63 protein-coding genes (1 of these 63 running past the window's edge) are annotated in these 53,840 nt (G+C 64.8%); 11 read left to right on the forward strand and 52 right to left on the reverse strand.

What is annotated here, in order from left to right:
- Nucleotides 1-1,073, forward strand: the 3' portion of a protein-coding gene (locus AC3WT6_RS16395) for an Lnb N-terminal periplasmic domain-containing protein (protein WP_492654680.1). Its footprint begins 157 nt before the window's first position; the window shows 1,073 of its 1,230 coding nt (coding positions 158-1,230); the start codon falls outside the window, past its left edge; its stop codon occupies nt 1,071-1,073.
- Nucleotides 1,074-1,248: 175 nt separating this feature from the next.
- Here the strand turns inward: AC3WT6_RS16395 and AC3WT6_RS16400 are convergent, their stop codons facing one another.
- On the reverse strand, nt 1,249-2,031 hold the full coding sequence (locus tag AC3WT6_RS16400) for a class II aldolase/adducin family protein (RefSeq protein ID WP_492654681.1): 783 nt from the start codon (nt 2,029-2,031) through the stop codon (nt 1,249-1,251).
- A 74-nt stretch (nt 2,032-2,105) separates the two neighbouring features.
- Here AC3WT6_RS16400 and AC3WT6_RS16405 point away from each other — a divergent pair, with 74 nt between their 5' ends.
- The 3 genes from AC3WT6_RS16405 to AC3WT6_RS16415 all read left to right on the forward strand — a co-directional run bounded on the left by AC3WT6_RS16405 (nt 2,106) and on the right by AC3WT6_RS16415 (nt 4,072).
- Nucleotides 2,106-2,840 (forward strand): DUF2461 domain-containing protein, encoded by a 735-nt coding sequence (locus AC3WT6_RS16405; RefSeq protein WP_492654682.1) that lies wholly within the window; start codon nt 2,106-2,108, stop codon nt 2,838-2,840.
- 266 nt (nt 2,841-3,106) lie between these two features.
- A complete protein-coding gene (locus tag AC3WT6_RS16410) occupies nt 3,107-3,415 on the forward strand; it encodes a hypothetical protein (protein WP_492654683.1) in 309 nt (102 codons plus the stop codon).
- A 99-nt stretch (nt 3,416-3,514) separates the two neighbouring features.
- Nucleotides 3,515-4,072 carry an NADPH-dependent FMN reductase gene (locus AC3WT6_RS16415; RefSeq protein WP_492654684.1) on the forward strand — a complete coding sequence of 186 codons (558 nt, stop codon included), beginning with the start codon at nt 3,515-3,517 and terminating at the stop codon, nt 4,070-4,072.
- A gap of 158 nt (nt 4,073-4,230) precedes the next feature.
- Here AC3WT6_RS16415 and AC3WT6_RS16420 read toward each other — a convergent pair whose 3' ends face one another.
- The 3 genes from AC3WT6_RS16420 to AC3WT6_RS16430 are packed head-to-tail and all read right to left on the reverse strand — an operon-like array spanning nt 4,231 to nt 8,319.
- Nucleotides 4,231-6,129, reverse strand: a complete 1,899-nt coding sequence (locus AC3WT6_RS16420) for an MFS transporter (protein ID WP_492654685.1) — start codon at nt 6,127-6,129, stop codon at nt 4,231-4,233.
- Nucleotides 6,126-7,052 (reverse strand): alpha/beta fold hydrolase, encoded by a 927-nt coding sequence (locus AC3WT6_RS16425; protein ID WP_492654686.1) that lies wholly within the window; start codon nt 7,050-7,052, stop codon nt 6,126-6,128. Before AC3WT6_RS16425 ends, AC3WT6_RS16420 begins: the two co-directional genes overlap by 4 nt.
- Nucleotides 7,015-8,319, reverse strand: coding sequence for an MFS transporter (locus AC3WT6_RS16430; protein ID WP_492654687.1), 1,305 nt, complete (start codon nt 8,317-8,319; stop codon nt 7,015-7,017). Before AC3WT6_RS16430 ends, AC3WT6_RS16425 begins: the two co-directional genes overlap by 38 nt.
- A gap of 165 nt (nt 8,320-8,484) precedes the next feature.
- Between AC3WT6_RS16430 and AC3WT6_RS16435 the strand changes: the two genes are divergently transcribed.
- Nucleotides 8,485-9,756, forward strand: coding sequence for an ATP-binding protein (locus AC3WT6_RS16435; protein WP_492654688.1), 1,272 nt, complete (start codon nt 8,485-8,487; stop codon nt 9,754-9,756).
- Nucleotides 9,757-9,768: 12 nt separating this feature from the next.
- Here the strand turns inward: AC3WT6_RS16435 and AC3WT6_RS16440 are convergent, their stop codons facing one another.
- A complete protein-coding gene (locus AC3WT6_RS16440) occupies nt 9,769-10,467 on the reverse strand; it encodes a BPSL0067 family protein (RefSeq protein ID WP_492654689.1) in 699 nt (232 codons plus the stop codon).
- Between the two features lie 172 nt (nt 10,468-10,639).
- Nucleotides 10,640-11,518: a 16S rRNA (cytidine(1402)-2'-O)-methyltransferase gene (gene rsmI, locus AC3WT6_RS16445; protein ID WP_492654690.1), complete on the reverse strand. Its 879-nt coding sequence runs from the start codon at nt 11,516-11,518 to the stop codon at nt 10,640-10,642.
- Nucleotides 11,519-11,556: 38 nt separating this feature from the next.
- Between rsmI and AC3WT6_RS16450 the strand changes: the two genes are divergently transcribed.
- Genes AC3WT6_RS16450 through AC3WT6_RS16465 form a run of 4 tightly spaced genes read left to right on the forward strand, consistent with a single transcriptional unit; the run spans nt 11,557 to nt 15,689 of the window.
- Entirely contained in the window at nt 11,557-13,329 is a 1,773-nt protein-coding gene (locus tag AC3WT6_RS16450) for a penicillin-binding protein activator (RefSeq protein ID WP_492654691.1), read from the forward strand.
- Entirely contained in the window at nt 13,326-13,709 is a 384-nt protein-coding gene (locus tag AC3WT6_RS16455) for a YraN family protein (protein WP_492654692.1), read from the forward strand. Before AC3WT6_RS16450 ends, AC3WT6_RS16455 begins: the two co-directional genes overlap by 4 nt.
- On the forward strand, nt 13,706-14,299 hold the full coding sequence (locus tag AC3WT6_RS16460; protein ID WP_492654693.1) for a phosphoheptose isomerase: 594 nt from the start codon (nt 13,706-13,708) through the stop codon (nt 14,297-14,299). The genes AC3WT6_RS16455 and AC3WT6_RS16460 overlap by 4 nt, the downstream gene beginning before the upstream one ends.
- The gene (locus AC3WT6_RS16465) at nt 14,274-15,689 is read left to right on the forward strand and encodes an FAD-binding oxidoreductase (protein WP_492654694.1); all 1,416 of its coding nucleotides are present in this window, start codon (nt 14,274-14,276) and stop codon (nt 15,687-15,689) included. The genes AC3WT6_RS16460 and AC3WT6_RS16465 overlap by 26 nt, the downstream gene beginning before the upstream one ends.
- Nucleotides 15,690-15,691: 2 nt before the next feature.
- Here the strand turns inward: AC3WT6_RS16465 and AC3WT6_RS16470 are convergent, their stop codons facing one another.
- The 13 genes from AC3WT6_RS16470 to AC3WT6_RS16530 form a co-directional block, all read right to left on the reverse strand.
- Entirely contained in the window at nt 15,692-16,690 is a 999-nt protein-coding gene (locus AC3WT6_RS16470; protein ID WP_492654695.1) for a CE1 family esterase, read from the reverse strand.
- 103 nt (nt 16,691-16,793) lie between these two features.
- The gene (locus AC3WT6_RS16475; protein ID WP_492654696.1) at nt 16,794-17,228 is read right to left on the reverse strand and encodes a ClpXP protease specificity-enhancing factor; all 435 of its coding nucleotides are present in this window, start codon (nt 17,226-17,228) and stop codon (nt 16,794-16,796) included.
- A gap of 66 nt (nt 17,229-17,294) precedes the next feature.
- Complete coding sequence (locus AC3WT6_RS16480; RefSeq protein WP_492654697.1) at nt 17,295-17,864, reverse strand: glutathione S-transferase family protein; 570 nt, start codon at nt 17,862-17,864, stop codon at nt 17,295-17,297.
- Nucleotides 17,865-17,977: 113 nt separating this feature from the next.
- On the reverse strand, nt 17,978-18,730 hold the full coding sequence (locus AC3WT6_RS16485; protein ID WP_492654698.1) for a cytochrome c1: 753 nt from the start codon (nt 18,728-18,730) through the stop codon (nt 17,978-17,980).
- A complete protein-coding gene (locus AC3WT6_RS16490) occupies nt 18,717-19,979 on the reverse strand; it encodes a cytochrome b (protein ID WP_492654699.1) in 1,263 nt (420 codons plus the stop codon). Before AC3WT6_RS16490 ends, AC3WT6_RS16485 begins: the two co-directional genes overlap by 14 nt.
- 28 nt (nt 19,980-20,007) lie before the next feature.
- On the reverse strand, nt 20,008-20,595 hold the full coding sequence (petA, locus tag AC3WT6_RS16495) for a ubiquinol-cytochrome c reductase iron-sulfur subunit (RefSeq protein WP_492654700.1): 588 nt from the start codon (nt 20,593-20,595) through the stop codon (nt 20,008-20,010).
- Between the two features lie 175 nt (nt 20,596-20,770).
- A complete protein-coding gene (locus AC3WT6_RS16500) occupies nt 20,771-23,410 on the reverse strand; it encodes a DUF1302 domain-containing protein (RefSeq protein WP_492654701.1) in 2,640 nt (879 codons plus the stop codon).
- A 185-nt stretch (nt 23,411-23,595) separates the two neighbouring features.
- On the reverse strand, nt 23,596-26,118 hold the full coding sequence (locus AC3WT6_RS16505) for a DUF1302 domain-containing protein (RefSeq protein ID WP_492654702.1): 2,523 nt from the start codon (nt 26,116-26,118) through the stop codon (nt 23,596-23,598).
- Nucleotides 26,119-26,249: 131 nt separating this feature from the next.
- Nucleotides 26,250-27,221, reverse strand: a complete 972-nt coding sequence (locus AC3WT6_RS16510) for an ABC transporter ATP-binding protein (protein ID WP_492654703.1) — start codon at nt 27,219-27,221, stop codon at nt 26,250-26,252.
- Nucleotides 27,222-27,225: 4 nt separating this feature from the next.
- Nucleotides 27,226-28,074 (reverse strand): ABC transporter permease, encoded by an 849-nt coding sequence (locus AC3WT6_RS16515; protein ID WP_492654704.1) that lies wholly within the window; start codon nt 28,072-28,074, stop codon nt 27,226-27,228.
- Complete coding sequence (gene oppB / locus AC3WT6_RS16520; protein WP_492654705.1) at nt 28,071-28,994, reverse strand: oligopeptide ABC transporter permease OppB; 924 nt, start codon at nt 28,992-28,994, stop codon at nt 28,071-28,073. Before oppB ends, AC3WT6_RS16515 begins: the two co-directional genes overlap by 4 nt.
- Complete coding sequence (locus tag AC3WT6_RS16525) at nt 28,991-30,628, reverse strand: peptide ABC transporter substrate-binding protein (RefSeq protein ID WP_492654706.1); 1,638 nt, start codon at nt 30,626-30,628, stop codon at nt 28,991-28,993. The genes oppB and AC3WT6_RS16525 overlap by 4 nt, the downstream gene beginning before the upstream one ends.
- Before the next feature lie 484 nt (nt 30,629-31,112).
- Nucleotides 31,113-32,420, reverse strand: coding sequence for an aspartyl/asparaginyl beta-hydroxylase domain-containing protein (locus AC3WT6_RS16530; protein WP_492654707.1), 1,308 nt, complete (start codon nt 32,418-32,420; stop codon nt 31,113-31,115).
- A gap of 64 nt (nt 32,421-32,484) precedes the next feature.
- On the opposite strand from AC3WT6_RS16530, the gene AC3WT6_RS16535 reads away from it, so the two are divergent.
- Nucleotides 32,485-33,054 (forward strand): 2OG-Fe(II) oxygenase, encoded by a 570-nt coding sequence (locus AC3WT6_RS16535; RefSeq protein WP_492654708.1) that lies wholly within the window; start codon nt 32,485-32,487, stop codon nt 33,052-33,054.
- A gap of 3 nt (nt 33,055-33,057) precedes the next feature.
- Here the strand turns inward: AC3WT6_RS16535 and AC3WT6_RS16540 are convergent, their stop codons facing one another.
- The 4 genes from AC3WT6_RS16540 to AC3WT6_RS16555 all read right to left on the reverse strand — a co-directional run bounded on the left by AC3WT6_RS16540 (nt 33,058) and on the right by AC3WT6_RS16555 (nt 39,311).
- Entirely contained in the window at nt 33,058-34,872 is a 1,815-nt protein-coding gene (locus AC3WT6_RS16540; RefSeq protein WP_492654709.1) for a tetratricopeptide repeat-containing sulfotransferase family protein, read from the reverse strand.
- 81 nt (nt 34,873-34,953) lie between these two features.
- Nucleotides 34,954-37,860, reverse strand: coding sequence for a TonB-dependent receptor plug domain-containing protein (locus tag AC3WT6_RS16545; protein ID WP_492654710.1), 2,907 nt, complete (start codon nt 37,858-37,860; stop codon nt 34,954-34,956).
- A 480-nt stretch (nt 37,861-38,340) separates the two neighbouring features.
- Nucleotides 38,341-38,862: an integrase core domain-containing protein gene (locus AC3WT6_RS16550; RefSeq protein WP_492654736.1), complete on the reverse strand. Its 522-nt coding sequence runs from the start codon at nt 38,860-38,862 to the stop codon at nt 38,341-38,343.
- A 323-nt stretch (nt 38,863-39,185) separates the two neighbouring features.
- The gene (locus AC3WT6_RS16555) at nt 39,186-39,311 is read right to left on the reverse strand and encodes a hypothetical protein (protein WP_492654711.1); all 126 of its coding nucleotides are present in this window, start codon (nt 39,309-39,311) and stop codon (nt 39,186-39,188) included.
- A gap of 66 nt (nt 39,312-39,377) precedes the next feature.
- On the opposite strand from AC3WT6_RS16555, the gene AC3WT6_RS16560 reads away from it, so the two are divergent.
- Nucleotides 39,378-39,593 (forward strand): transposase, encoded by a 216-nt coding sequence (locus tag AC3WT6_RS16560; RefSeq protein WP_492654712.1) that lies wholly within the window; start codon nt 39,378-39,380, stop codon nt 39,591-39,593.
- A 281-nt stretch (nt 39,594-39,874) separates the two neighbouring features.
- Here the strand turns inward: AC3WT6_RS16560 and rplQ are convergent, their stop codons facing one another.
- From rplQ to AC3WT6_RS16705, 29 genes are all read right to left on the reverse strand, one after another.
- On the reverse strand, nt 39,875-40,258 hold the full coding sequence (gene rplQ / locus AC3WT6_RS16565) for a 50S ribosomal protein L17 (protein ID WP_492654713.1): 384 nt from the start codon (nt 40,256-40,258) through the stop codon (nt 39,875-39,877).
- 23 nt (nt 40,259-40,281) lie between these two features.
- Nucleotides 40,282-41,256 (reverse strand): DNA-directed RNA polymerase subunit alpha, encoded by a 975-nt coding sequence (locus AC3WT6_RS16570; RefSeq protein ID WP_492654714.1) that lies wholly within the window; start codon nt 41,254-41,256, stop codon nt 40,282-40,284.
- 48 nt (nt 41,257-41,304) lie between these two features.
- Nucleotides 41,305-41,925, reverse strand: a complete 621-nt coding sequence (gene rpsD / locus AC3WT6_RS16575; protein WP_492654715.1) for a 30S ribosomal protein S4 — start codon at nt 41,923-41,925, stop codon at nt 41,305-41,307.
- A gap of 23 nt (nt 41,926-41,948) precedes the next feature.
- Nucleotides 41,949-42,356, reverse strand: coding sequence for a 30S ribosomal protein S11 (gene rpsK, locus AC3WT6_RS16580; RefSeq protein WP_492654716.1), 408 nt, complete (start codon nt 42,354-42,356; stop codon nt 41,949-41,951).
- Nucleotides 42,357-42,378: 22 nt separating this feature from the next.
- On the reverse strand, nt 42,379-42,750 hold the full coding sequence (gene rpsM, locus AC3WT6_RS16585; RefSeq protein ID WP_492654717.1) for a 30S ribosomal protein S13: 372 nt from the start codon (nt 42,748-42,750) through the stop codon (nt 42,379-42,381).
- A gap of 165 nt (nt 42,751-42,915) precedes the next feature.
- Nucleotides 42,916-43,029, reverse strand: coding sequence for a 50S ribosomal protein L36 (rpmJ, locus tag AC3WT6_RS16590; protein ID WP_123211036.1), 114 nt, complete (start codon nt 43,027-43,029; stop codon nt 42,916-42,918).
- A 29-nt stretch (nt 43,030-43,058) separates the two neighbouring features.
- Complete coding sequence (gene secY / locus AC3WT6_RS16595) at nt 43,059-44,438, reverse strand: preprotein translocase subunit SecY (RefSeq protein ID WP_492654718.1); 1,380 nt, start codon at nt 44,436-44,438, stop codon at nt 43,059-43,061.
- 50 nt (nt 44,439-44,488) lie between these two features.
- Complete coding sequence (gene rplO, locus AC3WT6_RS16600; RefSeq protein ID WP_492654719.1) at nt 44,489-44,923, reverse strand: 50S ribosomal protein L15; 435 nt, start codon at nt 44,921-44,923, stop codon at nt 44,489-44,491.
- A gap of 7 nt (nt 44,924-44,930) precedes the next feature.
- Nucleotides 44,931-45,125 (reverse strand): 50S ribosomal protein L30, encoded by a 195-nt coding sequence (gene rpmD / locus AC3WT6_RS16605; protein WP_123211039.1) that lies wholly within the window; start codon nt 45,123-45,125, stop codon nt 44,931-44,933.
- 3 nt (nt 45,126-45,128) lie between these two features.
- Entirely contained in the window at nt 45,129-45,653 is a 525-nt protein-coding gene (gene rpsE / locus AC3WT6_RS16610; protein ID WP_492654720.1) for a 30S ribosomal protein S5, read from the reverse strand.
- Between the two features lie 3 nt (nt 45,654-45,656).
- On the reverse strand, nt 45,657-46,010 hold the full coding sequence (gene rplR / locus AC3WT6_RS16615) for a 50S ribosomal protein L18 (protein ID WP_123211041.1): 354 nt from the start codon (nt 46,008-46,010) through the stop codon (nt 45,657-45,659).
- A gap of 23 nt (nt 46,011-46,033) precedes the next feature.
- Nucleotides 46,034-46,564, reverse strand: coding sequence for a 50S ribosomal protein L6 (gene rplF, locus AC3WT6_RS16620; RefSeq protein ID WP_492654721.1), 531 nt, complete (start codon nt 46,562-46,564; stop codon nt 46,034-46,036).
- A gap of 12 nt (nt 46,565-46,576) precedes the next feature.
- On the reverse strand, nt 46,577-46,972 hold the full coding sequence (gene rpsH, locus AC3WT6_RS16625; protein ID WP_492654722.1) for a 30S ribosomal protein S8: 396 nt from the start codon (nt 46,970-46,972) through the stop codon (nt 46,577-46,579).
- Between the two features lie 75 nt (nt 46,973-47,047).
- On the reverse strand, nt 47,048-47,353 hold the full coding sequence (gene rpsN, locus AC3WT6_RS16630; RefSeq protein ID WP_492654723.1) for a 30S ribosomal protein S14: 306 nt from the start codon (nt 47,351-47,353) through the stop codon (nt 47,048-47,050).
- A 16-nt stretch (nt 47,354-47,369) separates the two neighbouring features.
- Entirely contained in the window at nt 47,370-47,909 is a 540-nt protein-coding gene (rplE, locus tag AC3WT6_RS16635; RefSeq protein ID WP_492654724.1) for a 50S ribosomal protein L5, read from the reverse strand.
- 12 nt (nt 47,910-47,921) lie between these two features.
- Nucleotides 47,922-48,230 (reverse strand): 50S ribosomal protein L24, encoded by a 309-nt coding sequence (gene rplX / locus AC3WT6_RS16640; protein WP_492654725.1) that lies wholly within the window; start codon nt 48,228-48,230, stop codon nt 47,922-47,924.
- 13 nt (nt 48,231-48,243) lie between these two features.
- Nucleotides 48,244-48,609: a 50S ribosomal protein L14 gene (gene rplN / locus AC3WT6_RS16645; protein ID WP_492654726.1), complete on the reverse strand. Its 366-nt coding sequence runs from the start codon at nt 48,607-48,609 to the stop codon at nt 48,244-48,246.
- A 14-nt stretch (nt 48,610-48,623) separates the two neighbouring features.
- Nucleotides 48,624-48,899 carry a 30S ribosomal protein S17 gene (rpsQ, locus tag AC3WT6_RS16650; protein ID WP_492654727.1) on the reverse strand — a complete coding sequence of 92 codons (276 nt, stop codon included), beginning with the start codon at nt 48,897-48,899 and terminating at the stop codon, nt 48,624-48,626.
- Nucleotides 48,896-49,105, reverse strand: a complete 210-nt coding sequence (gene rpmC, locus AC3WT6_RS16655) for a 50S ribosomal protein L29 (protein WP_492654728.1) — start codon at nt 49,103-49,105, stop codon at nt 48,896-48,898. Before rpmC ends, rpsQ begins: the two co-directional genes overlap by 4 nt.
- A gap of 10 nt (nt 49,106-49,115) precedes the next feature.
- Nucleotides 49,116-49,529 (reverse strand): 50S ribosomal protein L16, encoded by a 414-nt coding sequence (gene rplP, locus AC3WT6_RS16660; RefSeq protein ID WP_123211049.1) that lies wholly within the window; start codon nt 49,527-49,529, stop codon nt 49,116-49,118.
- An 18-nt stretch (nt 49,530-49,547) separates the two neighbouring features.
- Entirely contained in the window at nt 49,548-50,243 is a 696-nt protein-coding gene (gene rpsC, locus AC3WT6_RS16665) for a 30S ribosomal protein S3 (RefSeq protein ID WP_492654729.1), read from the reverse strand.
- A 9-nt stretch (nt 50,244-50,252) separates the two neighbouring features.
- On the reverse strand, nt 50,253-50,594 hold the full coding sequence (gene rplV, locus AC3WT6_RS16670; RefSeq protein WP_492654730.1) for a 50S ribosomal protein L22: 342 nt from the start codon (nt 50,592-50,594) through the stop codon (nt 50,253-50,255).
- 9 nt (nt 50,595-50,603) lie between these two features.
- Nucleotides 50,604-50,873 (reverse strand): 30S ribosomal protein S19, encoded by a 270-nt coding sequence (gene rpsS, locus AC3WT6_RS16675; protein ID WP_492654731.1) that lies wholly within the window; start codon nt 50,871-50,873, stop codon nt 50,604-50,606.
- Between the two features lie 14 nt (nt 50,874-50,887).
- Nucleotides 50,888-51,715, reverse strand: coding sequence for a 50S ribosomal protein L2 (gene rplB, locus AC3WT6_RS16680; protein ID WP_492654732.1), 828 nt, complete (start codon nt 51,713-51,715; stop codon nt 50,888-50,890).
- A 23-nt stretch (nt 51,716-51,738) separates the two neighbouring features.
- Nucleotides 51,739-52,047: a 50S ribosomal protein L23 gene (rplW, locus tag AC3WT6_RS16685; RefSeq protein WP_492654733.1), complete on the reverse strand. Its 309-nt coding sequence runs from the start codon at nt 52,045-52,047 to the stop codon at nt 51,739-51,741.
- Nucleotides 52,044-52,646, reverse strand: a complete 603-nt coding sequence (rplD, locus tag AC3WT6_RS16690) for a 50S ribosomal protein L4 (protein ID WP_492654734.1) — start codon at nt 52,644-52,646, stop codon at nt 52,044-52,046. The genes rplW and rplD overlap by 4 nt, the downstream gene beginning before the upstream one ends.
- A gap of 16 nt (nt 52,647-52,662) precedes the next feature.
- On the reverse strand, nt 52,663-53,313 hold the full coding sequence (gene rplC, locus AC3WT6_RS16695; RefSeq protein ID WP_492654735.1) for a 50S ribosomal protein L3: 651 nt from the start codon (nt 53,311-53,313) through the stop codon (nt 52,663-52,665).
- A 16-nt stretch (nt 53,314-53,329) separates the two neighbouring features.
- Nucleotides 53,330-53,647, reverse strand: coding sequence for a 30S ribosomal protein S10 (rpsJ, locus tag AC3WT6_RS16700; protein WP_123211057.1), 318 nt, complete (start codon nt 53,645-53,647; stop codon nt 53,330-53,332).
- A 109-nt stretch (nt 53,648-53,756) separates the two neighbouring features.
- A partial coding sequence (locus tag AC3WT6_RS16705; protein ID WP_492654633.1) for an EF-Tu C-terminal domain-related protein occupies nt 53,757-53,840 on the reverse strand: 84 nt, incomplete at its 5' end.

Below are 53,840 nucleotides of genomic sequence, written 5' to 3' on the forward strand. Positions count from 1 at the left end.
CGCTGATGGTCGAGCCCGGCGACGGTGGTGCGACCGCCGTCTACAACTACGGCATCTTCGACTTCTTCCAGAAGAACTTCTTCCTCAACTTCGCGCGCGGCCACATGCTTTACCGGCTGGCGGCGATCCCGGTGCCGAACACCCTCGCCGAATACGCCGCCGAGGGCCGCTGGGTGTATGTGCAGGAGCTGGCCCTGAGCGAGGCGCAGGCGCGCGCCCTGGCCGCCTTCCTGGCCGACAACGCCCTGCCGCAAAACGCCGAGTACCGCTACGACTACTTCCGCGCCAACTGCTCTACGCGGGTGCGCGATGCGCTCGACCAGACTGTCGGCGGCGCCCTCAAGCAGGCCTGGAGCCAGCGGCCCAGCGGCACCAGTTTCCGCAGCGAGGCCACCCGCCTGATGTCGCCGGTGCCGCCGCTGATGCTGGGCATGGACTACCTGCTCGGCCCCGCCGCCGACCGGCCGATCAGTCTCTGGGAGCAGGCCTTCGTGCCCGAGGTGCTGATGCGCGCGGTGCGCGAGGCGCGTGTCGATGGCCGGCCGTTGGTGGCGCGCGAGGGCTACTGGCTGCCGCCCGCCGGCGGCCCGGAGGCGCCGGAGCAGGCCTTCAACTTCACCCTGCCCGCCCTGCTCCTGGGCGCGCTGCTGGCAGCGGCGCTGTTGCTGCTGCACCGTCAGCGCCGGCATCCCGCCGCGCGCGGCGCCTATCTGGTGCTGGCTCTGCTGCCCAGCCTGCTCTCGGGCCTGGGCGGCGTGGTGCTGCTGGCCGCCTGGACGCTCAGCGACCACTGGGCGATGTGGGCCAACCGCAATCTGCTGCTATTCAGCCCGCTGAGCCTGCTGTTGCTGCCCAGCCTCGTCGCCAGCGCCCGCGCGCAATGGCGGCCGGGGCGGATACCGCGCCTGCTGGCGGCGCTGATCGTCTTCGGCGCCCTGCTGAGCCTGCCCCTGCAGCTGCTGCCCGGCGCCCAGCAGCAACTGCCCTGGATCGCCTTCTGGTTGCCGGTGCATGCGGTGCTGGCCTGGAACCTGCGCCTGAGCGGCCGGGCGCCGCCGACGGCTACGCGCTAGCACCGCACAATTCAGATGCGCCCCGAGATTCCCCCCCCCCTGCGTAGCGGGGGAGGGCTAGGGAGTGGGCGTTGGCTCCCTGCGAATCCCTCAACGCAAAGGCGCCCCCATCCCAGCCTTCCCCCGCTACGCAGGGGAAGGAGACCAGCGGCTCACACCCAGCCGCCGCAGCCCCTCAAACCTCCCAACCCGGATTCGCCCGCGCCAGCCGCCGCAGCAGGCCCGGCCAGACCAGCGCCCCACCCAGGCCCTTGGTGACCGCCGTCGCCTGCGCCTGGATGCCGGCGAGGATCGGCGCCGGAATCTGCAACAGCTCGCCGCCGCCCGACTGCGCCCGTACCTGGATCATGCAGGCCGCCTCGAACAGGTACATGGCAAGGAAGGCGTCCGCCACCGTCGGCGCCGCCGTCAGCAGGCCGTGGTTGCGCAGCATGAGAAAGGCCTTGTCGCCGAGATCGCGCACCAGCCGCGGCTTTTCCTCGGCATTGAGCGCCACGCCCTCGTAGTCGTGGTAACCCAGGCTGGCGAGCACGAACAGGCTCTGCTGACTGATCGGCAACAGCCCGCCCTTCTGCGCCGACACCGCGATGCCGTTGAGCGAGTGCACGTGCATTACGCAGTGCGCATCCTCGCGCGCCGCATGCACGGCGCTGTGGATGGTGAAGCCGGCCGGGTTGATGAAGTGCGGCGTCTTCATCACCGGCTTGCCGGCCAGGTCGATCTTCACCAGCGAGCTGGCAGTGATCTCCTCAAACAGAAAGCCGTAGGGGTTGATGAGGAAGTGATGCGGATCTTCGGCGCCCTTCGCCACCGGCACCCGCGCCGAGATATGGGTGAACACCAGATCGTCCCAGCCGAACAGTCGCACCAAGCGGTAGGCGGCGGCCAGATCACAGCGCAGTCGCCATTCCTCGGGGCTGACCTGATCCTTCACCGATGGGGTTTCAATGAGGTTCATCGCGCTCTCCTCGTGGCCTCGTTAGTCGTGCTGGCATTTTGCGCTAGATTGCCAAGGCCGCAGCGGAGAAATGAATGCCGACCACTAATGACGCCCACTTCAGCCCGGCCACCTTCAAGTTTCTGCGCCAGTTGGCGCGGAACAACAGCAAGGACTGGTTCGCTGCCCACAAGGCCGAGTACGAGGCGGCCGTAAAGGCCCCCTGCCTCGCCTTCATCGCCGATCTCGCCGCGCCCCTGGCCAAGATCAGCCCGCAGATGGTGGCCAGCCCCAAGCCTGTGGGCGGCTCGCTGTTCCGCATCTACCGCGACACCCGCTTCAGCAGCGACAAGACCCCGTACAAGACCCACGCCGGCATGAGCTTTTTCCACGCCGCCACCAAGCAGGTGGCGCGCGCCGCCGGCGCCAACGCGGTGATGGGCCGTCTCGACGCCCCGGTGTTTTATCTGCACCTGGAGCCCGGCGCGAGCTTTCTCGGCGGCGGCCTCTGGCACCCGCAGCCCGACACTTTGAAACGCATCCGCGCCAACATCGTCAGCAACCCCGCAAGCTGGAAGAAGGCCACACGCGATCCGAAGTTTTTGAAGCAATTCGCGCTGGGCGGCGACAGCCTGCAACACCCACCCGCCGGCTACCCAGCCGATCACGAGCTGATTGAGGACTTGAAGCGCAAGGATTTTGTGGCGAGCTGCACGCTCAGCGACGAGGAAGTCTGCGCGCCGGGTTTTCTGAAAGAAGCCGTGCGCCGCTATGCGCTGATGGCGCCGATGATCGACTGGCTGTGCACTTCGCTGGACCTGGAGTTCTAGCGCCGCCTTCTCAGAAGCGAGAGCGAGCCCTCCGAGACGAACCAACCCGACCGCTTTACGCATCGGTGCCGGCTGGCTAGTCTTGAATTTGGGAACAGATGGGAGGAGGTAGAGCCTTTCTCATCCGAAAAATATTAGTCGGCCTAACGGGGAGTGCCGATGCAAAAAACACAAGCAGGTCAAGTGGTTGAAACTTCCACTGGTCCGATTAGGCTGACTTTTGCGTCCGCCGCCCGGTCGGCCTAATTGGCGTTGGGGGTCTCCAGATGGAACGCAGGAAACCGGCGATATCCGAAACGGCACTCAAGAATGAAAATTCGCGCCTCAAGCATGTAGTGCGTGAGCAGAAGGCGGAGATGGCGAAGCTTCAGAAGAAGAACGCCAAACTTGAGGTCCAATATGACTCGGCGCGTCTCAGGATCAAGGCCCTTGAGAAGGAGAAAGGTCTCCCACAGGGAAAGCCTCTCTCTGACATCGAGATCGCTAGACGTATCGCCTTCCTCCTCAACAAGGGCGGCTTCGAGTTCGTCGACGGAAAGGCTGTCCAAGTTAGTCCGCCGCGAGGAACGGCGTAAACCCCGCGCTCTCTTCATGATCCAGCCCCCCAACCCTTCGTTGCAGGGGACCTCGCGCATAAAGCCGCGCGCGGCCCCTGAACTCAAACGTTGGGCGCCATGAGGGTCTTGGGCATATCCGGCAGCCTGCGCGCGGCCTCAATCAATTCAGCGCTCCTTCGCGCGGCGGCGCGGTTGGCGCCGCCCGAGGTCGCTCTAACAATCTTTCCGGGCGTGGGCGAGTTGCCCCTCTTCAATCCCGATCTTGAGGCGCGACTGCCCTCGCAGGTAGGCGCTCTGCGCGCCGCTGTCGCGGCATCGGACGCACTGTTGTTCGCAAGTCCCGAATACGCCCATGGTGTCACCGGCTCAATCAAGAACACTCTCGACTGGTTGGTGAGTTTCGAGCCATTTGTGCGCAAGCCCGTGGCAGTAATAAATGCATCCCCGCGAGCGCATCACGCGGACGTAGCTCTTCGAGAAACGCTCAAGACGATGTCCGCGATCATCGTCGAGCCCGCTTCTATCACCATTCCACTTCTCGGCGCCGGCCTCACCGAGGAAGCGATGGCTTACGATCCCCAAATATCCTTCGCGATCAGGAGTTCACTTTTCGCGCTGCATGACGCTGTGGTAAGTGGACAACTCGTCCAGGGGCCGACATCCCCCCTCGCATAGCGGGAGAATGATGCCGAACCGCTTCCATCAAGCAAGCGTAGGGTGGGCACCAAAAGTAGGCGCCTCTAGGCGAAGCGAAGGGTGCCCACGTAGACAGGCGAGCAAAAAAACACGTGGGCTGAAGCCCACCCTACGGCTCTGCGGTTCCGCGTTTGGCTTCAGGCCGAATCGCCGCGCAGCGCGGCGACGCGCTGTTGCAGTTCCGCCGCCTTGAGGGTTTCGCCGGCGATGGGCGCATCAGCGATCAGCTCGATCCTTGCCCGTAGGCGACGCGGCAGGCGCATGCGGCGCAGGCGGGAGTCGCGGCGGCTCCACATGCTTTCCCACAAACCGCGCAGGGCGAAGGGCACCACCGGCACCGGAGTGCGGGCGAGGATGCGCTCGATGCCGGCCTTGAACTCCTGGATGCTGCCGTCCGGTGTCAGCCCACCCTCGGGGAAGATGCCCACCACTTCACCGTTCTTCAGCGCGGCGTCGATGTCCTCGTAGGCCTTTTTGAGCAAAGCCTCGTCTTCCTTGGCCGGTGCGATGGGGATGGCGCGGGCGGTGCGGAAAATGAAGTTGAGCACCGGGATCTTGAAGATCTTGTGGTACATCACGAAGCGCACCGGCCGGCGGATGCTGCCGCCGACGATCAGCGCATCGACGAAGCTGACGTGGTTGCCGGCGACGATCACCGCGCCCTCTTCGGGGATGTGCTGCAAGCCGCGCGCGCGGATGCGATACAGCGTGTTGATGAGCATCCACACCAGGAAGCGCATCAAAAATTCCGGTACCAGGCGGTAGATGAACAGCGCCACCGCCGCGTTCATCAGCGCCGTCACTAGAAGCAGTTGCGGGATGCTCAGGCCGGCCTTGAGAAAGACGATGGCGAGCGCCGCTGCCGCCACCATGAAGGCGGCGTTGAGGATGTTGTTGCCGGCGATGATCCGCGAGCGGTGGCTGGCCTCGCTGCGGGTCTGGATCAGGGCGTAGAGCGGCACGATGTAGAAGCCGCCGAACAGGCCGATCAGCAGCAGATCCCAGAGCACGCGGTGGTTGCCGGCCTCGGCCAGAAACTGTCCGGCGCTCAGCGCACTGGCTGCGGCCACGCCGGGGGCGGCGAAGTAGAGATCAACCCCGAACCAGGTGAGGCCGATGGAGCCCAGCGGTACCAGGCCGATCTCCACCTTGTGGCCGGACAGCCGCTCGCAGAGCAGCGAGCCCAGGCCAATGCCCAGCGAGAACACGGTGAGCAGCAGGGTGACCACCTGCTCGCCGCCGCCCAGCGTGGTCTTGGTGTAGGCCGGCAGTTGCGAGAGGAACATCGCGCCGTAGAACCAGAACCAGGAGATGCCCAGCACCGACAGGAACACGGTCTGGTTGCCGCGCATGAAGCGGATGTTGCGGATGGTTTCGGTGATCGGGTTCCACTGGATCTGCAACTGCGGCGCGGCGGCCGGCGCCAGTGGCACCGCGCGGCTGCTGAAGTAGCCCAGCAACGCCACCGCGATCACCACGCCGCCCACCCAATGCGCGCCACCGGGCTGCGCCACCAGCCAGCCACCGAGCATAGTGCCGAGCAGGATGGCGAGAAAGGTCGCCGCCTCCACCAGCGCGTTGCCGCCCACCAGTTCTTCCTCGCGCAGATGCTGCGGCAGGATCGCGTACTTCACCGGCCCGAACAGCGTGGCCTGCAAGCCGAGCAGGAACAGCACGCCGAGCAGAAAGCCCACGCTCTGCATGGCGAGACCGGCGGCGGCGAGCAGGGCGATGCCCAGCTCCAGCAATTTGATGCCGCGGATCAGCCGCGACTTCTCGTACTTCTCGGCGAGCTGGCCGGCAAAGGCCGAGAACAGGAAGAACGGCAGGATGAACAGGCCGGCGGCGAGGTTGACGTAGAGCGCGCGTTGGCCCTCGCTCAGGCCGGCGATGCCGAAGGTCACCAGGATGATCAGCGCGTTCTTGAACACATTGTCGTTGAACGCGCCCAGCGCCTGGGTGATGAAGAAAGGCGCGAAGCGGCGGGCCTTCAACAGGCCAAACTGGCTGTGCTCGGTACTGGCGGTTTCGCTCATGAGACTCGCTGGCTGTCGTGGAATTGCAGGAAGGCGTCGAGCACCGCCTGCGGCGCCTCGACCTGGGGATAGTGGCCGATGCCGGGCAGGCTCACCACGTCGGGATCGGCGATCAGCTCGCGGTAGCGCGCCACCATGTGCGCGCCGGAAACCGGATCGACCGGGCCGTTGACGAGGCGCATCGGCACCGCGGTCCGCTGCATCGCCGACAGCCAGCGCTCGCGGTGCTGGCGACGGTCGAGGATGTAGCGGATCAGCTCGTGCATGATGCGGCCGCCGTCGTTGTAGGCGACCAGTTGCCAGAAGGCGGCCAGCTCGGCCTCGCTGGGCTTGGTATCGGGGCCGAACACGGCAGAAAAACTCTTGCGGAAGCCGCGCTCGTTGAACAGGCGGCTGACCAGCGGCCCCAGTGGCGACAACAGCAGCTTCTGGATGGGCCGGGGGCGATGGGTTTCCGGGAACAGGCCGCCGTTGAGGAAGACGATGGAGCGCAACTTCAGTACGCCTCCCCCTGCTTGCGGGGGAGGGAGCAAAGCGGCTTCGTGCCGAGCCAGCAGCTCCTGCGCCACCGAAACTCCGTAGTCGTGCGCCAGCACATGCACTTCGCTCACGCCCAGCCGCGCGCACAGCGCTACGTGCAGGTCGGCCTGGTCGTGGATGGAATAGCCCCAGCCGCGTGGCTTGGCGGAAAAACCGAAGCCGATCATGTCCGGCGCGATCAGGCGGAAGCGCTCGGCGAGCGGTGCCCAGAGGTCGTGCCAATCCCAGGAGGCGCTGGGAAAGCCGTGGATCAGCAGCAGCGCCGGCTTCGCCGACTCACCACTGTCGCGGTAGTAGATGCGCTGGCCGCGGTAGTCGAAGTCAGCGCCGGCGGCGCGCCAGGCCTCAGGCGACGGCGGCGGGAGTTTCGGGTTTGCGCTCATTGCCCAGCTCCAGCAGGTTGACCGCGAACAGTTTGCCGGAACGCGCCCAGACGCCGGCGACGATGGACAAGGTCATGCCGGCGCCGAACACCACGCTCGGCACCGCGCCCATCAGCCGCGCCGCCAGGCCGCTCTCGAAGGCGCCGATCTCGTTGGAGCAGGACAGGAACACGCTGTTGACCGACTGCACCCGGCCGCGCAGATGGTCGGGCGGCATCACCTGCAGGATGGTGGAGCGGATCACCACGCTCACCGAGTCGAAGGCGCCGGTGAGGAACAGCGCGAACATCGACAGCCAGAAGCTCTTCGACAGCGCGAACACCAGGGTCGCCAGGCCGAAGCCAGCGATCACCCACAGGAGGTTGCGCCAGGCGCGACGGGTGGGCGGGAACCAGGCGCAGAGCAGCAGGGTGAGCACCGCGCCGACGCTGGAAGCGGCGCGCATCAGGCCGACCTCGGTGGCGCCGACGTGCAGCACGTCCTCGGCGAACACCGGCAGGATCGCCACCACGCCGCCGAACAGCACGCTGAACAGGTCGAGAGTGATGGCGTAGAGGATGATCGGCGTGTTGCGGACGAAAGCCAGGCCTTCCTTCAGCGAAGCCCAGAGGTCGTCGCCGCCCTCGCTCGCTGCCGGCACGCCACGCTTGCGGATGCCGGCGACCAGAGCGGCGGACGCCGCCAGCAGGGCCATCACCACCAGCAGCGTGCCTTCCAGACCAAAGGCGGCGTAGAGCAGGCCGCCGCTGACCGGGCCGAGGATGGCGCCCACCTGCCAGCCGGCCGAGGACCAGGTGGCGCCGTTGCCGTAGATCTCGCGCGGCACCAGAAAGGCCTTCAACGAGCTGGCCGAGGGCGAGAAGATGCCGCGTGCGAAGCCGATGAGCACGATGGCGCCGTAGATCGCCAACAGCCAGGGCGTCTGCGCCAGCGCGGCGCGGCTGGCATCCAGCGAGAGCGCCAGCAGCCAGGCCGAGGCGACAAAGATCGCCAGCAGCGCGCCGAGGATCAGATTGCGCTTCTCGCGGCGGTCGGCGAGATGGCCGCCGACCAGGGCCAGGGCGATGAAGGGAACGGCCTCGGCGAGCCCTAAAAAGCCCAGCGTCAGCGGATCGCGGGTGAGCACGTACAGCTCGTAGCCCAAGGCCACTTCCTGCGCCAGCAGCGCCAGCGTCAGCAGAAAGCTGCCGGCGACCAGGCGGCGGAACTCGGGGTAGCGCAGGGCGGCGTAGGGATCGTGCGAACTTGCGGCGGCGGGCGCGGCCATGGCGGCGGAGACGGAGATGGATGCGGGTGGCGGCGCAAATGGGGCCGAGCGCAAGCACCTTGCCGCAGCCGGTCGGCGCGGGCAAGCCGCCCACCGCGCTGGCGGCGACGGCGCACATGCAGTCAAATCGCCGACAGACAGACCAGATACTCACGGCCCAAGCAAATGACCACAACCGAAGTCCCGGCGCCGTCCAAGCTGCTGCTGGTCGCCACCCAGCACTGGCCGTTCTCAGCCCGGCTGGCGAACGCCTTCGCCGCCGCCGGCTGGCAGGTGGAGGCGGTCGCTCCGCGCGGCCATGTGCTGGGCGCCAGTGCGGCCGTGCGACGCCTGCACCCCTACAGCCTGCTCAATCCACTGGCGGCGCTGATTGCCGCCATCGAGCAGGGCGCGCCGGACTACATCATCCCCTGCGATGACAGCGCGGTGGTGCGCCTGCACCGGGTGACGCAGCAGCGGCCGGCGCTAGGCACGCTGATCGCGCACTCGCTGGGCAATCCGGACGCCTGCCTGCAGGCCACCCGCCGCGAGGCGCTGATGGAGGCGGCGCGGGCCGAGCAGGTGCGTATTCCGGAGACCGCGGAAATCCGCAGCCTGGCCGACCTTCAGGCCTGGCAGCGGCGGCAGCCGGGCTGGCCGCTGGTGCTCAAGGCCGACGGCACCTTCGGCGGCACCGGCGTCGCGATCATCCGCAATGCGCAAGAGCTGGAGCCGGCCTACCGCGCGGTATCGGCCAGGCCCAGCGCGCTGCGCATCCTCAAGCGCCTGCTGGTGAATCACGATCACTTCCTGCTCGACCAGCTGCGCGACCGTCAGAGCCAGGGCCTGATCGCCCAGCAGTACATCGCCGGCCGCCCGGCCAACCGCGCGGTCGCCTGCTGGCGGGGCGAGGTGCTGGCCGGCGGCAGCGTCGAGGCGCTGGCGACACTCAATGCCACCGGCGCGGCGACGCTGATCCAGCCGGTCGAGCATGCGGAGATGGAGCAGGCGGCAAGCCGCCTGGTGCGGCGCCTGGGCCTCTCTGGCTTCTGCGGCTTCGACTTCATGCTGGAGGCCGGCAGCGGCCGGGCCTATCTGATCGAGGTGAATCCGCGTGCGACGCCGGTGAGCGCGCTGGCGCTGGGGCCGGGCTGCGATCTGGTGGCGGCGCTCAGCCGCCAGCTGCTGGGACGAGCCATTGCCGACCGGCCCGCGCTCACCAGCCGCGGCCAGATAGCGATGTTCCCCGGCACCTGGCTGAAGAATCCCGACGATCCGGCGCTGGCGAGCGCGCACCACGACGTGCCCTGGGAGCAGCCGGCGCTGGTGCAGGCCTGCATCGACTTCGACTACGCCGGCACGCCGTTCTGGCAGCGCTGGGCGCAGCGGCGGAGTCGGGGCGATACCGTGCCAGAACTGCGGGCGCCGGACGGGCGCGTGTACCGCCGCTCGCGCTGAGCGCGGGCCTGGCTACCAGCGCACCGTCGAATAGGTGCTGGCGTTGTTGGCGGCGCGGCGGTCGCGCGGGTTGTGCCAGGGGATGAAGCGCTCCTGGGCGCGCTGCTGGTGCACGAACTGGTCGAGCACGTAGATGCCCTGCTCGGTGGCACGCAGGAAGATCGCCGCGTGCTTGTTGCCGCGCCGGCGGGTCTGCGGATAGCGGCCATTGACGAAGGTGGCGATGGCGGTGCCGGGCTGGATGTCCTTGGCGTGCGGCTTGAGCTTGCGGCCTTCCTGCCACTGGCGGGTGCTGGGGGCGTCGAGCAGACCCTTGATCAGCTCCACGCACTCGGTGCGGCCGGCGCTGTTGGCGAAGCTGGGGTAGGCCACCTCCACACCCTCGGTAGGCAACAGTCCCTCGTAGACCCGCTCCGGCGAGAGGCCGGAATGGCCGTCGAGGCTGCGGTCGGCGAGTTCGGTGGCGACCACCGGCGCGCTGGCGGCGGCCGCCGGCAGCGCCTTGTGGGCGAGCGCCTGACGGGCCTTGGCCGGCCGCTGCGCGCGCGACTTGGTTTTGCTTTTTGCGGGCTTGGACGAAACTTTCTTTACCGACACCTGGGCCGAGCTGGCGTGCGCGCCTGCGGCACCGGTGGCTGCTGGGGCAGCCAGTGCAAAGCTGGTCAAACTAAGGCCGAGAAAGAGGCTCCCGACCAGGGAGAAAACTCGCATCTTTGATCTCCAAAGCCGCGCTGAGGTCAGACACCGGCTCGATTTCGCAAGAATGGTGCCGGACCTTAATGGCTACACGGATTCCGGGTCAAGGATTTATCAGGAATAAGCTGATTTTATGAGCTAGTAGAAACTGCCATCCACAGACCGCATCCGCCCAGAGCTGCGACCCTCAGTCGGCCGCTTCCGGCGCCTCGCCGCCCAGCTGCAAAGCCAATTCATACAAGGCCTTGCGCTTGGCACCGGTGAGTTCGGCGGCGAGCCGCGCGGCGCGCGAGGGCGGCAGTTCCTTGAGCAGCAGCCGCAGCGTCTGCTCGGCGGAAACCGCGCTCGCCGCCTCGCCCGCCGGCGCACCCGCCACCACCAGCACGAATTCGCCGCGCTGGTGGTTGTCGTCGGCCTTGAGCCAGGCCGCCAGCTCGCCGGCCGGCATCCGCACGCTCTGCTCGAAGCGCTTGGTCAGCTCGCGCGCCAGGCAGACCAGCCGCCCGGCGCCCAGCTCGCTGGCCAGGTCCTCGGCGCATTCGACGATGCGGTGCGGCGCCTCGTAGAACACCAGGGTGGCGGTCTCGGCCGCCAGCGAGCGCAGGCGCTCGCGGCGGGCGGCGGGCTTGGCCGGCAGAAAGCCGGCGAAGCGGAATTCGTCGGTGGGCAGACCGGCCACCGACAGCGCCGCGATCAAGGCGCTGGGGCCGGGGATGGCGCGCAGCTCGCCGCCGGCCTCGCGCACCGCTTTCACCAGCGCATAGCCGGGGTCGGAAACCAGCGGCGTGCCGGCATCACTGACCAGGGCCAGGGTCTTGCCGGCGGCGAGGTCGGCGACCACCCGGGCGGCGATGCGGTCCTCGTTGTGCTCGTGCAAGGCCAGCAGCGACTGGTGGATGCCGAACTGCGCCAGCAACTGGCCGCTGGTGCGAGTGTCTTCGGCGCAGATGCCATCGACCCGCGCCAGCACCGAACGCGCCCTGGGCGAGAGATCGCCGAGGTTGCCGATCGGCGTCGCCACCACGTACAGGCAGCCGGGCAGCAGCGGTTCTTCGACGGTGGTCACGGGCGGGGAGGTCTTAAGGGGCGTGCGATACTTTAGCGATGAACACCGCGTTCCACCGCGCCGCTCTGCTGGCCCTGCTCCTGCACGCCTCCCTGCCCGCCCTGGCCGAGAGCCCGGCCGCCGCCGCCCAGGCCGCGGCGGCGCGCGGCGAGTACCGCGAGGCCAGCCGGCTCTACCAGGATGCCGCCCGCCAGGCCCAGGGCGGCCTGGGCGTGGACTACAGCCTCGCCGCCGCCGAAGCCCTGATGGCGGCCGGCGAACCGGCCGGCGTCGATCCCCTGCTGCAGAAGCTGCCGCCGGCCTCGCTGGACAACCGCCAGTTCCAGCGCGCCGGTCTGCTGCGCGCCCGCGCCCGGCTGCTGCTCGGCGACGCCAACGGCGCCCTGCAGGCGCTGCCGGCCAGCTTCGATACACCGCTCGCGGCCGAGGGCCTGGCGCTGCGTGCGCAGGCGCAGTTCGCGCTCGGCGACGCGGTTGGCGGCACCGCCAGCCGGGTCGCCCGCGAGCCGCTGCTGAACCCCGAGGCGCGCGAGGCCAATCAGCAGGCGCTGTGGGCCGAGCTCAGCCGCGCGACGCTGCCGGAAGGCGAGGTCGCCAGTGGCAATCCCCTGGTCAGCGGCTGGATCGAGCTGGCCCAGCTGGCCCGCGGCGGCGCGCCCCTGCTGGCGCTGGAAGCCTGGCAGGCCAGCCACCCCGGCCATCCCGGCCAGAACCAGCTGCCGGCGCTGTTTCTGCCCGACACGCCTGCCACCGCGCCTGCGGCTGGCGGCGCTCGCCACTACGCGCTGCTGCTGCCGCTCAGCGGCCCTCTGGCCGGCGCCGCACAGACGCTGCGCGCCGGTGCCGAGGCGGCGCGCCAGCAGGCCGGGCCTGACGCGCCGGCGCTGAGCGTGCACGACGTGGTGCCGGGGCTGGAAGTCGCGCAGCAAGCGGCCATCGCCGCCGGCGCCGGCCTCCTGATCGGCCCGCTGCGCAAGGAAGACGTCGCCGCCCTCGCTGGTTCGCCGCTGCGGCTGCCGACGCTGGCGCTCAACTACCTGGACGCCGGCCGCAGCCCGCCGGCCGGCCTCACCCCCTTCGGCCTGGCGCCGGAGGACGAGGCGCGCGCCGCCGCCGAGGACGCCGCCGGTGCCGGGCAATTGCGTGCCCTGATCCTGAGTCAGCAGGGCGACTGGGGCGAGCGCGTGGCCCAGGCCTTTCGCAGCCAGCTGGAGGCACGCGGTGGCCGGGTGCTGGCGGAAGCGCGCTTCGCGCCCTCGACGGTGGACTTCTCCGCCAGCCTCAAGCAGCTGCTGGCGCTGGATGCCTCCGAGCAGCGCGCCAAGCAGCTCGCCAACATCGGCATCCGCGCCGAGTCGGCGGCGCGGCCGCGCGGCGATGTCGACGTGATCTTCATCGGCGCCCGCGCCGCGCAGGCCAAGCTGATCTGGCCGCAGCTGCGTTACTTCCGCGCCGGCCGCATCGCCACCTACGCCCCGGCGGCGGCGGCCGACGCCGGCCCGGCCGATCTCGGCGGCCTGCGCGTCTGCGACGCGCCCTGGCGGCTGGAGACCAGCGGCCCGCTCGCCGATCTGCGCGGCACGCTGGCGACGGTCAACCCGCGCAGCGCCGACGCCCAGCGGCTGTTCGCCCTCGGCTACGACGCCTACAACCTCGCCCGGCGGATGCAGAGCGAGGGCCTGGCGCCGGGCAGCGCCATCCCCGGCCTCACCGGCGAGTTGGTGATCGAGGCCGACGCCGCCCTGCACCGGCGGCTGAGCTGCACCACGCTGGTGGCGCCGAATCCGGTCAGCGACGAGGGCGGCGAGTGATCGCCGCGCTCAAGGCCAGACTGGCGGCGGCGCGCGGCCAGGATGCCGAGCGCGAAGCCGAGCGCTATCTGCTGAGTCGTGGCCTGCGCACGCTGGAACGCAACTGGCGCTGCCCGCGAGGCGAGCTGGACCTCCTGATGCAGGACGGCGACACCCTGGTGGTGGTCGAGGTGCGCCAGCGCGGCCATGCCGGCTACGGCGGCGCCGCCGGCTCGGTGGACCGCCGCAAGCAGCGGCGCATCGCCGCCGCCACCCTGGCCTGGCTGCAACAGCATCCGCGCCAGGCCGAGGCGCCGCTGCGCTTCGACGTGCTGGCCTACGAGGCCGACGGCCACCGCGAGTGGCTGCAAGCCGCCTTTTCCATGGACGATCTCGCATGAGCTCCCTAGAGGACCGCCTGCGCGGTCATTTCGAAGCCAGCCTCGCCGCCAAGCGCGCGACCCTGGATACCGCCCTGCCCGCCATCGCCCGCGCCGCGCGCCTGCTGGCGGCACGCATCGACGCTGGCCACAAGGTGCTGGCCTGCGGCAACGGCGGCAGCGCCGCCGATGCCCAGCACTTCGCCGCCGAGCTGGTCGGCCGCTACGAGCGCGAGCGGCCGGAGCTCGCCGCCATCGCCATCACCACCGACAGCTCGCAGCTCACCGCCATCGCCAACGACTACGGCTACGAGCAGGTATTCGCCAAGGCGGTGCGCGGCTTAGGCCGGCCCGGCGATCTGTTGCTCGCGATCTCCACCTCCGGCAACTCGCCCAGCGTGGTCAAGGCCATCGAGGCGGCACAGACCAAGGGCCTGAGCGTGATCGCGCTGACCGGCAAGGACGGCGGCGCGATGGCGCGGATGCTCAAGGGCGAGGACGTCGAGCTGCGCGCCGCCAGCGCCGTCACCGCCCGCGTGCAGGAAGTGCATCTGCTGTTCCTGCACTGCCTTTGCGACGCCCTGGATGAGCTCCTCTACCCCAGGCCCTGAGCCGCTGCCGGCGGCCTTCGTCGCGGCGCTGCGCGGCTTGCTGGGCGAGCCGGCGCTACTGACCGATCCCGCCGACTGCCTGAGCTATGGCTACGACAACTCGCGGCGGCTGAGGCTGCCGCAGGCGGTGGCCTTTGCCGACAGTCACGAGCAGGTATCCGCGGTGGTGCAGCTCTGCCGCCAATACCGCATCCCGCTGACCGCGCGCGGACGCGGCACCAACACCACTGGCGCCAGCGTGCCGCTGGCCGGCGGTCTGGTGCTGTCGCTGGAACGCATGGACCGCATCCTGGAAGTCTCGCCCGGCGACCGCCTGCTGCGCTGCCAGGCCGGCGCGCTCAATGGCGCGGTGCAGGCCGCGGCCGGCCAGCACGGCCTGTTCTGGGCGCCGGACCCGACCAGCGCCGCCTTCAGCACTGTCGGCGGCAACCTCGCCTGCGGCGCCGGCGGGCCACGCGCGGTGAAGTACGGCACCGCCCGCGACGCGGTGCTCGGCCTCAAGGCGGTCACCGGCGAGGGCCGCACGCTCATCACCGGCGCCTACACCAGCAAGAGCGTGGTCGGCTACGACCTGAGCCGTCTGCTGATCGGCAGCGAGGGCACCCTGGCGATCATCACCGAGGCCACGCTCAAGCTGCTGCCCAAGCCCAGTCAGACCCGTCTGCTGCGCGCGGCCTATATCGATGTCGCCGCCGCCGCCGAGGCGGTGGCGCGGATCATGGGCCAACCGGCGATCCCTTCCGCGCTGGAGTTTCTCGACGGCGAGGCGGTGCGGCTGGCCGAGGACTACCGGCCCACCGGCATCCCCGCCGGCACCGGTGCGCTGCTGTTGATCGAGGCCGATGGCGAAGCCGAGACGCTGCCGGCAACGGTGCGGGCCATCGAGGCGGCGGCGAGCGGCACCGGGCTGGTCGAGCTGCGCAGCGCCGGCAGCGCCGAAGAGGCAGAGACGCTCTGGGCCTGCCGCAAGGCGCTGTCGCCCAGCCTGCGCAAGCTGGCACCGAAGAAGGTCAACGAGGACGTGGCGGTGCCGGTCACCCAGTTGCCGGCACTGATCGCGGGTGTGCAGGCGCTGTCCCGCGAATACGGCCTGCCCATCGTCTGCTTCGGCCACGCCGGCAACGGCAACATCCACGTCAACCTGCTCGCCAACCCGGACGACCCGGCGCAGATGGCGCGCATCGAGGCTTGCCTCGCGGCGCTGTTCCGGCTGGTGCTGTCGCTGCGCGGCACGCTCAGCGGCGAGCACGGCGTCGGCATCGACAAGCGCGACTACGTCGGCTGGGAGGTGGATGCCGACAGCCTCGAACAGATGCGCGCGGTGAAGCGGCTGTTCGACCCGCTGGGCATCCTCAATCCCGGCAAGGCGCTGCCGGCGACGCTCGCGTAGCGCTAGTTGCGGTAGGCGCCGAAGTAATCCCAGAACGCCTCGGTGGCGGAGTAGTCCTGCGCGGTCAGGCCGATGCTGCTGGACAGACCCTGGAAGGTGCCGCCCGGCCAGGCGTGGCCGCCGCCGTTGATCTTGTAGAAGCGCAGCTCATTGCCTTGAGCGCAGCCGGTGTAGTGGGTGAGATCGGTGGTGGTGCCGTCGAGCGCGGCATTCGGCAGCGCTTCGCTGCTCTCGCCGGTGCAGCCCTGGGCATCGACCCAGTGCGCTACCGAGGTGGCCGCCGAGGAGAAGCCGCTGATGCCGTCGAAAGCCACCACCGGGTCCAGGGTGCCGAGCATGTAGGCAATCGGCCGCGCCGGGCTGCTGGCGCAAGCGGCGGCGATGCCCGGGCGCAGCACCGCTGCGACCACACCAAAGGCGGCAAAGCTGGCTGGGCTGGCGCAGGCATAGCGTTGGACCATGGCGCCGCCATTGGAAAAGCCGGCGAGATAGAGCTTCTGGCCGTTGACGTTGGGTGTAGCCCGCAGGCGCTGCACCAGTGCGCTGATGAAGCCGACGTCGTCGATGCCGCGACTGTCGGCGGGGTCTTCCGACCAGCGGGCGTCCACCGCCTCCGGCAGCACGACCACCGCCTGCCGAGCCGCCACCAGCTCGCTGATCCGGGCGATGTTGGCCATGCCCTGCGGCGTCCCGGAGTTGCCGTGCAGCAGCACCATCACCGGCTGCGCGCTGCTCAGCGACTGCGGCCGGATCACCACATAGGAGCGGGTCAGCCCGCCGTGGCTGAGGTACTCGAGGCCGGCCTCGGTGCCGCGCGCCAGGGTCAGGTTTCGCCCTTGCAGGCTGACCGTAGCGCTATCGGCGTCGGTAGGGCCGCTCACATAGGTGTTGCCGCCGCCACCGTCGGAGCCCGAGCCGCTGCCACCGCCGCAGGCGCTCAGTGCCAGCGCCGCGCCGAGTAGGAAGAGCGACCGAAACTGCTGAATACCGTGTTGGCGCATGACAGTCCTCACAGAAGGCGGGCGGTGACCACTACCCTAGCCCATAAGGTATCCGCGCTGCCGATGGCTGGCTGCTGAACGGCTCCGCCGCCCGGTGACGCCGTTACTTGACCACTCGCAGATGACCGCGGCCCTTGGGCTTGGGCGGCTCCGGCGGTTCGTCCTGGGAAACCACGGTATCGGCACCCGGCTCGGCCGCAGTTTCCCCCTCCGGCGGCTCCACCTCGCCAAACACCAGGCCCTCGCCGTTTTCGCGGGCGAAGATCGCCAGCACCGCGCCGGACGGGACCACCACTTCAAAGGGCCGGCCGGAGAAGCGCGCGGAAAACCACAGCGGATCTTCGTCGAGATGCATGGACTGCACCGCCATCGGCGAAAGGTTGAGCGTGATGCGCCCTTCCTGCACGTACTGGCGCGGCACTGCCACGCCCGGATAGTCGGCGGCCACCAGTACATGCGGCGTATAGCCATTGTCCACGGCCCAGTCGTAGATGGCCTGGATCAGATAGGGGCGACGGGAGCGATGGGTTTTCGACACGAGGGCAGTTCAGCAACCAGTAGGTGCGCCAAGGATAGCCGGCCCGCCCGGCGACCGTGCCGGCTTTCAGCGGCCGGTGAAGAAGCGCCGCACCGCCGGCCGCTGCGCCAGACGCTCGGCGTAGTTGCGCACCGGCTCGGGCGGCTCGATGCCGCGCGCGAACACGCCCTGCAGCCAAACCGCCCAGGCGCTATCGACCAGGCTGAACTCCGGCCCCAGGAACCAGCCGCGGGCGCTGAACGAACGGGCGCTGACGGTAAGGCTCTGGGCGAGCTTGACGCGGGCCGCCTTGGCCGCGGCCTTGTCGCCGGCGGCTTCCGCCAGCAGCGGAAACAACTCCTGCTCGAAACGCTCCAGCACCATCCGCGCCCTGGCCCGCCCGGCCGGGTCGGTGGGCATCAGCCGCGGGTGCGGGTAGCGCTCTTCCAGATATTCGGCGATGACGCGGGCGCCGGTGATCAGCAGCTCGCGGTCGGCCAGGGCCGGCAGGCGCTGCTCGGGGTTGAGCACCAGCAGGTCTTCATTGGGCGGCGCGCCGGGACGCAGACGATCCACCCGCGAATCGACCACATCCTTCTCGGCGAAGATCAGCCGGGTCCAGTCGCTCCAGAGATCGCTGCCGGCGTAAAGGATCAAGCCCGCGACCGGCGCGGGCTTGGGAGGCAGGCTATTGCGAGGACGACGCAGGCTACTCATAGCGCGGCAGCTCGACTAGCGAGCCGCCGGGCGATCGGCCCGCGCGGTGGATCTCAATGGACGTCCTTCCAGTATTCCTTCTTCAAGGCGTAGGCCAGCACCAAGAAGACCGAGAGGAAAGCCAGCACCTTCCAGCCGAAAGCCATCCGGTGGTTACGGCCCGGCTCGGCGGCGTAGACCAGGAAGTTGGTCAGGTCGCCGACAAACTTCTTGTACTCCTCGGGTGAGAGCTTGCCCGGCTGCACCTGCTCGTAGAGCTTGGCGGTGTGCTCGCCGGCGGCGGCAGCTTCCGGGTCATGCGCGGCCAGAACCTGCAGACCCTGCAACTCCCAGAGCACATGCGGCATCGCGGCACCCGGCAGCAGGGTGTTGTTGACGCCGACCGGGCGGCTGGGGTCCAGGTAGAAGCTCTGCAGATAGGTGTAGACCCAGTCGGCGCCACGGGCGCGGGCCGACAGCGACAGATCCGGCGGCTGCACTCCAAACCAATCGACCGCGGCTGCCGGCATCGCCGAAACGATGACGTCGGCCGGCTTGTCCGTGGTGTACATCAGGTTGGCCTTGAGCAGTTCCTCCGGGATCCCGAGGTCCTGTGCGACGCGGTTGTAGCGCAGGTACTTCAGGCCGTGGCAGCCGGAGCAATAGGCCATGAAGTCGCGCGCGCCGCGTTGCAGCGACGGCAGGTTGCCGGTGTCGGCGCGGAAATACTGCAGCTCGGGTCCGCCCGTATTTGCCAGGGCCGCGCCGGAGGCGCCGATGCCCGCCAGTGCCAGCAGGCCGGAGGCGAGAATCTTAGTGAGCGTCATGGGTCACGCGCTCCGGTTCGGTCTTGTAGGAGTCCATCTTGGTGTAGACGGGCATGAGGAAGAAGAAGGCGAAATAGACGATGCTGCCGATCTGCGACACCAGCTTGCCCATGGGGCTGGGCGGCTGCATGCCGTAGTAGGACAGAGCGAGGAAGGCGAGCGTGAACAGCGTCAGGGCGATCTTGAACAGCGGGCCCTTGTAGCGGATCGACTTCACCGGCGAGCGGTCGAGCCAGGGCACGAAGAAGATCACCAGCACCGCGCCGAACATGGCGATCACGCCCGGCAGCGCCGAACCGAACAGCGGCGGGGTCGCACGCAGAATCGCGTAGAAGCTGCCGAAGTACCAGGCCGGCGTGATGTGCGCGGGGGTGTTGATGGCGCTGGCCGGGGTGAAGTTCGGCTTCTCCAGGAAGTAGCCGCCGCCGTCCGGCGCCCAGAAGATGATGGCGCTGAAGATCATCAAAAACACGGTGACGCCGACGATGTCCTTCACCGTGTAGTACGGGTGGAAGGGAATGCCGTCGAGCGGGATGCCGGTGGCCTTGTCCTTGTGCTTCTTGATCTCGACGCCGTCGGGATTGTTGGAGCCGACTTCGTGCAGCGCGATCAGGTGGGCGACCACCAGGCCGACCAGCACGAAGGGCAGCGCGATCACATGCAGCGAGAACAGGCGGTTGAGGGTGGCATCGGCCGGCGAGTAGTCGCCCTGCACCCAGATCACCACGTCAGGACCGATCACCGGGATGGTGCCGAACAGGCTGATGATCACCTGCGCGCCCCAGTAGCTCATGTTGCCCCAGGGCAGGACGTAGCCGCAGAAGGCCTCGGCCATCAGCACCAGGAAGATCAGCGCGCCAAACACCCAGATCAGCTCGCGCGGCTTCTTGTAGCTGCCGTAGAGCAGGCCGCGGTACATGTGCATGAACACGACGATGAAGAACGCCGAGGCGCCGGTCGAGTGCATGTAGCGGATGATGTTGCCCCAGGGCACATCGCGCATGATGTATTCGACCGAGTCGAAGGCGGTTTCGGCACCCGGCTTGTAGTGCATGGTCAGCACGATGCCGGTGATCAGCTGATTGACCAGCACCAGCAGCGCCAGCGAGCCGAAGTAGTACCAGAAGTTGAAGTTCTTCGGCGCGTAGTACTCGGAGAGATGATCCTTCCACAGCTTGGTCAGCGGGAAGCGGTCGTCGATCCAGCCGAGAAAGCCGGTGGTCTTGTACGGATTGGGAACAATGGCCATGTCTTTTTAAAACTCGCTCGCGAAACTCTTAGGCCTGGTCTTCGCCGATCACGACGGTGAGGTCGTTGGCGAAGCGATGCGGCGGGATCACCAGATTCACCGGCGCCGGCGAGCCCTTGTAGACGCGGCCGGCGAGGTCGAACTTGGAGCCGTGGCAGGGGCAGAAGAAGCCACCTTCCCAGTGCGGATGGATGTCCGGAGCGGGGTGCTCGGGGCGGAAGGTCGGAATGCAGCCCAAGTGGGTGCAGTTGCCGATGGTGACCAGCACGTCCGGCTTGATCGAGCGGCCCACGCCCTTGACGTAGTCCGGCTGCAAGGAGCTCTTGGACTCGGGGTCGGTGAGGTCGGCGGTGACCTTGTCGAGGCTGGCGACCATCTCGGGCGTGCGACGCACCACCCAGACTGCCTTGCCGCGCCAGGTGACGCTGATCTTCTGGCCCGGTTCGACCGCGGTCAGATCGATGGTGACCGGCGCACCGGCCGCCTGCGCCTTGGCGCTGGGCCTCAGGGAGGCCAGGAACGGCCAAACCACGGCGGCGCCGCCCACCACACCCATGCCCGTCGTGGCAAGCGTGAGGAAGCGGCGGCGGCTGGTGTCGACGCCTTCGGTGCTCATGTACGGATACCCTCGCTGGAATTCAGAAACTTGGCTGGGAACTGGCCTGCGGCGGGGAAAGAAGCGGGCCGCAATCCCGAAACCCGGCAAGTATAGCGGCGCGGCCGGGGCGACGTCACCGGGCAGACACCCCGCCCGCAGGCCGCAAAGCCCGCGGGCGGGGAGGCGTCAGCGCTCAGAACTGATAGCGGACGTAGAGCTGGGCAAAGTCGCGGTCGCGGTACATGTTCGACGCGCCCTTGCCGCCGGTGAACCAGGTGTAGCCGGGGTTGATCGACAGCGAGGATTTGTAGCGGATCTCGAAGTTGATCGCCGCGCTCTTGCGGCCCTCGACGAAGTTGGTGTCCAGGGGCTGCGGCGCGGTGCCGTTCATGTCGTGCTGCCAGATGATCTGCGGCTGAAAGCTGATGCCCGGGAACACGCTCTCGTAGCGGATGATGCTGATCAGGCGATAGCCCCAGGAGAATTTGTCCGGGAAGAGATCGAGATCGGCCTGGTGCGGGTTGAAGCGCAGGCCGTCCGGGCCGTAGGAGCAGGTCGGGTTGGTCGAACAAGCCTGCCGGCGGGTGGCGTCGGTGTAGTAGGAGCCGGAGCCGTCGGCACCGGCGCTGGCATGGGTGAGCGTGCCCGGCGCCTCGAACTGCAGCACGTCCAGCGGCGGCAGGTCCGGCACCCAGGTGGCGCCCACTTCCAGCACGCCCAGGATCTGGTCGGCACCGATCCAGTTGTCGGTAGCACCCAGCACCTGGGTGGCGCCGAAGTTGAACTGGTACACCCCCAGCTGCTCGTAGCCACGGATGTAGCCGGGATTGTTGTGATCGTAAGGCCTGGTGATGTCACTGCCCGGGTTCTCGCCCACCGCCCCGCCCCGGTAGGGAATGATGAAGCTGGGGAAGGAGCGCGAGGAGCCGGTCATGTGGCCGACCAGCAGATCGAAGGTGTCGTTGTACGCGCCCGGAGTGCCGTTGGCGTCGATGACATAGTCGCTGCTGGGGTAAAGAACCGGATTGCCATTGGCATCGGTGCCAATGCCGCCGATGGCATTGATGTCGCCGCCCAGGGATTCGACCAAGGGCCCCAGCACCGCCTGTAATTCCGGCGGCAAGGCACCCAGAGCCAGACCGGTGCCGTTGCCGGTGCCGGCGCAGGGCGTGCCGCCGACGGTGGGGTTCTGGCACAGCGACAGGGTCGGACCAAAGGCGGCAAACAGCAGGTCTTCGAGATCGACCTGCAAGGGCATGTTGGGCCGGTAGGCCACCTCGCCCTGGATCGAATAGTCGCCAAGCGTGGTGTTGAACGACACACCCAGCATCTGGATGTTCTTCGGATACTCGAACTGCAGCTTGGCGCTGTCGAAAGGCACCGCCGAATAATCGTTGACCGTCTTGGTCTGGCCGGTGGCCGGATCGATGCGGTAGGAGTCAGGGTCGTTCGGATTGGTCAGGCTGGCCAGCAGCGGGATGCTGGGACAATCGGCCAGAAACTGAGTGCTGCTGCGGGAATAGCGGCCGCAGGAATTGATCGAAGCGTAAGTGCTGATGTAGGGCAGCTTCGAGTGGTAGTTCATGAAGTACAGACCCAGCTCGGTGCCGCTGTTGAGCCATTCGGCGTAGTACTTCAGGGAGATGCCGTACTGGTTGCTCAGGCCGAAGCGGTCCGGCTCGTTGTCCGGCAGGCGCTCGGCGGTGAGGCTGGTATCGGTCAGGCCGGACAGCGGATTGTCGAGCAGCCGGCCCTTGCCGTCGGCGTCTTCGGCAGCGCCACCGAAACTGATGGTGGCAAAGTCCCCGGCGTTGTCGGTGCCGAGATCGGCAAACGAGAAGTAGGAACTCGGCGCCGGAATCTCCACCGGCTGCCACTCGAACTGGTAGTAGGCCTCGATGGTGGCGTTCTCGAAGGGCTCGAAGCTACCGAAGGCCGAGGTCTGCGGCGTGAACACCTCCTCGACCGCGAAACCAGTACGCAGGAAGTTGTTGGCATTCACCGGCTGGGCCTGATTGACCGAGTTGATCACCAGCAGGGTGGACTCGCCCCAGTTGATGGTCTGGCGGCCCAGCTTGTAGGTCAGCTCGCGGTCGAAGGGCAGCGGCGCCTTGCCGTAGAACACCGCGTCCAGCAACTGGAAGTTCTGGCCAATCTGCCGGAGGGTCGCGGCGTCCGTGCGCTTGCTGTTCACCTGCCCGCCCGGGCCATAGAGGATGCTGCAAGGCACGCCGGGCGTGGGATTGCGGTCGCCACAGGGGCGCGAGTCGGAGCGCGGCAACGGCAGGTTGTCGAGCGCGGTCACCACATTGCCAACCTGCAGGTAGTTGTCCTGGGTGATGCGGTTGGGGTGGTTCTCGGTGAAGTCGTTGTTCACCACGTCATAGAAATACAGCGCGCGGGCGAAGAAGCCGTAGTCGCCGTAGTTGAGCGTCAAGTCCTGCGTGAGCTTGATCGGCGCCTGGGTGAGGTCACCCTTGTCGTAATTCAGATTGCCGTCGTCGAAATTGTTGGAGAACTGCCCCGGCACCTCCGACAGCCGCGCCGCCGGATAGGTCTGGGTACGGAACAGACCCTGGCAGGACTGGTACAGCGCCGAGCCATTGGCTTGGCGGCCGCAGACATTGGGATCGAGATTGGCCTTGCCCACCAGTGCCTGCGAGCGCTCCTGCATGCGCCACTGGGCGCCGGCAGTGATGGTGGAGTTGAGCACCCCGGTGATGCCCTCGTCTCCGTAGGGCAGCGTGAATTCGATGGCCTGTGCACTGCCCAGCCAGCCCAACATCGCGAACAGGACCAACAGCGGCCCGGAACGTCCAAGACGGTACCCCATGCTCTCTCCTCCTCAATCTGCCTACGCACTGGTCCGCGTGTGACGGACTCTATGGAATTACGACGCCATGACGTCAGCGTCTGTTTGTTCAGCGAAGGTAGCAGTAGCTTCCGACCAGCCGCAATACGAGACGCAAAAGAAAAAGGACGCCAGCGGCGTCCTTTTTCACAAGCGCTTGAGTCGCTTTAGAACAGGTACTTGGCAAACACCTGGGCGTAGTCGCGATCGCGCAGCAGGTTGTAGCTGCCGCCGCCGGTGAACCAGGTGTAGCCGAGGTTGAACGAGAAGCTGGACTTGTAGCGGGTCTCCAGCAGGGCCGAGACGGTCTTGCGACCCTGCACGAAGTTCTCACCGGGCCCCGGCGCGGTGCCGTTGACGTCGTGGCTCCAGACCAGGAAGGGTTGCAGCGAAATGCCCGGCAGCACGCTCTCGTACTTGAAGATGGCGATCATCCGATAGCCCCAGGAGAAGCGGTCGGTATAGCCCTCGGGGTCTTGCTGGTGCGGGTTGAAGCGCGCGCCATCGGCACCGTAGGAGCAGGTCGGGTTGGTGGAACAGGCCATGCGCCGGGTCTCGTCGGTGAAATAGCCGCCCGAGCCGTCGGCACCGGCACTGGCATGGGTGAAGGTGCCCGGCGCCTCGATCTGCAACTGATCCAGCGGCGGCAGGTCCGGCACCCAGGTGGAACCCACTTCGGCCAGCAGCAGGATCTGGTCGGCGGCGAAGGGGTTTTCGGTAGCACCCAGCACCCGCGTCGCGCCCAGGTTGAACTGGTAGACGCCAAAGCGCTCGTAGCCGCGGATGTAACCCGGATTGTTCGGGTCCAGCGCCTTGCTGCGGTCGGTGGGCGCGTTCTCGCCGACCACGCCGCCGCGGTAGGGGATGATGAAGCTGGGGAAGGAGCGCGCCGAGCCCGGCAGATGGCCGACGCCGAGATCGAAGGTGTCCGGGTAGGGATTGTTGCCGTTGGCGTCGAGGAAATCGCTGGGGCCGTAGAGCGTGCCCAGATAGGCGCTATTGGTATCGATGCCCACCGTGGTGCCGGCGCAGCCGCTGCCGACCGGCAGCACATTGGGCACGCCCACCGGCAGCCCCAGGCCGGACAGCAGATTGTTGAGCGCGGTGCTGGCGGCGCTCAAATTCAGGCCCGGCAGCGCCAGGCGCGCCAGATTCTGGTCGTGGCAACGGGTGAGCGTAGGGCCGTAGGCGGCAAACACCAGATCTTCCTGATCCACCTGCAAGGGCAGATTGGGGCGGTAGGCCACCTCGCCCTGCAGCGAGTAATCACCGAGCGTGGTGTTGAAGGAAATGCCGTAGAGCTGGATGTTCTTCGGGTACTCCAGCATGAAGCTGGCGGTATCGAGCGCGGCCGCGCTGGAACTGGCATTGCTCGGGTCCACCGACAGCTGCGGGATGCCCGGGCAGGTGGCGACGAAACTGAGCGTGTCGTAGGCGTCGATGCCCAGGGCATTGCCCTCGCGACGCGCGCAGCTGGCGTCGGCGGCGAAGAAGCTCGCGTAGGGCAGACGCGAGTGGTAGTTCATGAAATAGAAGCCGAACTCGCTGCCGGAATTGATGTTCTCGGCGTAGTACTTGAGCGCGACGCCGAACTGGCCGGCGGCCTCCGGCTCCAGGTCCGGCTGGCGCTGCAGGCGCAGGGTGGTGTCGGTGATGCGCGCCAGCGGGTTGTACTGCAAGGAGGCCTGGCCGTCCGGGTCTTCGGCGGCGCCGCCGAAGCTGGCGAACACATAGTCGCCGGTGTTGTTGGTGCCGACGTCGATGGTCGAGAAGAAAGTACCCGGGGTTTGCGCCTCCACCGGCTGCCATTCCAGTTGGTAGAAGGCCTCCAGCGTGGCGCTCTCGAAGGGCTCGAAACTGGCGAAGGCCATCGCCACCGGGGTGAACACCTCCTCCACCTGGGTGCCGATGCGCATGAAGTTGTTGGCGTTGACCGGCTGCGCCTGGTTGATCGAGTTGATCACCAGCAAGGTGGACTCGCCCCAGTTCACGGTCTGGCGGCCGATCTTGAAACTGAGCATCTTCTCGTCGCTGAACGGCAGCGGCACCTTGCCGTACACATAGCTGTCGAGTAGCTGGTAGTTCTGCCCGGCCTGGCGCAGCACCTCCTTGTCGCTGCGCTGATTGCGCACCACCGCGCCCGGCCCGTACACCTGCGCGCCCGGATAGGGCAGCGTGAAACCCGGATTGAAGGACGAGTAGCCGACGCTGGCGGCGTTCTCGGCGGTGATGCGGTTCGGGTGGTATTCCTCAAAATCGTCGTTGACGAAGTCGTGGAAGAACAGGGTGCGGGCGAAGAAACCGAAGTCGCCGTAGGCCAGGGTCAGATCCTGGGTGATCTTCAGCGGCGCCTGGACGAGGTCGTGCTGGTCGTAGTTGAGATTGCCGTCGTCGGCGTTCAGCGAATACTGACCGGGGGCCGCCACCAGGGTCTGCGCGGGATACAGCTGATCGCGGAACACCGCCTGGCAAGACTGGTTGGGAATGCCGCAGACGGTCGGATCGACATTGGACTTGCCAACCAGGGCCGCGCTGCGCTCCTGCATGCGCCAGGCCGCACCCATGGTGATGACGGTGTTAAGCACCCCCTTCACCTCGTCGTCGCGGTAGGGGACGTTGAATTCGATGGCCTGGGCCGGCAGGGCAGCCGCCAGCAGGCAAAGTGCGGCATAGCGATACGGCAGTGACACGGGGACTCCCTCTTGATCTGACTCGGTGCAGGGCTGCGGCGGCGGCCGGCCCGCAGGGGGCGGCAATTTACCGCTTGTTCAGCAGCCCGCGCATGGTAAGCCAAGCCCTCTGAAAATGGGCAAAAAATGACTTAGCCGTCATTGAATTCCGAAGCCCCGACCACGCTATGGCAGGCCACCGACTGCGCGTCTCCCAAGCTGGTCCAGACCGGTGTCCGCTGGTGGCAGATCGCGCGCGCCAGCGCGCAACGCGGCGCAAACCCGCAGCCCGCCCTCGCCTCGCGCGCGCTGGCGACCGCACCGGGAATGGCCGGCAAGGGCTGACCGAGTGGACTGTCCAGCCGCGGGCGGCAGGCGATCAGGCCCTGGGTGTAGGGATGCCGTGGCCGTCCCAGCACCACCGGCACCGGGCCGCGCTCCATCATCCGACCGCCGTAGAGCACCAGCACTTCGTCGGCGATCTCGGCGATCACGCCCAGGTCGTGGGAGATCATCAACAGCGCCAGGCCGAACTCGCGGCGCAGTTCCGCCAGCAGGCGCAGCACCTCGGCCTGCACGGTGACGTCGAGCGCGGTGGTGGGCTCGTCGGCGATCAGCAGCGCCGGCTTGAGCAGCAGCATCATGGCGATCATCACCCGCTGGCGCATGCCGCCGGAAAACTCGTGCGGATACTGCCGCAGGCGCCGGCGGGCATCGCCGATGCGTACCGCCTCCAACATGCGCAGCGCCTCGGCCTCGGCACTGCCCTGCCCCAGGCCGCGATGCACGACCAGCATCTCGGTCAGCTGGCTGCCGATGCGCAGATAGGGATTGAGGCTGCTCATCGGATCCTGGAACACCATGCCGATGGCACTGCCACGCAGGCGACGGCGCGCAGACTCTTCCAGAGTCAGCAAGTCCCGCCCCTGGAAGCGCAGCTCGCCCTGCACTTTTGCCTGCGCCGGTAACAGGCCCAGCAAGGCCAGCGCACTCTGCGACTTGCCGGAACCGGATTCGCCGACCAGGCCCAGGCAGGCTCCGGCCTCCAGCGTGAAGGACAGACCATCCACCACCCTGCCACGCGGGTAGTCGATGCTCAGGCCTTCCACTTCCAGCAGGGCCATGGCGCTAGTCCGCTCCGCGGTCGAGGGCGTCGCTCAAGGCGTCGCCGAGGCGGTTGAGGCAGAGCAGCGTGAGCGCCAGCAGGCCGGCCGGGAACAGCAGCGTCCAGGGCGTGCGCTCCATCTCGCGGGCGCCGTCGTTGACCAGCGCGCCCCAGCTGGTGGCCGGCTCCTGCACGCCCAGGCCCAAGAAGCTCAGGAAGGATTCGGTGAGGATCACCTGCGGCACCGTCAGCGTCGCCACCACCGCGACCGTGCCCAGCAGATTGGGCAGGATCTGGCCCCAGAGGATGGCGAAATCGCCCAGCCCGGATGCCCGGGCCGCGAGCACGAACTCGCGCTGCTTCAGGGCCATGGTTTCGCCACGGACGATGCGCGCCATGTCCAGCCAGTTGATCGCGCCGATGGCGACGAACACCAGCCAGAACTCGCGGCCGAACAGCACCATCAGCAGGATCACCAGGAACAGGAACGGCAAGGCGTAGAGGATGTCCACCGCGCGCATCATCAGCTCGTCCAGCCGGCCGCCGAAATAGCCGGCGATGGCGCCGTAGGCGACGCCGATCAGGAGGGAAACTGCGGTGGCGGCGATGCCGACCAGCAGCGATACGCGGCCGCCTTCCAGACTGCGCACGAACACGTCGCGTCCCAGGCCATCGGTGCCGAACCAGTGCTGCCCGGCCCACTGCGGTGGCTGCGCCCAGTCGGCGTCGAAGTCGATGCTGTCCACCGCATAGGGCGAGAGCAGCGGGCCAAGCAGGATCAGCAGCAACAACAGGCTCAGCAGCACCGCTGCCGCCAGCGCGCCGGAGTCGCGGCGCAGCGCCGACCACAGCCCTCCCGCCGACGCGCTCATGACTGCCGCAGCCTGGGATCGATCAGGCCGTAGAGCAGATCGACCAGAAAGTTGAACAGCACGATCATCGTTCCATAGACGAGTACCACCCCCAGCACCAGGGTGTAGTCGCGGTTGAGCGCGCCCTGCACGAAGTAGCGGCCGATGCCCGGCAGATCGAACACCTGCTCGACCACCACCGAGCCAGTAATCAGCCCCGCAGTCGCCGGACCCAGATAGGAGATCACCGGCAGCAACGCCGGCTTCAGGGCGTGCACCAGCAGCACGCGGGACTCCGTCAGCCCCTTGGCGCGGGCCGTGCGGATGTAGGGCTGACGCAGTACCTCCAGCATCGAGCCACGCAACAACCGGGCGATGGCAGCGATCTGGGGCAGGGCCAGCGCCACCACCGGCAGCAGTAGATCGCTCCAGCGTCCCGGCTCCCAGCCACCCGCCGGTAGCCAACGCAGCAGCACCGCGAACAGCAGAACCAGGAGAGGGCCGATGACATAGCTGGGCACCGAGATGCCGAGCATGGCCAGACTCATCAGGCCCTGATCCAGCGCCCTGCCCGGCCGCAGGCTGGCAGCGATGCCAGCCGCACCGCCCAGCAGCAAGGCCAGTGCCATCGCACACATTCCCAGGGTCAGCGATACCGGCAGGCCGGCCACGATCAGCTCCCGCACGCGGAAGCCCTGGTACTGGAACGAGGGCCCGAGATCACCTCGCAGCAATCCGCCCAGATAGCGCAGGTACTGCTGCGGCAGGGGCTCGTCGAGGTGGTATTCCGCGCGCAGGCTGGCCTCGATCTGCGGCGGCAGGCTGCGCTCGCCATCGAAGGGGCCGCCGGGCGCCAGACGCATCAGAAAGAAGCTGAGCGTCACCAGCAGCAGCAAGGTCGGCAGCGCGGTGGCCAGACGCAGCAGCGCGTAGCGGATCACCGCACCGCCTCGGCGGGACGGCCGACGATGCGCAGGTCCTTGCTGTAGTGGATATCGAGCGGATTGTCCTGCCAGCCCTGCACCCAGGGCTTCACCAGATGCTTGGAGGTGTAGGTGTAGATCGGTAGCACGGGTTGATCGCGCAGCAGCAATTGCTCCGCCTGCGCAAGATGCCCGCGGCGCAGACTCGGATCAACCTCTGCAGCGGCCTGAGCCAGCAAGGAGTCGTACTCCGGGTTGCTATAGGCCATGTCGTTCTGGCCGTGACTGGAATGCAGGATGTCGGTGAAGGCCGTGGGGTCGTCGTAGTCGGCGATCCAGACCGCGCGGAACAACTGCGTGATCTTGCGCAGATTGCGGTTCTGGATAAAGACCTTGAACTCCTCGTTGAGCAGCTTGGTGCGCACGCCCAGCCACTGCTTCCACATTGCCGCCACCACCGTGGCGATGCGGCGATGATCCTCGTGGGTGTTGTAGCGCAGTTCCACTTCCAGCGGCCGCTGCGCGGAGTAGCCCGCCTCCGCGTATAGGCGCCGTGCCTCGGCGAGTCGCCGCTCGCGCGACCAATCGGCCCACTCTGGCCTTTGCGGCGTGTAGCCGCTTAAGCCTGGCGGCAACAGGCTATAGGCCGGCAGCGCAAGCCCGTTCATGACCTTGTCGACGATCACCTGGCGATCCACGGCCAGGGTCAAGGCCCGGCGCAATTTAGGGTTGTCCTTGAACGGCGGGCGGGAGCAGTTGAACCCGTAGAAGTAGGTTCCGAGATAGCTGGAAATGTGTAAATCCCGGCCGTAGTTCTGGCGCAACCAGGGCGCCTGCTGTAAGGGAATCTCATAGGTCACGTCTAGCTCGTCGGCGCGATACCGCTTGAGTTCGGTGTTGCTGTCCTCGGCGGGTTGGTACACCACCGTGTCGATTGCGGTGCGCGCATCGTTCCAGTAGTAGCGGTTGCGCTTCAGACGAATAGACGACTGCGGCGTCCAGGACTCCAAGGTGTAGGCACCATTGCTTACCAGACGGCCGGGACGCGCGAAGTTCTTTCCCCAGCGTTGAAGGCTGGAGCGGTGGATGGGGAAGGTGGAGGGGTGGGATAACAAACGCAGGAAATGTGTCGTGGGCGACCTGAGACGAATCACCAATTCTTGCTGCGCTGGCGTCAACTCCACCTGTGCGTTCAGATTCGAAGGCGCGACGCGCACCACCTCAACCCGTGCGATCATCGCAAGCATCTGAGCATAGGCGGAACCTGTAGATGGATCGAGACTGCGCCTCAAACCCGCGGCGAAATCCTCTGCAATCAACGGCTCGCCGCTGGACCAACGAGCACCGATGCGGAGGCGGAAACGATACTCTCGTCCGTCATCAGAAACCCACCAGGATTTTGCGGCCGCTGGTACGACCTGCCCCTCCGCGTCGACCGCCGTTAGCCCTTCGTAGAGATCGCGGGCGATGTTGCTAGCACTGACACCTTCGACTCGATGAGGGTCCAATGTCTCTGGCTCGTTGCCATTTCCGATATGAACAATGTCGTGAGACTGCGCTGAGGAGGCCAGAAGTAGCAGCAAAGTGAACAGGTTGGCGCGCCAATAACTTCTGCAACCAAAGGAGAACCGCGGAGTTTGAACCGCGATCATGGCTAACAGCCGAAACAGCGCACATTGCCGTCCGCTGGCCACTGAGCAAGCAAAGTGAGCGAGCAATAAACGACCTCTGACCACGCCTGCTTCCAAATGCATCATCGCCTGGCGCAGCCGGACTGACAGAGCATAGTCTGCGATCCAAGCTAGGCAGTGACCAATCATTTAGCTAGAGGATTCGATCGCCGCTGGACTGTCGACCCGCGTCACCGCGCCGCACGGAATTGATTCCGTGCTAGATGGGCACAGACAACGTTCGCCCCCGCTACCCAAGTTTTTGCTGCCAATGATTCAAGGGCGGACGGCGGCCAGGTTCCGCTCCCTTCGGAGCGCGATGTCCGAGGCATTTTCCCCTTCACAGCCAGGTCTGAAACCTGGCGAACAGGAATAAACCTCGTCAACTCCCAACCAAGCAATCTACGAATGGCACAGCTACCGATACGGTTCGGCCAACTCTTGCCGGCCGAACTGATTGTCGGGTTCATTGGGCTTCGGTCCGACGGCGGAAGTCGCCAATCGACACCACCAGTTCAGACACGGCCAAACGTTCCACATCAGTCAGGTAGGGATTCCAGAGATCGAAGATTAGAACCACTCGAATCTGATCGGAACGGTTCCAGGCTTCGTGCTCGTACGTATCGTCAAAAACCACAGGCTGCCCGACCTTCCAGTGATGCAGCTCACCGGAAACATTGAGCGCGCAATCCCTGGGAACCATCAGCGGCAGGTGCCCAACCACCCGAGTGTTGGTTACACCACGGTGAGGCAGCAGATGGGTACCGGGCGAAAATACGGAAAAAAGTGTCTCCGGAGCGTGTCCCGGAGTACGAGCCAGCGGCAGCCTATCGAGCGCTGAAACCGTCACAGGACAGGCCTCCATGTTGATAAGGTTAGGCTCGCCATGACGGTAGAAATAATACCCTTGCCAACTCGGCTTGCCGTACTGACTTACCAAATTGCTCGCCTCCACCGCCTCCGATTCAAAGACCCTTTCCCGGCCCTCGCTACGCGGCAGTAGGGCGAAAAGCTCCTCAACAATTGCAGCGGTCTTGGCCGCCATCTCATCAAGGCCATCGAAATTCCTCGAAGACAAGTAAGGACTGGCTGGCAAGCCAGGGAAGTAAAGAAAGGTAGGCTGTTGTCGAGGATCAGGACTATCCAGCGCAATCTCACCCAGGTGCATGGCCAAACAGCGCTCAACCCGTAGCAGCTCGTTGTTTCCGTAGCGTTTCCGCAAAGGCTCAATGGAGTCTGCCAGCAGTTTCCGACTACCTTTCCTGACCACGCTGACGGCGTGCAATACCAGTTCGCGAAGCGTGGGGGCGGTAGTAGCGTCTGAGGTCCAGCGCCCCACGGCGCGTGCATCTCGTGTCGCCCTCACATAGGCGAATAGTGCCTCAGCGTGATGCCCGGAACGTTCGAGCAAATAGGCGCGCTGCAAGCGCGCAGCGAAGTTTCCTGGCTGAATCTGCAGCAGGGCGGTGAAGGCCTGCAAGGCGCCTGCCTCGTCCCCCACCTGCTGACGAATCATGGCCAGGGTACTAAGACTCAGTGGGTCCTTCGGGTGCAGACTTTGGACTTCTTCCATTAGGCGGAGTGCAGCGATATCGTCACCGGCACGCAATCGGATCATTGCGAGGTAATTGATGGCCTCGATCTGCGCAGGATCATTTTTTAGTAGCCGTTGACAACGAGCTTCGGCAGTGGCGATGTCACCCTGCCCCAAAGCAGCGCGGATTGCGTCTAGGCTGGCGCGCAAAAATGGATCAGGAGAGGGGATAGCGTTCATGAAGATCCCAAAAAAACTGACAAACTCTTGTTGTGAGGCTACCTGAAGGGTGCATTAAGAGATCATGGCAACTGCAAAACAGCTCAACGACTTCGTTCGAGTCTACGACCGGCAACTCGATATTGAGCTATGCGAGCAACTGTTGAAGCGATTCGAGCAGTTGTCCCGATTCCAGACCACCAACGGCCGAGGGGTCCGTCAGGGTCTAGAGGAGAGCGCATGGACTGAGCTCAACCTCAGCCGTCAGGGCCCTGCCGAGATAGTCAAGGCACTCGATGCATCGGTGGATCAGAGTCTGCACCAGTACAACCTGGATGTCGGGGCGTCCATCCCAATACCCAACAGCCCCAAGCGCGCCGATTACATACTCAAACGCTACCGCGCTGGCGGCCAGGAGCGCTTTCAGCTGCACTTCGATTCGATCTACGAGGTTTCCAACCGATATCTCGTGTTCCTCTGGTATCTAAACAACGTGCCTGGCGGCGGCCAGACCGTTTTCCCAGACCAGCGCCTAGCAGTGAGCCCGGAGCAGGGGCGACTGCTGGTCTTCCCCCCCTACTGGATGTTCCCGCACGCCGGAGAACCGCCGGTGGGCGGCGATAAGTTCATCCTTTCCACCTACCTACTATTCTGATTTTCAAAGCCCCTCATAGCCCCAACGGTCGAGATAGGGCTGGAGGATGGGCATGACTGGTCGGAAGAAACTCTCGTAGCGACGCCAGCGGTTCACTGCACCACGGCTTACTGGCTTGACCACCTGGGTGTAGCTGGGAGTGCTGATATAAGCCTTCCCTAGCGCGTGGGCGGCAGGATCGAGCATCGCCGCGTGCCAGGGCAGGTCGGCGAACGTGCAGAGCTGGCGGGTGCCGACCTCGACGTCGCCCACTAGAGCCTCATAGCGTAGTTCGAACACGCGCGCGCCCAGCAGGGACTGCTGCGCATAAAAGAAGTCGAAGGCGCGAACATAGCCCTGCGCCAAGGATTCCAGGCTGCGGCAGAGCACGGCGAACTCCGGCGCGCGGAACTGCTGCATGTGGCACGACAGCAGCACGTCGCAGGGGTGGCGCAGCACCAGCACCACGGGTGCATCTGGAAACAGCCAGCGGATCGCTGGCAAGCGCAGCAGGTTCAGAGGATTCTTGTCGACCAGGCGCTGACCCGCTGACAGCTGCACCCGACTGGCGACACGCTCGAAGTAGCGGGCGCGGACCAAGGCGTGGTCCGACGCACCCAGACCCGCTAGGGCATCGGGGTAGCGCGCACCCTGCCCCTGCATGTCGTCGATGGCCAGCTGTAAAAACGGTTGCTCGTCCATGGAGCCCATGGCAGGGTGGGCGTCGAGCATCTGTTCGAGCAGGGTAGTCCCGGATCTTGGAAAGGCCACCACAAACAGCGGCGAAGGCGCCTGCACGTTGGCTGCCGGGATGAACCAGCGGCAGCAGTCCTCGACCTGCACCGAGTAGTCGGCGATTTCGAACGGCAGGGTTTCGGCTAGTGCGCGGGGACGAATGCTGGCGATTTCTCGCAACTGTGCAGCATGGGCCAGCTTCAGGCTTGCCCATGCTGCCTCGCTGTCCTGGATTGCATCCTGGCTCTTGGCCAAGCCGAACAGCAGGTCCGCCCCCTGAGCTAGATTGGCCGATCCCTGCCGTGCTGACTGAAACAGGGCGACGGCCTGGTCGTGCTCTCCGCGCCGCTGGGCAAGGCGGGCGCCCAGCAACTCGCGCGCCGCCTGCTGCTCGGCGTTGGCGGCCGGCCGGGCGATAAGCCGCCGCCAGTGGTTTTCAGCCTCCTCCAGACGGTTGCTGCGTTCGAGCAGGCCGACCAAGTTGCCGCAGCTGTCCTCGTCTTCCGGCTCCATCAGAAGCGCGAGATTAAGCACCTGTTCGCCATCGCTGGCAGCACCCAACTGAAACAGGAGGTTGCCCAAGCGCGGCAGCAGGGCCACGCTGAGATTGTTCCACTGCCGCCACTGCCGTGCCACCGCGAGGGCGGTGTCGAGCCGCAGCAGGGTAAAAAGCGTCTCCGCATAAAAGAAGGCGAACTCCGCCTCGAGCGACTGCAGCTCGTAAGCCAGAGCGAAACTGGCGGCGGCGGCGTTCAGATCGCGCAGATCGAGCTGCAGCAGGCCGCGATTGAAGTGGAAGTTGCCGTCGCCAGCCCCGCAGTCTGCCGCGCGCTGATAGTCGGTCGCGGCCAGCTCGAGCTGGCCAAGCGCACGGCGCACCGTCGCGCGGTTCATCCAATGTTCGGCAACCTCCGGTTCCCTCGCGATCAAGGCGTCGTAGGCCTCAGCCGCCCGGACGTCGTCTGCCAGCTGCGCATAGCTGGCAGCCAGAATCCGCAGCAGCGGAATATCGTCGGGATCCTTCAACAGGGCGAGGGATGCCTGCTGAATCGCCTCCCGCCAATACCCTGTCTGGAAATATCGCTCTGCTTCCCGCTTGCTCATAAGCCTCGAAAGAACAAAAAAACCACGTGCCCCAATGACGAGGACACGTGGCTGGCACTACTACCGCAAAACAACCGTGTTTTAGAAGGTTTGGATGACCTTGGCGAAGAAGTAACGGCCGACGGTATCGAAGGTATTCACGTCAACGTTGGCGTTGAGTGAGTTGTTCTGATACTGGAGCGGCGGCAGCTCGGCAGTGATGTTGTCGATACCCACCTGGAACTTGGTGTTGGTCTTCTTCAGCTTGTAGCCAGCGGTCATGTCGTAGTACCAAGTATCACCCAGCAGCAGCTCGACATCCGGGAAGGAACCGTCAGCCGACGCTTGGTTGGCACCCGGACTGCCGATCTTGTAGGCGCTGATGAAACGCGCAGCGACAGCCGCCTCGAAGCCCCAGTTGGTCCAGGACAGCGTGCTAACCGAGCGGATGCGCGAGTAGTTGCCATCCTGCTTCGAATACTGACCTGCGTTGTGCACAACGAAAGCGGGGTTACTTGCGTCCGGCGTACGGTCGTACTTGGCGATGTAAGTCATATCGGTCTTGAAGCTGAAACGACCAATAGACGTCTTAGGCGCCCGGTATCCGAAACCGAGGTCCAGACCACTGGTATCGACCTTGCCGAGGTTGAAGGTAGGCTGGCCGATCTGGGACACCTGACCATCAGAGGCACGCTCGATCAGATTGCAGAAGCTATCACTGCCAGTGGCGAGGCATTGCTGACCAACAGTATCCGGCTGAAGAGTCTCAATAGTGTCCTTCAGGTTATAGCGCCAGTAATCCAGCGAGACGCTGAGCCCCTTCAGGTATTCCCAACTGGAGTCATAGACGAAGCCGTAAGTAAACACCTTGCCCGTTTCCGGCTGCAACTCCGGGTTACCCGAGACGATGCCAGTGATCTGTGAAGTGGCCGGCTCGAAGCTGCCGTCACGAGGGACGTTCTGGCAGGTCTTGTCAAGGTTTGGATTCACACCCACCGGAGTGGTGATGCCTTCGCAGGGATCGGCGAACTGCGGGCTGTTGGCCGAGGGCGGCGTGAACAGATCAGCAATGGTCGGCGCACGGAAGACTTCCGCGTAGGTAGCACGCACCAGCAGGTCGTCGTTCGGGCGGTATTCCAGCTTCACCGAGGAGTTGGTCGCGGTGCCGAAGTTCGAGTAGTCCGAGAAGCGGACACCGGCGTTCAGGTTGAGCGACTTAACGAAAGGCATGTTCGACAGAACGGGGAACAGCGCTTCGGCGAAATACTCGGTGACGTTGTAGCTACCGCTGGTGGCGTTCGAGCAGGTTTCCTGCGCGAGGTAGCAGGTGGTGAAGTCTGGCGGCAGCGAGCGCGCCAGGAAGTCAACCTGCGACTCTAGAGCAAAGCTACGGTACTCACCGCCCAGCGCCACGCCCAAGGGCCCGGCGGGCAACTGCATGGCGTCTCCAGAGAGATTCAGGGATACCGTCTTCAGGGTCTGCGCCAGCGAGGTACCGGCATTTGCCGAAACCGACTGCAGCGCCGCGACCTGGGTCGGATCCGAGCCGAGGTTAAAGATGTTCACCGGCGTGCAGCCGCCGATCTCGGTATCCGCCGAGGTGCCGCACCCGAAGGTTCCGTCCCCACGGTCGAAGGACGGCCCGAGGGCTGCCTTCAGTGCGGGTCCAAAGATATAGCCGACACGGTTGTTCTCCTGTTCCATACGGCCGTAGCCGATGCCAGCGTCCCACTTCCATTCAGGCAGCAGCATCAGATCACCGCGGGCACCAAGATTGATCTGGGCGACGTTAGTACGGAAGGTTGAGGTGCGGTTACCGAGAGCCTCAAGCCGCGACAGCAGGTTGCCGTTAACCGCATCGATACCACCGAAATCGATACCGAACGGGTTGTAGGCGTTGTCGGCCGAAACCACGATGTCGTCGTTGCGCGCATCGAACGGCAGCGGCGCGATGATGTAAGACGAGCGCGTGGTGTTGACGAACATCTCAGCATAGCCTTCAACGTGGTCATTGAAGGAGTAGTTGCCAACAGTGAACAGGCCCACGCGCTCCTGAGGAGTGGAGACCACATTACCGACGGCTTGATAATTGTAGGCGTCGCGGGCAGCCGAATAGCACTGGTAGTCGTCCGGGCTGGCGCCACTGCGACCGTCGATTCGTGAAACCGTGATCGTGGCTGGCTGCGTGGTCGCGCCGGGCGCGCAGTTGTAACGCGCCTGTGCCGCAGCATCGTTCGGCAAAGTGATACGGCCACGCGGGTTTCTGCTGGAACCACCGTTGTAGACCGAACCGCTGGACAAATAGGTGGCGAACTTGGAGAAATCGCGGTCGGCGGCAGATACAGCTTCCTGCTGGTTGTAGTTCAGGCCAATCATCAGATTGGCTTTTTCCCCGGAAGCTCCCCAGGAAATACCCAGGCCGCGCCGCTCTCCGTCACCCTTGCTGGAGATACCATAGTCACCACTGATCTCGAGGCTTTTGAAATCCTTGCGGGTGATGAAGTTCACCACGCCACCCACTGCGTCTGAACCATAGATGGCAGAAGCGCCTTCCTTGAGGATTTCGACGCGCTGAATCAGGTTGAGCGGGATCGCGTTGACGTCTTGCTGCACCAGGCGACGGCCGTTGAGAAGCAGTAGGGTGCGGTCTTCGCCGAGGCCTCGCAGGGAGATGGTGGAGGCACCGTCACCACCGCCGTTGTTGACGCGCGGGTTGGTGGCAGCACCGGAAATGGAGGGCAGCTCCTGAATCAACTCACCGACCGTAGTCACACCGGACGCTTGGATCGCGGCGCGATCAATGATGGCGATAGGCAGAGCCTTTTCGGCGTCCACGCGACGAATGCGCGAACCGGTGACCTGCACCTTCTCGAGTTGAACCGCCTTATCTCCAGTTGCAGCCGCCGGAGACGCATCCTGCGCGAATACAGGGGCTGCAACGCTAGCGATACCCGCAGCAAAGACTGCGTATACCGACCTCCGGATACTTCCGTCTACGCTAAGTTTCATTGAATTAACTCCCTTGGGGACAGCGAAAAAAATGATCGGGACCTGATTACTCAGGTCCCGGCGTGGCGAGCCACCGCGCGATCAAACGAGGCTGTAATCGGAACGTAACGCTGTGCATTGCATCACGTCAACAGCGATGGCCAGAGATTGCGCAGACCAGCTTGGTAGGTAGCGAACAGCAAAATCCTTGCCCGGAACATCCATTTCGACGAACTCGACCGGCGGCGCTTGAGCTAGCCTCCGCTGAGGCCTGCCATAAAACCTTTGGGCTGACAGATGACCAGCCCCGGCAGCCGTAACGGCCATTGATAGAAAATCTGGACTGGACGCCCCCGGGCTCCATAGGCATTTCGCGCCTATGCTCTGAGCACAGGAAAAAGTGTTATGAGTACCCGGAAATTTGCGCCGGATTTAAGCAGAGGCTGTTCGTCAGGTCGTCGAGCGCCGCTGCGGCGGTCAGAGAAGTTGTAGCGACCTCGTTTATTGAAGACAGTCTGAGGTAGAGCTTGTGGGTGATTGCGCCTGTGCGTAGGCGACGGGCGGAAGGCGGCCGAGACTGCGATGCAGCCGGTGGTGGTTGCGGCGGTGCCGCCTGTCGGCGGTCATGCGTCGGACTTCGCTGAGGATGGTGAAGACGTAGCGGTCGAGCGCTTCGGTTCGCAGCGTGCGATTGAATCGTTCGATGTAGGCGTTCTGGGTGGGCTTGCCCGGCCGGATGCGGACGAGTTCGGCGCGATGCGTATTCGCCCGCTGATGCAGAAGCTGGCTGATCGGCTCGGGTCCGTTGTCCAGGCGAAGCCGCTGCGGCGTACCGCGAATCTCGACCAGCTCATCGAGCGCTCGGATCACTCGGAGTGAGGCTAGGTAGGTATCGATCTCGATGCGCAGCGATTCGCGGTTGAAGTCGTCGATGGCGTTGAAGGTGCGGAAGCGACGGCCTGACCAAAGCGCAACGGCCATGGAGTCCGCCGACCAGGTCTGGTTTGGGGCTGCGGGCACCACCAGCCGGTCACGGACCCGTTCCGGCAGCGGGCGCTTGCCACGTCGGGGCAGATTGAGCCGCAACTCGCAATAGACCCGTCAGAGCCGCGACTTGCCCCAGGTGCTACCTTCGCGGCGAAAGGTCCGCTGCAGCAGGAAGAAGCCCTGACCGGGATTGGCCGCTATATAAGCCGAGATGGCCTCAATCACCGGCGTGTCATCCGGCCGACGGGATCGGTAATACGGTGCGGCCCGCGATAGCCGCAGCGCCTCACAGGCCAATCACAAACTCACTCCATGGTTCTCTTTCATCGCCAGGCACGGCTCCATGCGTTTTGCCTGGCTCAGAGCTTTTTTAAGACGACGTCCTGCAGCGCGTGATGCACCAGCGCCAGTTCGGCATACATCTTCTTGAGCTTGGCCTTCTCGCTTTCCAACACCTTCAGGCGCTGAAGCTGGGCAATGTCCATGCCTGCGTACTTTGGAGTTTTCAGGATTTTGTGGACACCCTAATTTGGCCAGCAATGGCTGCAGGGGTGGCATATGAGATGCCGGCCAAGGAGCTGTGTCGCAAGCACGGGTTTTCCGAGCAGACGTTCTACCGCTGGAAAACCAAGTACGGCGGCATGGAAGTCTCTGACGCCCGTCGGCTGAAGACCCTGGAATCGGAAAACGCCAAGCTCAAGCGAATGCTGGCTGAGCAGCTCTCGGTGGTCGAAGGCCTGCGGGAGATCGCCAAGGAAAGATTCTGACCCCGGAGCAGCGCCGGTCTGCACTGGCGCGGCTGATGAGCCGGGGGCTATCCAAACGAGCAACGGCACGGGGATTGGGCCTGTCCCGATCCGTGTAGCGGTATGGCCTGAAGCGGCCTGGCCGAGACCGGGAGCTGGCGGGACGCATCCAGGACGTCAGTCAGCAGTATGGTGCTTTCCAGCCCCCACTATCTCGACCGAAGTACATTTGAAACAGACAACCACGCCTCCAAAACAAAAAAGGGCGCCTGCAGGCGCCCTTTCGTTACGCAAACGAGAAGCTAGTTGGCTTCCGCACTGGCAGCGACCGGGCGGTCAACCAGTTCCACATACGCCATGGGAGCGTTGTCACCGGCACGGAAGCCGCAGCGCAGGATGCGCAAGTAGCCACCCGGGCGCTTACTGAAGCGCGGTCCGAGATCCAAGAACAGCTTCTGGACGGCGTCGCGGTTGCGCAGGCGGTCGAACGCGATGCGGCGGTTGTGCAGCGAGTCTTCCTTGGCGCGGGTGATCAGCGGCTCGATCTCGCGGCGCAGTTCCTTGGCCTTGGGGACGGTCGTCTGGATCAGCTCGTGCTGAATCAGGGAGGCAACCATGTTCTGCATGGTGGCCTTGCGGTGGGCGGTGGTGCGGCCGAGGCGGCGGCCGGAGACTTTGTGGCGCATGGCTTAGATTCCAGTCTTATGGCTTAGGCCGAGGCTTTCGGCGACGACCAGTTGTCGAGCTTCATGCCCAAGTCGAGATCGTGACCCTTGAGGGCTTCCTTGATCTCGTTGAGCGACTTCTTGCCGAGGTTCGGCGTCTTCATCAGCTGGGTCTCGGTGCGCTGCACCAGATCGCCGATGTAGTAGATGTTTTCGGCCTTGAGGCAGTTGGTCGAGCGCACGCCCAGTTCCAGCTCGTCGATTGGGCGGAACAGGATGGGGCTGAGATCCTTCTTGCCACCGGCGACCGCCACGGTCTCTTCGGCTTCGAGGCCGACGAAGATGGTGAGCTGGTCACGCAGAATGCGGGCAGCCTGGCGCACCGCTTCAGCGGCATCGACACCGCCATTGGTGTCGATGTCGAGGATCAGCTTGTCCAAGTCAGTGCGCTGCTCGACGCGAGCGCGCTCCACCGAGTAGCTGACCCGACGAACCGGGCTGTAGGAAGCGTCGAGCTTGAGCATTCCGATGCCCACGCCCTCTTCTTCCGGACGCGCCAGGGCGGGCTGGTAGCCACGGCCACGGGTCACGCGCAGAGTCATGTTCAGCTTGCCGCCCGTGAGGTTGGCGATCACCAGCTCCGGGTTGACGATCTCGATGTCGTGATCGAGCTGGATGTCGCCGGCGGTCACTGGGCCCTTGCCGGACTTCGACAGGGTCAGGGTCGCGCTGTCACGCGAGTGCATGCGGATGGCGACGTTCTTGAGGTTCAGCAGCACGTCGAGCACGTCTTCCTGCACGCCCTCAACCGCGCTGTACTCGTGAACCACGCCTTCAATCTGGACTTCGGTGATCGCCGCGCCGGGGATGGAGGACAGCAGGATGCGCCGCAGCGCATTGCCGAGGGTGTGGCCGAAGCCACGCTCCAGCGGTTCTAGGGAAACGCGCGCATGGTTCGGACCGAGCTGTTCGACCTCGACGTTACGCGGTTTGAGCAAATCGTTGACGATACCCTGCATGGGATGACCTCTAGAAAATTCTTAGAAAACCGGTGCGGCGGCTATCGCTTACTTGGAGTACAACTCGACCACTAGGTTTTCGTTGATGTCCGGCAGGATCTGGCTGCGCTCCGGCAGGGATTTGAAGGTGCCCTTGAGACCCTTCTCGTCGACGTCCAGCCACTCCGGCAGTCCGCCCTGGGCGGCCAGTGCCAGAGAAGAGGCGATGCGGGTCTGGTTGCGCGACTTCTCGCGGATCGAGACCACGTCGCCAACCGCAACCTGGTAAGACGGGATGTTGACCGATTTGCCGTTGACTTCCACCGACTTGTGGCCAACCAGCTGACGGGCCTCGGCGCGAGTGGAGGCGAAGCCCATGCGGTAGACAACATTGTCCAGGCGCGCTTCCAGGAAGTGCACCAGATTCAGACCGGTAGCGCCCTTGGCGGTGGTGGCCTTGAGGTAGTAGTTGCGGAACTGGCGCTCCAGCACTCCGTACATGCGCTTGAGCTTCTGCTTTTCAGCGAGCTGCAGAGCGTAGTCCGAGAGGCGGGTCTTCGCCGCGCCGTGCTGACCGGGGCGGGTTTCCAGCTTGCACTTGGTTTCCAGACTGCGGGCGCGCGACTTGAGCAGCAGGTCGGTGCCGGCACGGCGGGACAGCTTGCACTTGGGGCCGATATAACGAGCCATGATCGATTCCTGTTACCTGGGCCTTAGACGCGGCGACGCTTGGCCGGACGGCAGCCGTTGTGGGGGATCGGGGTGACGTCGGAGATGTTGGTCACCTTGAAGCCAGCCGCGTTCAGGGCGCGCACCGCGGACTCGCGGCCCGGGCCGGGGCCCTTGACCAGCACTTCCACCGTCTTCACGCCATGCTCGGCAGCCGCGGTCGCGGCACGTTCGGCGGCAACGCCGGCGGCGAAGGGCGTGGATTTGCGCGAGCCCTTGAAGCCGCAGGAACCGGCCGTCGACCAAGACAGGGCGTTGCCCTGGCGGTCGGTGATGAGCACGATGGTGTTGTTGAACGACGCGTGCACATGCACGACTGCATCGCTAACGTTCTTCTTAACCTTCTTGCGCTTGGCGGCAGCGGCAGCTGCGGCGGATTGTGGGGCGGCCATAGGGCGTCCTTAAACTGACTGGTTACGACTTCTTGTTGGAGGCGACAGTCGCCTTACGCGGACCCTTGCGGGTACGGGCGTTGGTACGGGTACGCTGGCCCCGGACCGGCAGGCCACGACGATGACGCGTGCCGCGGTAGCAGCCCATGTCGATCAGCCGCTTGATGCTCATCGACACTTCGCGGCGCAGATCGCCTTCGACGATGTACTTGCCGATTTCGGCACGCAGCTTGTCGAGCTCGGCCTCGGTCAGACTCTTGATCTGAACCGACGGGTCGATGCCCGTCGCTTCGCAGATCTTCTTGGACCGGGTCGCGCCGATGCCATAGATCGACTGAAGCGCGATCACCGTGTGCTTCTTGTCGGGGACATTGACGCCCGCGATACGTGCCATGTTCGACTTCCTTCAAGCGCCAAATAAAAGGGCGCGGATTGTAAAGAAAACTCTTGACTTATTCAAACGGCAACGCCCTTGGCATCGCCGGCACAGCTGAATCTCTTACCCTCGCCGGTGGCCAGTTCAACCCATTCGGGCCGACCCAGCCGAGCCGCGGTGGCCTTAGCCCTGACGCTGCTTGTGACGCAGGTCGGAGCAGATCACCCGCACGACCCCATTGCGGCGCACCACCTTGCAGTTGCGGCACATTTTCTTGACGGATGCACGGACTTTCATGGCTCTATCTCTTGACGACGTTGTTGCTATTAGCCCTGGCGCAGCGCGCCCGGACGACTAGGAGTTTTCGGCTCAGCCTTGCCCTCGGCACCCTTGCCGAGAGACTTGAGGTTCTGCTTCTTGAGCAGGCCCTCGTACTGATGGGACATCAAATGCGCCTGCAGCTGCGCCATGAAGTCCATCACCACCACCACGGTGATCAGCAGGGAGGTGCCACCAAAAGCGAAGGGCACCGACCACTTGGCGATCAGCATTTCCGGCAGCAGACAGATGGCGGTGATGTAGATCGCGCCAGCCACGGTCAGGCGGGTCAGCACCTGGTCGATGTAGCGGCCGGTCTGCACACCGGGACGCACACCGGGAATGATCGCGCCCGACTTCTTCAGGTTTTCAGCGGTTTCGCGGGAATCAAACACCAGCGCCGTATAGAAGAAGCAGAAGAAGATGATCATCGCGCCATACAGCACCGAGTGCAGCGCCTGCCCAGGCGACAGGGCATTGGCCAAGCGCTGCAGGAAGCTGCCGGCTTCGCCATCGCCAAAGAAGCTGACGATAGAAGCTGGGAACAGGATGATCGACGAGGCGAAGATCGGCGGGATCACGCCGGACATGTTCAGCTTCAGCGGCAGATGCTGGGTCTGGGCAGCGAACAGCTTGCGCCCCTGCTGTCTGCGGGCATGGTGCACCGGAATGCGGCGCTGGGCACGCTCCACAAAGACCACCGCCCAGGTCACCAGGCCAACCAGCGCGAACATCACGATCACCACAAAGGCGTTGAGCGAGCCTTCGCTCACCAGCTGCGCGGTAGCACCCAGGGCACGCGGCAGGCCCGCGACGATGCCAGCGAAGATGATCATCGACATGCCGTTGCCGACGCCGCGTTCGGTGATCTGCTCACCCAGCCACATCAGGAACATGGTGCCGGTCACCAGCGAAACCGCGGCAACAAACACGAAGCCGAAGCCCGGGAACAGCGCCACGCCACTCTTCTGCAAGGCGGTGGCGGCACCGACCGACTGGAAAATGGCCAAGCCCAGGGTGCCGAAGCGCGTGTAACGGGTTAGCTTGCGACGGCCAGCCTCGCCTTCCTTCTTCAGTTCCTTGAGCTGCGGCACCGCGGCGGCCATCAGCTGGACGATGATGGAGGCCGAGATGTAGGGCATCACACCCAGGGCGAAGATCGACAAGCGAGACAGCGCACCGCCCGAGAACATGTTGAACATGTCTAGGATGGTGCCCTTCTGCTGGCTGAACAGCGCCGCCAGCTTGCCCGGATCGATGCCCGGCACCGGAATGTAGGAGCCAATGCGGTACACCACCAGCGCGCCCAGCAGGAACAGCAGACGATTGCGAACCTCTCCCATCTTGGAGAGATCCGGCATCATCCCGGTGGCTTGCTGAGTTGCCATGGTCTACTCGGTCGAACGCGTTCGGTGGAGGCTTAGGAGAAACGTGCGGCTTATTCGGCGAAGCTGCCGCCAGCGGCGGTCACCGCTTCACGGGCGCCCTTGGTGGCAAGCACGCCCTTGAAGCTGACCTTGCGGCTCAGCGTGCCGGACTTCACCAGCTTGGCGGTCTGCGCGCCGGCATCCACCACGCCTTCGGCCTTGAGCACGGCGAGGTCGATCTCGGTGGCGGTCAGCTTCTCGATCTCGGACAGACGCACTTCCGCGGTCAGACCCTTGAGCGGGGACTTGAAGCCACGCTTGGGCAGACGACGCTGGATCGGCATCTGGCCGCCTTCGAAACCGACCTTGTGGTAGCCGCCCGAACGAGCGCGCTGACCCTTGTGGCCGCGACCGGCAGTCTTACCAAAGCCGGAACCAATGCCGCGACCAACGCGGATCTTGGCCGGCTTGGAGCCCTTGGCGGGCTTGATGGTGTTCAGTTTCATGGCTGTCTCAATTCACTTCTTCGACTTTCAGCATGAAGCGCGACTTGTTGACCATGCCCAGGTTTTCCGGGGTGGCCGACACGATCACGGACTGGTGCATGCGGGTCAGGCCAAGGCCGTTCACGCAATTGCGGTGCATCTTCAGCTGCGCGGCCAGGCTGCGAACCAGCGTGACCTTGATCTGCTTGGTGGTAGCGGTCATGGCTTAGGCCCCCAGGATCTCTTCAACCGTCTTGCCACGCTTGGCGGCAATCTCGGAAGGCATGCTCATCTTCTTGATGGCATCGACGGTGGCACGCACCACGTTCATGGCGTTGCGTGAGCCGTAGGTCTTGGCCAGCACGTTCTGCACGCCAGCGACCTCGAACATCGGGCGCATGGCGCCACCGGCGATGACACCGGTACCGTCGGAGGCCGGGCGCAGCAGCACGCGGGTGGCGCCATGGGTGCCGATCACTTCGTGCTGGATGGTGTGGCCGCGCAGAGGCACGGTGACCATGTTCTTGCGAGCCTGATCCATCGCCTTGCTGATCGCCTGCGGCACTTCACGAGCCTTGCCGTAGCCGAAGCCAACGCGGCCGGCGCCGTCGCCGACCACGGTCAGCGCGGTGAAGCTGAAGTGCTTGCCGCCCTTGACGGTCTTGGAAACGCGGTTGGTGGCAACCAGCTTCTCCTTGAGATCGCCGCCCTGGCCGTCGTCGCCCTGCGTGTTCTGATAGTTGGTAGCCATGATTTAGAACTCCAGGCCGGCTTCACGCGCGGCTTCGGCCAGCGCCTTGATGCGGCCGTGATACTGAAAACCGGAACGGTCGAAAGCCACCTTGACGATGCCGGCGCTCTTGGCGCGCTCGGCGATGGTGGCGCCCACCTTCTTGGCGGCGTCGACGTTGCCGGTGCCTTCCAGGCCCGAGGCCACGTCCTTCTCCACCGTCGAAGCGGCGATCAGGGTCTTGCCTTCGAAGATGATCTGGGCATAGATGTGCTGCGGCGTGCGGTGAACCGTCAGGCGGTGCGCGCCCAGCTGGGTGATCTTCGCACGCGTCCGGCGCGCGCGGCGCAGACGGACGGATTTCTTGTCGGTGCTCATGTTCGTTTACCAGGTGCCCAGACTTACTTCTTCTTCGCTTCTTTGAGGATGACCTTCTCATCCGAGTACCGCACGCCCTTGCCCTTATAGGGTTCCGGCTCGCGGTAGCTGCGGATGTCGGCGGCCACCTGACCAACCAGGCGCTTGTCGGCGCCCTTGATGACGATTTCGGTCTGAGTGGGGGTTTCCACCGAGATGCCTTCCGGCACCGGATAGTTCACCGGGTGCGAGAGGCCCACCTGAAGATCGAGCAGCTTGCCCTTCATGGCGGCGCGGTAACCGACGCCCACCAGCTGCAGCTTGATCTCGTAACCCTTGGTGACGCCGATCACCATGTTGTTCAACAGCGCGCGCATGGTGCCCGCGAGCATGTTGTTGGACTTGATCGACTCGGCGCTGATGGTGGCGACATCGCCCTGGACGTCCACCGCGATGCCGGCTGGCAGCGGCAGGGTCAGGGTGGTCTTGGCGCCCTTGACGGTGGCAACACCACCGGCGGTGGTCAGCTGCACACCGGCCGGCAGCTTGATGGGATTTTTTGCGACGCGTGACATGGGGGTCTCTCCTTACGCCACGAGGCAGATGATTTCGCCGCCCTGGCCTTCAGCCCGGGCCTTGCGATCGGAAAGCACACCCTTGGGGGTGGAAATGATCGCCACGCCGAGGCCGCCAAGGACCTTCGGCAGCTCGTCCTTGCCCTTGTAGACGCGCAAGGACGGGGTGCTGACGCGCACCAGACGCTCGATCACCGGCTTGCCGGCAAAATACTTGAGGGTGACGGACATGGTCTTCTTGTTGCCGTCGGCGGTAACCGTGTAGTCGGCAATGTAGCCCTCGTCCTTCAGGACCGCGGCCACCGCTTCGCGCGCCTTGGACGAAGGGGAGACGATGTACTTCTTGCGCGCCTGCTGACCATTACGGATACGGGTCAGAAAGTCGCCGATAGGATCGTTGATGCTCATATCAAATCTTCTTCGGTCGGTTTGAAACAAACGGCTCGCGACAGGATGCCGCGAGCCGGCAATACGGATTACTGCTTACCAGCTGGCCTTCTTCAAGCCCGGGACTTCGCCACGCATCATCGCTTCGCGCAGCTTGTGGCGGGCCAGACCAAACTTGGCGTAGACGCCACGCGGACGGCCAGTGATCGCGCAGCGGTTGCGCTGGCGGGTCTTGGCGGAGTCGCGCGGCAGCTTCTGGAGAGCGACCACGGCGGCCTGCTTCTCGTCGTAGCCGACGCTTTCGTTGGCGATCACTTTCTTCAGCTCGATGCGCTTCTTGGTGTAACGCTTGGCGAGCTTCTTCCGCTTGACCTCGCGGTTGATCATGCTGGTCTTGGCCATGAGTCTTTACCTGGTCTTACTTGCGGAACGGAAACTGGAAGGCTTCCAGCAGCGCTTTGCCTTCGGCATCGGTCTTGGCGCTGGTGGTGATGGTGATGTTCATACCGCGCAGGGCGTCAACCTTTTCGTACTCGATTTCCGGAAAGATGATCTGTTCGGTGATGCCAAAATTGTAATTGCCGGCGCCATCGAAACCCTTCGGCGACAGGCCGCGGAAGTCACGGATACGCGGCAGCGCCACGCACACCAGACGCTCCAGGAATTCCCACATGCGCTCGCGGCGCAGGGTCACCTTCACGCCCACGGGATAGTTCTCGCGGATCTTGAAGTTGCTGATGGCGATCTTGGACTTGGTGATCACCGGCTTCTGGCCGGCGATCGCGGTCATGTCGGCCAACGCGTTCTCGATCACCTTCTTGTCCTGGGTGGTCTCGCCGACGCCCATGTTGAGAGTGATCTTCTTGATGCGGGGCACCGCCATGGCATTGCAGCCGAGCTTGGTCTTCAGCTCGGTGGCAATTTTTTCCTGGTACAGCGTCTGGAAATTCGGAGTCATCGGAGAAATCCTTTAGCCCACCAGTTCTTTGCTGGACTTGAAGAAACGAACCTTCTTGCCGCCTTCAACACGGAAGCCGACGCGCTCGCCTTTGCCCGACTTGGGGTTGAACAGCTGCACGTTGGAAATATCGATCGGCAGTTCCTTCTCGACGATGCCGCCCGCGACACCGGCGTTGGGATTGCCTTTCTGGTGCTTCTTGGCAACGTTGATGCCGGAAACAACGAGCTTGCCTTCCAGCACCTGCGAAACGGTGCCGCGCTTGCCCTTGTCCTTGCCGGTGGTGACGATCACGTCGTCGCCCTTCTTGATCTTGTTCATGGCTAATCGTCCTTCAGATCACTTCCGGCGCCAGGGACACGATCTTCATGAACCGCTCGCGCAGTTCGCGCGTCACGGGTCCAAAGATACGGGTGCCGATCGGCTCCATCTTGGTGGTGATGAGCACCGCCGCGTTGGTATCGAAACGGATGGCGGAGCCGTCGTTACGGCGAATCGGATGACGGGTGCGGACGACCACGGCGTCGTGGACCTCGCCCTTCTTCACCTTGCCGCGCGGAATCGCATCCTTGACGGTGACCTTTACGATGTCACCAACCATGGCGTAGCGGCGGTAGGTGGAACCCTTGACCTGGATCACCTGGACCAGCTTGGCGCCGCTGTTGTCAGCGGCGACCAGAAATGATTCTTGCTGAAGCATGGCTGTGAGCCTCCTTAGCCGTGCGCTTTCTCAAGCACTTCGATCAACTTGAAGTGCTTGCTGCGGGACAGCGGACGGGTTTCGACGATGGCGACCAGATCGCCCTCGTTGCACTCGTTGTTCTCGTCGTGGGCGTGGAGCTTGCTGCTCTTGCGCACGTACTTGCCGTAGAGCGGGTGCTTGACCTGACGCTCGACCAGCACAGTGATGGTTTTCGCCATCTTGTTGCTGGTCACGCGGCCGACAATGCGGCGCTCCGGCTTGGTCGCGGTGGTGGTCTGCTCGCTCATTTCGCGTTCGCCTGCTGGGTCATCACGGTCTTGAGGCGGGCAATGCTCTTGCGCGCCTCGCGGACGAGGTGGGACTTGGTGGGCTGGCCGAGAGCAGCCTGCATGCGCAGGTTGAACTGCTCCTTACGGAGCGAGGCCAGTTCCTCGTTGAGCTGCGCCGCCGACTTGGCGAGCAGTTCCTTCATCTTTTCGCTGTTCTTCTTCATGGCGGTCACATCACATGATGGTGCGCTGGACGAAGGAGGTCTTCACCGGCAACTTCGCTGCGGCAAGGCGGAAGGCCTCGCGAGCTTCGGTTTCGGTGACACCATCCAATTCGTAAATCATCTTGCCGGGCTGCACCTTGGCAACCCACCACTCGACGTTACCCTTGCCGGAGCCCATGCGAACTTCCAGGGGCTTACGGGTTACCGGCACGTCGGGAAACACGCGGATCCACATCTTGCCGCCGCGCTTTACGTAACGGGTGATGACACGGCGAGCGGCTTCGATCTGGCGGGCGGTCAACGCGCCCCACTCGGAGCTCTTCAGGCCGAATTCGCCGAAGCTCACCTTGTTACCGTTCTGCGCCAATCCGCGGTTACGGCCTTTCTGTTGTTTGCGGAATTTGGTCCGCTTGGGCTGCATCATGGGAATGCTCCTTAAGCCTTAGGCCGCGACGGCCTCGGTGGCTTCGTCTTTCTTGCCGTGGCCGCGAGCTTGTTCGAGCTCGAACACTTCGCCGGTGTAGACCCACACCTTGACGCCGATCACCCCGTAGGTGGTCTTGGCTTCAGCGGTGTTGTAGTCCACATGAGCGCGCAGGGTGTGTAGCGGCACGCGACCTTCGCGGTACCACTCGACGCGGGCGATTTCGGCACCGTTCAGACGGCCACCGAGCTGAATCTTGATGCCGCCGGCACCGATGCGCATGGCGTTCTGCACCGCGCGCTTCATCGCGCGGCGGAACATGATGCGACGCTCCAACTGCTGGGCGACGGACTCGGCAACCAGCTTGGCATCGAGCTCCGGCTTGCGGATCTCCTCCACCGAGATGTGCACGGAGTCGGTCTTGAGACCCATCTTGGAAGCGACTTCAGCCTTCAGCTTCTCGATGTCCTCGCCCTTCTTGCCGATCACGATGCCGGGACGCGCGGTGAAAATGGTGACGCGCGCGGACTTCGCCGGGCGGTCGATCTTCACCTTGCTGACCGAAGCGGCCGCGAGCTTTTTGAACAGGAAGGCGCGAACCGCCATGTCCTTCTGCAGGGTTTCGGCGTAGGCACCCTTCTCGGCGTACCAGTTGGAGGTCCAGCCGGTGGTGATGCCGAGACGGAAACCGTTGGGGTTTACTTTATGGCCCATGACTATTCCTTACGCCGCCTTGCCGTCAGAAACACGAATGGTGATGTGCGACGTCGGCTTGACGATGCGGTCGGCGCGGCCCTTGGCGCGCGGCATAACGCGCTTCAGCACCGGGCCCTTGTCGACGAAGATTTCCTTCACCTTCAGCTCATCAACGTCAGCGCCGAAGTTGTTCTCGGCATTGGCGATCGCGGACTCCAGCACCTTGAGAATGATGCGGGCCGGCTTCTGCTGGGAGAACTTCAGGATGTTGACGGCTTCGGCGACCGGCTTGCCGCGCACGAGGTCGGCCACCAGGCGCGACTTCTGCGGGGACAAACGCACGAATCTCAGAACGGCTTGCGTGTTCATGGCGCTCCCTTAGGCTTTCTTGTCGCCGCCGTGACCCTTGAAGGTCCGGGTCGGCGAGAACTCGCCCAGCTTGTGGCCGATCATGTTGTCGGTCACAAACACCGGCATGTGCTGCTTGCCGTTGTGGACTTGCAGGGTCAGGCCCACGAACTCGGGCGTGATCATGGAACGGCGCGACCAGGTCTTGATCGGCTTCTTGACTCGGGAACCGCTGACATCAGTCACCTTTTTCATCAGGTGATGATCGATAAACGGGCCCTTCTTTACGGAACGCGGCATGGTCGTTCTCTCAATTACTTCTTGTGGCGGCTACGCACGATGAACTGCTGCGTGCGCTTGTTCTTGCGGGTCTTGAGACCCTTGGCCTTCTGGCCCCAGGGGCTAACCGGATGCGGATTACCCTGGCCGGACTTGCCCTCACCACCACCGTGCGGGTGGTCGACCGGGTTCATCACGACACCGCGCACGGTCGGGCGGATGCCCTTCCAGCGCTTGGCGCCGGCCTTGCCGTACTGGCGCAGGTTGTGCTCGTTGTTGCTGACTTCGCCGATGGCGGCGCGGCATTCGTTGTGCACCTTGCGCATTTCGCCGGAGCGCAGGCGCAGGGTCACGTAGTCGCCTTCACGGGCCACGTACTGCACGGCGGCGCCGGCGGAGCGGGCGATCTGCGCACCCTTGCCAGGACGCATTTCGATGCAGTGAATGGTCGAGCCCACCGGGATATTGCGCAGCGGCAGGACGTTGCCGGCCTTGATCGGCGCATCGGAGCCGGACTGCACGGTGTCACCCACCGACAGCCCCTTGGGCGCAATGATGTAACGACGCTCGCCATCGGCAAACAGCACCAGCGCGATGTGCGCGGTACGGTTGGGATCGTATTCGATGGTCTCGACCTTGGCCGGGATGCCATCCTTGTTGCGCTTGAAGTCCACCAGGCGATAGGCCTGCTTGTGGCCGCCGCCCTTGTGACGGGTGGTGATGTGGCCGTTGTTGTTACGGCCACCCTTGTTGCTCTGCGACTCCAGCAGGGGGCCGTAGGCGGCGCCCTTATGGAGATGCGGATGCACCACCTTGACCTGGTGGCGGCGACCGGGGGAGGTCGGCTTGAGCTGGATCAGCATGGCTGGATCTCTCTTCTAGTGCCTTAGGCCTGCGGCGCCGCGCCGGCCAGGAAATCAATTTCCTGACCTTCGGCGAGCGTCACATAAGCCTTCTTCCAGTCGGAGCGCTTGCCTTCAAAACGGCCAAAGCGCTTGCTCTTGCCCTTCACCACCAGGGTCTGGACAGCAGACACCTTGACGTTGAAGAGCTTCTCGACGGCTTCCTTGATCTCGGGCTTGTCGGCGTCGAGGGCAACCTTGAACACAGCCTGGTTGCGCTTTTCGGCGACGCGGGTGGCCTTTTCGGAAACTACCGGCGCGAGAATGATCTGATGGATGCGTTCGACGTTCATGCCAGCCAAGCCTCGAGTTTCTTCACGGCTTCGCGAGTGAACAGCACCTTCTCGTGGCGCAGCAGCGCAACGGGATTCAGGGCCTCGACGTCGCACACCGCGACACGCGGGATGTTGCGAGCGGACAGGTACAGATTCTTGTCCACCGCCTCAGTCACCAACAGGATGTCGTTACCGCCCACTTCCGCCAGCTTGGCCAGCAGGGACTGGGTCTTCGGCGCCTCGACACTGAAGCTGTCGGCCAGCACCAGGTGACCCTGGCGGGACAGCTCCGAGACGATCGAACGGATGGCGCCGCGATACATCTTCTTGTTGACCTTCTGCGCGAAATCGCGCGGCTTGGCCGCGAAAGTCTTGCCACCACCGCGCCACAGCGGGCTACGGATGGAGCCGGCACGGGCACGACCGGTGCCCTTCTGCTTCCAGGGCTTCTTGCCGCCGCCGGAAACTTCCGCCTTGGACTTCTGGGCCTTGGTGCCGGCACGACCGGCCGCCATGTAGGCGGTGACGATCTGGTGAACCAGCGGCTCGTTGTATTCGGCGCCGAACACGGTGTCAGACACCGTTACGGATTCGCCCTTGTTGGTTTTCAGTTCCATGAAGGACTCGCTCGCTTTACTTGACCGTCGGACGGACGATGACTTCGCCGCCGGCGTAGCCAGGGACTGCGCCCTTGACCAGGATCAGGTTGCGCTCGCCGTCGATCTTGACCACATCGAGGTTGAGCGCGGACGCCTGCTTGGAACCCATGTGACCCGCCATCGGCTTGCCCTTCCAGACCTTGCCGGGGGACTGACGCTGACCGATAGAACCGGGCATGCGATGCGACAGCGAGTTACCGTGGGTCGCACGGCCACCACCAAAGTTGTGGCGCTTCTGCCAGCCGGCGAAGCCCTTACCCTGGGTGGTGCCGAGCACGTCGACCGACTTGACGTCGGCAAACAGCTCGACCTTCAGCTCGGCACCGGGGGCGAACTCCGCACCCTCGTCGTCCTGCAGGCGGAACTCCACCAGCGTCCGACCGGCCTCGACGCCAGCCTTCTTGTAGTGGCCGGCCTCCGCCTTGTTCAGACGGGAAGCCTTGACCGTGCCGGCAGTGACCTGCACAGCGCGGTAACCGTCGGTTTCAACGGTCTTGACCTGGGTGATGCGGTTGGGCGCGCACTCGATCACGGTGACCGGGATCGACTCACCAGCTTCGGTGAATACGCGGGTCATGCCAGCCTTGCGACCGACCAGACCGAGACGGGAGACAGTATTAGTCATGATGTCTTCTCCAGGCTCAGTTGAGGCTGATCTGGACTTCCACGCCCGCCGGCAGATCCAGCTTCGAGAGAGCATCGACGGTCTTTTCCGTCGGCTCCACGATCTGCATCAGGCGCTTGTGGGTACGCAGTTCGTACTGGTCGCGAGCATCCTTGTCACCGTGAGGGGACACCAGGATGGTGAAGCGCTCCTTGCGTGTGGGCAGAGGAATCGGGCCACGGACAACAGCACCGGTGCGCTTCGCGGTCTCGACGATCTCTTTGGCGGACTTGTCGATCAGACGATGATCGAACGCCTTGAGTCGGATACGGATTGATTGGCTGGTTGCGGCCATGCTCACACTCAGGTCTTAAAGAACAGGGTGGTAACGCGAAAGGGCGCGAATTATATCGACGCCCTTCCGTTGTTACAACAGCCTCGCGGTCAATTGCGAGGAATTATTTTTACGCGAGGATCTTGGTCACCACGCCGGCGCCGACGGTACGACCGCCTTCACGGATGGCGAAGCGGACCTGCTCTTCCATCGC

It is taken from the genome of Stagnimonas sp. FW305-C-60, assembly GCF_058782965.1.

Excerpts from the sequence above, each read along its gene's own strand:
- rplP (WP_123211049.1), bottom strand. The coding sequence starts at position 49,529 with ATGATGCAGCCCAAGCGGACCAAATTCCGCAAACAACAGAAAGGCCGT.
- AC3WT6_RS16555 (WP_492654711.1), bottom strand. The coding sequence starts at position 39,311 with ATGGACATTGCCCAGCTTCAGCGCCTGAAGGTGTTGGAAAGCGAGAAG.
- AC3WT6_RS16540 (WP_492654709.1), bottom strand. The coding sequence starts at position 34,872 with ATGAGCAAGCGGGAAGCAGAGCGATATTTCCAGACAGGGTATTGGCGG.
- AC3WT6_RS16405 (WP_492654682.1), top strand. The coding sequence starts at position 2,106 with ATGCCGACCACTAATGACGCCCACTTCAGCCCGGCCACCTTCAAGTTT.
- AC3WT6_RS16525 (WP_492654706.1), bottom strand. The coding sequence starts at position 30,628 with ATGATCGCGGTTCAAACTCCGCGGTTCTCCTTTGGTTGCAGAAGTTAT.
- petA (WP_492654700.1), bottom strand. The coding sequence starts at position 20,595 with ATGAGCACCGAAGGCGTCGACACCAGCCGCCGCCGCTTCCTCACGCTT.
- AC3WT6_RS16500 (WP_492654701.1), bottom strand. The coding sequence starts at position 23,410 with ATGGGGTACCGTCTTGGACGTTCCGGGCCGCTGTTGGTCCTGTTCGCG.
- rplR (WP_123211041.1), bottom strand. The coding sequence starts at position 46,010 with ATGAGCACCGACAAGAAATCCGTCCGTCTGCGCCGCGCGCGCCGGACG.
- rpsH (WP_492654722.1), bottom strand. The coding sequence starts at position 46,972 with ATGAGCATCAACGATCCTATCGGCGACTTTCTGACCCGTATCCGTAAT.
- rplD (WP_492654734.1), bottom strand. The coding sequence starts at position 52,646 with ATGGAACTGAAAACCAACAAGGGCGAATCCGTAACGGTGTCTGACACC.
- AC3WT6_RS16425 (WP_492654686.1), bottom strand. The coding sequence starts at position 7,052 with ATGAGCGCAAACCCGAAACTCCCGCCGCCGTCGCCTGAGGCCTGGCGC.
- AC3WT6_RS16435 (WP_492654688.1), top strand. The coding sequence starts at position 8,485 with ATGACCACAACCGAAGTCCCGGCGCCGTCCAAGCTGCTGCTGGTCGCC.
- rplO (WP_492654719.1), bottom strand. The coding sequence starts at position 44,923 with ATGAAACTGAACACCATCAAGCCCGCCAAGGGCTCCAAGCCGGCCAAG.
- AC3WT6_RS16400 (WP_492654681.1), bottom strand. The coding sequence starts at position 2,031 with ATGAACCTCATTGAAACCCCATCGGTGAAGGATCAGGTCAGCCCCGAG.
- AC3WT6_RS16485 (WP_492654698.1), bottom strand. The coding sequence starts at position 18,730 with ATGACGCTCACTAAGATTCTCGCCTCCGGCCTGCTGGCACTGGCGGGC.
- rplN (WP_492654726.1), bottom strand. The coding sequence starts at position 48,609 with ATGCTTCAGCAAGAATCATTTCTGGTCGCCGCTGACAACAGCGGCGCC.
- rpsN (WP_492654723.1), bottom strand. The coding sequence starts at position 47,353 with ATGGCCAAGACCAGCATGATCAACCGCGAGGTCAAGCGGAAGAAGCTC.
- AC3WT6_RS16410 (WP_492654683.1), top strand. The coding sequence starts at position 3,107 with ATGGAACGCAGGAAACCGGCGATATCCGAAACGGCACTCAAGAATGAA.
- AC3WT6_RS16510 (WP_492654703.1), bottom strand. The coding sequence starts at position 27,221 with ATGGCCCTGCTGGAAGTGGAAGGCCTGAGCATCGACTACCCGCGTGGC.
- secY (WP_492654718.1), bottom strand. The coding sequence starts at position 44,438 with ATGGCAACTCAGCAAGCCACCGGGATGATGCCGGATCTCTCCAAGATG.
- AC3WT6_RS16460 (WP_492654693.1), top strand. The coding sequence starts at position 13,706 with ATGAGCTCCCTAGAGGACCGCCTGCGCGGTCATTTCGAAGCCAGCCTC.
- rplB (WP_492654732.1), bottom strand. The coding sequence starts at position 51,715 with ATGCTGATCCAGCTCAAGCCGACCTCCCCCGGTCGCCGCCACCAGGTC.
- rpmD (WP_123211039.1), bottom strand. The coding sequence starts at position 45,125 with ATGACCGCTACCACCAAGCAGATCAAGGTCACGCTGGTTCGCAGCCTG.
- rpsJ (WP_123211057.1), bottom strand. The coding sequence starts at position 53,647 with ATGGCCGCAACCAGCCAATCAATCCGTATCCGACTCAAGGCGTTCGAT.
- rpsM (WP_492654717.1), bottom strand. The coding sequence starts at position 42,750 with ATGGCACGTATCGCGGGCGTCAATGTCCCCGACAAGAAGCACACGGTG.
- AC3WT6_RS16570 (WP_492654714.1), bottom strand. The coding sequence starts at position 41,256 with ATGCAGGGTATCGTCAACGATTTGCTCAAACCGCGTAACGTCGAGGTC.
- rplV (WP_492654730.1), bottom strand. The coding sequence starts at position 50,594 with ATGAACACGCAAGCCGTTCTGAGATTCGTGCGTTTGTCCCCGCAGAAG.
- AC3WT6_RS16530 (WP_492654707.1), bottom strand. The coding sequence starts at position 32,420 with ATGAACGCTATCCCCTCTCCTGATCCATTTTTGCGCGCCAGCCTAGAC.
- rpsS (WP_492654731.1), bottom strand. The coding sequence starts at position 50,873 with ATGCCGCGTTCCGTAAAGAAGGGCCCGTTTATCGATCATCACCTGATG.
- rpsQ (WP_492654727.1), bottom strand. The coding sequence starts at position 48,899 with ATGAGCGAGCAGACCACCACCGCGACCAAGCCGGAGCGCCGCATTGTC.
- rplQ (WP_492654713.1), bottom strand. The coding sequence starts at position 40,258 with ATGCGCCACAAAGTCTCCGGCCGCCGCCTCGGCCGCACCACCGCCCAC.
- rpmC (WP_492654728.1), bottom strand. The coding sequence starts at position 49,105 with ATGAAGAAGAACAGCGAAAAGATGAAGGAACTGCTCGCCAAGTCGGCG.
- AC3WT6_RS16535 (WP_492654708.1), top strand. The coding sequence starts at position 32,485 with ATGGCAACTGCAAAACAGCTCAACGACTTCGTTCGAGTCTACGACCGG.
- rplC (WP_492654735.1), bottom strand. The coding sequence starts at position 53,313 with ATGACTAATACTGTCTCCCGTCTCGGTCTGGTCGGTCGCAAGGCTGGC.
- AC3WT6_RS16465 (WP_492654694.1), top strand. The coding sequence starts at position 14,274 with ATGAGCTCCTCTACCCCAGGCCCTGAGCCGCTGCCGGCGGCCTTCGTC.
- rpsD (WP_492654715.1), bottom strand. The coding sequence starts at position 41,925 with ATGGCTCGTTATATCGGCCCCAAGTGCAAGCTGTCCCGCCGTGCCGGC.
- AC3WT6_RS16430 (WP_492654687.1), bottom strand. The coding sequence starts at position 8,319 with ATGGCCGCGCCCGCCGCCGCAAGTTCGCACGATCCCTACGCCGCCCTG.
- AC3WT6_RS16545 (WP_492654710.1), bottom strand. The coding sequence starts at position 37,860 with ATGAAACTTAGCGTAGACGGAAGTATCCGGAGGTCGGTATACGCAGTC.
- rpmJ (WP_123211036.1), bottom strand. The coding sequence starts at position 43,029 with ATGAAAGTCCGTGCATCCGTCAAGAAAATGTGCCGCAACTGCAAGGTG.
- AC3WT6_RS16415 (WP_492654684.1), top strand. The coding sequence starts at position 3,515 with ATGAGGGTCTTGGGCATATCCGGCAGCCTGCGCGCGGCCTCAATCAAT.
- rplX (WP_492654725.1), bottom strand. The coding sequence starts at position 48,230 with ATGAACAAGATCAAGAAGGGCGACGACGTGATCGTCACCACCGGCAAG.
- AC3WT6_RS16515 (WP_492654704.1), bottom strand. The coding sequence starts at position 28,074 with ATGAGCGCGTCGGCGGGAGGGCTGTGGTCGGCGCTGCGCCGCGACTCC.
- AC3WT6_RS16490 (WP_492654699.1), bottom strand. The coding sequence starts at position 19,979 with ATGGCCATTGTTCCCAATCCGTACAAGACCACCGGCTTTCTCGGCTGG.
- rplW (WP_492654733.1), bottom strand. The coding sequence starts at position 52,047 with ATGAACGTCGAACGCATCCATCAGATCATTCTCGCGCCGGTAGTTTCC.
- AC3WT6_RS16440 (WP_492654689.1), bottom strand. The coding sequence starts at position 10,467 with ATGCGAGTTTTCTCCCTGGTCGGGAGCCTCTTTCTCGGCCTTAGTTTG.
- rplE (WP_492654724.1), bottom strand. The coding sequence starts at position 47,909 with ATGACTCCGAATTTCCAGACGCTGTACCAGGAAAAAATTGCCACCGAG.
- rpsK (WP_492654716.1), bottom strand. The coding sequence starts at position 42,356 with ATGGCCGCCCCACAATCCGCCGCAGCTGCCGCTGCCGCCAAGCGCAAG.
- rpsE (WP_492654720.1), bottom strand. The coding sequence starts at position 45,653 with ATGGCTACCAACTATCAGAACACGCAGGGCGACGACGGCCAGGGCGGC.
- rpsC (WP_492654729.1), bottom strand. The coding sequence starts at position 50,243 with ATGGGCCATAAAGTAAACCCCAACGGTTTCCGTCTCGGCATCACCACC.
- AC3WT6_RS16450 (WP_492654691.1), top strand. The coding sequence starts at position 11,557 with ATGAACACCGCGTTCCACCGCGCCGCTCTGCTGGCCCTGCTCCTGCAC.
- AC3WT6_RS16470 (WP_492654695.1), bottom strand. The coding sequence starts at position 16,690 with ATGCGCCAACACGGTATTCAGCAGTTTCGGTCGCTCTTCCTACTCGGC.
- AC3WT6_RS16420 (WP_492654685.1), bottom strand. The coding sequence starts at position 6,129 with ATGAGCGAAACCGCCAGTACCGAGCACAGCCAGTTTGGCCTGTTGAAG.
- rplF (WP_492654721.1), bottom strand. The coding sequence starts at position 46,564 with ATGTCACGCGTCGCAAAAAATCCCATCAAGCTGCCGGCCGGTGTGCAG.